Raw genomic sequence first — 53,037 nt, forward strand, 5'->3', positions numbered from 1 at the left:
CCCCCCCCCCCCCCCCCCACCCGGGGTGTTTGGGGGGGGGGTGTGGTGTTCCCCGGGCGCCCCCCCCCCCCCCCCCGCCACAAGTCAGCGTCAGAAGGCGGGGCCTAGGGTCTGGGACCAGGTGACCGGTAGGTGGGCTTGGGCGGTTTCCGCCTCGCAGCGCTCCCAGCCGTACAGGACGCCCAGGTCGAACGCCTCGGAGGTGTTCCGTGCGCGCGCGGCGGCGGCCTTGAGGTGCTCCATCGCGATGACGCCGTCCTGGTAGCCGCCCAGCACCTCCTGGATGCGCTTGGCGTCCTTCGCCACCCGCTTGGCCGCCACCCCCAGAACGGGGATGGCGAGTTCGGCGGCGTACCGCGCGCGCTTGGCCGCCTTACGGGTCTCGTGGCGCGCGACCTCCGCGTCCTCGGCGATCGCTATGGACGCGTACGCGCGCGCCATGCGGTCCCATGACCGCGTCACCAGGCCGGGCAGTTCCTTGCGCGCCTTGCGCTCGGCCGCCTGCCCCAGCGGCGGCTCCGCGATGAGACGATCCAGCTCGTCCAGCAACGCGAAGTACCGGGGCTCCTTGAGGGCCGCGTTCATCCGCCTGTAGGCGGCGCGCTCCTGGCGGGCCAGATCTTCCAGCCACATGGGGGTCGCGCCGCCGAGCCGCTCCTGGAACCGCATCCGCAGCACCTCCAGGTCGCGGACCTCGCCCAGCACCGCCGCGAGCCACCGCAGCTCCGGCCCGAGCGGCTCCGTGCGCTCCTCCGCCAGGACGGGCCGGTACGCCTTCAGCGTGCTGCGGATCCGGCGGACCGCCACCCGCATCCGGTGCACGGCGTCCTCCTCGCCCAGCCGCGCCTTCGGGTCGAACCGCATGACGGCCTCGACCTGCGCCGCGAGATACGCCATCACCGCGTCGCCCGTCGTCGCCGGGCCCTTCCCGTTGTCGATCGCCGCCACCAGCCGCGCCTTGCGCGCCGCCCGCGCGCGCGCCGCCTGCGGCGGCTCGATCGCCCCGCCCAGCAGCCGGCCGAGCTTCGACGACGACTTCGACCGCCGCGCCCCCGCCTTCCGCAGCCGCTTTCCCGCCGCCTTCAGCAGCTCAGCGGTCCCGGTGCCGAGCTCGACCTCGATCTCCCGCCAGCGCCGCGCCGGGGCGTCCGCCTCGGGGTCCTGCCGGATGTCCCGGCCCGTCACCAGGTCGTCGGCGACCTCGGCGACCAGCGCGCCGTCGCCCGCGTACAGCCGGACGACGGTCCGCCGCGTCTCCAGCGTCGCCACCGGACGCAGCGGCTCGCCGCGCGTGTACGCCGCGACCAGCGCCGCCAGCCGCGCCGGCACGGCCGCCGGCCGCCCGAGCGGGGCCCGCAGCTCCTCCTTGCCGTCCGGGCCGGCGGGCATCTTCAGGTGCCAGCCCGCGTCCGTCCCGCCGCGCCGCCGCCGCAGGGTGATCCCGTGCGCGGCCAGCCGCAGGTCGGCCGTGTCGAAATAGCTCGCGTGCAGAGAGAAGGCCTCTGGTTCGGCCGCCGACGCCACCCCCGGCAGCCCGCCGAGCTCCGGGAGGACGAAATCGGCCCGGGCGTCGTACTTCTGCTCGATCTCCAGATGCCTTTCGGCCACGACCAGCTCCTTCGGGACGGCTGCAACGGCGGCTTGCACACCCAGATGTCCACCATTCCACGCCAAGATGAACGGAAAGGAAATTCTCAGCGGCCTGCAATCCGTCCCGGGCCTTCCTCCGTGCTAGCGCCCTCCCGCCTCCGCGCGGGGCGTGGCGGGCAGCGTGAGGCTGCCGGGCAGGGCGGCCATGGCGTCGCGGACCCGGGCGGCGAGCCCGGCCGCCGACGGCGGGTCGGCCGCCTCGGCGGCCCATCCGCCGAGGGCGTGCCGCCACGCCGCGACCAGCATGTCGCCCGCGAGGCGGGGCCGCGCGTCGTCCGGCAGGTCGAGCCGGCGGTGCAGGACGTCCAGGACGGACCGGAGGGTGTCCTCGCAGAAGTGCAGGCCGTGCGCGTCCATCGACGGCGTCACCTGCAGCAGCCGGTAGCTGCTCCGCGCCCGGCTCGCCCACGTCTTGTCCCACCACGACCGACGCCGGATCGACGACCTTCTCCTCGTCCGCCAGCAGGGCCAGGACCGCGGGCAGATCGGCACGCGTCGCCGGACGCACACGAGGCATGGCGCCGACGCTACCGCGCTGGAACGCGTCGCTCCCCAGCCGGTCACTTCACCCGTCCCGCGGTGTCAGTACAGGTGACAGCGACCCGAAGAAGGGACCAGCGATGCAGGAGATCAACATCGTGCGGTACGAGGCCCGCCCCGAGCGCGCCGACGAGAACCAGCGGCTGATCGAAAACGTCATGGCGGAGCTGGGGCGCGACGACCCCGGCGGCGTCCGCTACACCGCGTTCCGCCTGGACGGCGACGCGTTCCTGCACATCGTGGTCAGCGAGGACGGCCGCGACGTCCTTCCGTCCGCTCCTGCCTTCCAGGAGTTCCAGCGCGAAATCGGGGACCGCGTGATTCCCGGCACCCTCACCCGGACCCGCGCCACCCAGGTGGGCGCCTACGGTTTCGCGGCCGCGGCGGTCTGACCGCCCGGCACGGGGTGCGGGCGGAGGCCCGCACCCTGTGCGCCGCGGTCAGCAGCCGTTGAGCATCGAGGTGAGCGCGCTCTTCTCCGCGCTGTCCACGGTGAGGTCGTAGTACCACTTCACCTGGACCCAAGCGCGCGCGTACGTGCAGCGGAAGGCGGTGCGGGACGGCTGCCACTCGGCGGGGTCCTTGTCGCCCTTGGCCTGGTTGACGTTGTCGGTGACCGCCCACAGTTCGGGGCCGCCGAGGTCGTTGGCGTAGTCCTGGCGGTGCGCGGTCGTCCAGGCCCAGGCGCCGGACGCCCAAGCCTCGGCGAGCGGCACCATGTGGTCGATGTCCAGATCGGCCGGGTCGGTCCAGGTGGCGCCGTCGTACGGCGAGTACCAGGACCCGGACGTCGGGTAGCAGGAGGAGTCGGTGCCCACGTTCGTCCCGTCCCGTTTGAGCACCGTCTCCCGCGTGTTGCAGGCGCCGGAGATGGTGATCCAGTGGGGGAACAGCGAGCGGTCGTAGGTGCTGGCGTGCGATTCGGCGGCCACGGTCAGCTCACCGAGCCGGGTGCGGGCCGTGTCGGCGGACGGGATGTTCGGCGGGGTCGCGGACGCCGGTGCCTGCACGGCGACGAGCAGTGCGCCCACCAGCGCCGCCGGCAGCAGGAACAGGAGCAGACGTCGCATCGAGGATGCCCTTCTGCGGCCGCCCACCGGCGGGGATCGGACTCCCCGAACAGGGCACGGGGACGACAGCCCCGATACCGTGACATTCAGGACAACTCAGTTAAATATCACTGATTGCCCAGAACGCACCCCCGCCTTGGTAGAAACCTGTCGACCCCTCCCCCCACCTGCGCCGACATCGCCCCGTCCCGCCCCCGCGCCGCAAGAATTCACCGGCCCCTGCCGACGCATTAACGCGGCATTCCCCGTCCTCACCTGGACAACGGGCCATGTCAATTCGGGCGAAGAGGCGCCTAGCGGGCTCGTCACGTCACCCGCAGCGCTCCGCGTCGCTGCCAAAGCCGGTGAGAAGGACCACGCGGGTCTCATCACGAGGATGTCCGAGATCGGACGCGCGGTCTCCGGCTCCATCCCGGCCGACGTCGCCAACGGAAAGCACTGGACCTATCCGTTCAACACACGCACCGACGAGCAGTACCTCGCCTGGGAGGACTTCGATTCCCTGCACAATCGCCTGCTGACCGTCCGGGTGACGCGCGAGACGAGCATCACCGAGGCGAAGGCCGAGGCCTCCTACGTTGAGAACGAGCTCGCGGACGACCACGTCCGCGAGGGCCGGCAGGTCGTGGACACCGGTCCCGTCAAGGAGATCACGCACCTCGCGGACGAATGCATGAGCTTCCGGATAGCGCGCGAGAACGCCCCGAGGGCGATCCCCGGACCCGGCGGCTTCGCCTATTCGATGGGCGGCCGCTACTTGTACTGCCGCGTCATGAACGTCGACATCGTCGTCGACTGGGAAGGCTTCGACTACTCCCGCCCCGGCGCCCTGGACGCGGGCATAGGACTGGACGACATCTCCGCCGAGCACGACGTAGAACGAATAGCCCGCGCCATAGCGACAGCCTTACACTAAGCAGCGCCGTCCGCTCAGTGGAGGATGCCGGCCATTCGGTGACGGCAGGGTGTCCGGGGTAGCGGGTTTTCAGGAGCCGGTGGACGTGAGCGATGTCGCGGAGGCTCTTCGTACCGCCCGTCGCCGCGAGGATGTCGACGGCCGGCCGCAGGTCGGCGACCGCGTGTTCCGGGTCGCCCGCCAGGGCTCGGGCCGCCGCCGCCTTCACGCGGTACCAGGCGACCCACTCGGACCCGCGGATGCTTTCGGGCATCGCCTGGATGCCGGCGCCGAGGAGGTCGGCGGCGGTGGCGTGCTCTTCCCAGGTACCCGCAGATCAGACCGCGTTGCATGGTGAGCATCGCGGCACCGTAGAAGTAGAGGCCGTCGGGGTCGGCGCCGCCCCCCTGCCCGGCGAGCACCTCCCCGGCCCGGCCGACGGCGCGGAGGGACGGGGGCAGGTGCGGCGGGTGACCGTTGGGCTTTCGGGGCGTGTCGACTATGTCGAGCTCGGCGTCGTCGCGGAGGCCTGGGGCGACGGTGGCGCGGTGACATGGGCGTGGTGACGGCGGTCGAGCACCTGGAACGGCTGGCCGTGGAGCTGGACGCGGCGGGCTGGACGGTCGGGCGGCGCTACGACGGGACGCCGCTGGTGCGGGTCTCGTCGGCCGGGGCGCCGCATATCGGTCGGCCGGGGCGCCGCATATCGGTCGGCCGGGGCGCCGCATATCGGCGACAGCATAAGGGTGAAGGACGGGGTGGGCGGGGTGCCATGGTTCGTGTCGTCGTGCGGTGATCCGGTGGCGCCCTGCCATGACGTGCGGCGTGCGTGCGCGAAGCTCGCGGAGCGAGGTCGCGCCCGCCCAAGAACGGTCAGAGGGCGAGCCGCCAGGCGAGCCCTCTGGGCCGGGCTTGCAGACTACAGGTGGTACTTCATGCCCATGTGGGAGGGGCGGAAGCCGATCTTCTGGTAGAAGCGGATCGCGTCGGGGCGCTGGCGGTCGGTGGTGAGCTGGACGACGCGGCAGCCGCGGGCGCGGGCCTGGTCGATGGCCCAGTTGATCATGGTCTGGCCGAGGCCGCGGCCGCGCTCGTCGGCGGCGATGCGGACGCCCTCGATCTGGGCGCGCTCGCCGCCGGTGTAGGTGAGGCCGGGGATGTAGGTGAGCTGCAGCGTGCCGGCGACGGTGCCGGCGACGTCCGCCACGATGAGGTGGTTGTTGGGGTCCTTCTCGATGGCGGAGAAGGCGGCGACGTAGGCGTCGGGGATCTCCTCGGCGAGTGTTTCGCGGGTCGCGCCCAGGGGATCGTCGGCCAGAAGCCGGACGATCTGGGGTAGATCGTCGACCGTCGCCTCGCGGAAGGTCACTTCTTGATCACGCTGCACGTCACAAGGTTATCCGGACGCTAAGTTGCAATGTTCACAACGACTTGTAGTACTACCGCACGTAGTACTACGTTGGGTGGAGACCACCCCGAGAGCGAACCCGCCGGTGGCCTCCTCACCCATGCCCCGCAGGGAGAAAGCCATGCACAACGACGAGAACGAGGAACACTGGACCGACCACGCCATCTGCCGCGGCGCCGACCCCGACCTGTTCTTCCCGATCGGGTACTCGGCGGAGGTGCTGCGGGAGCAGATGGACGCGGCGAAGGCCGTCTGCGCGAACTGCCCGGTGAAGGCGGAGTGCCTGGCCTGGGCGCTGCGGGTGGGCGAGCCCGACGGCATCTGGGGCGGGACGACTCCGGAGGAGCGGCGCTACCTGCGCCGGACGGCGGACGCTCCCGCGCGGCGCCGGCTGCCGGTGATCGTGGTCCGCGGCGACGCGTCCGAGTCCGAGCACGCCTCCGCCGCCTGAGCCGGGCCGACCGGTACAACGAAAAGCACGGGAAGTGGACTACTTCACTGAACCGGTGACGTCCTAGCGTCGGCGGCATGTCCACTCTCACCACATTGATGCATGAGGTTCCGCCCTTCCTCCCTTCGGGCGCCGAGGCGATGACCGCGACGGTCGAGCTGCCTCCCGGGGACCCGGGCACGCCGCCGCACCGCCACTCCGGCCCCGTCTTCGGCTACCTGCTCGAAGGCGAAATGATCTTCGAGCTGGAGGGCGGGCCCGAGCGGGTGGCCCGCGCCGGCGAGGCGTTCTGGGAGCCGGGCGGCGACGCGATCCACTACCAGGCCGCCAACAACCTCGCCGACGGCTGGACCCGCTTCGTCATCGTCATGCTGGGCGTCCCCGGCGAGCCGATGCTGACCTTCGTCGACGAGGCGGAGCTGCGCGCGCGCCGCGACCGCCGGGCGCCGCGTCCGGCCTCCAGCGCGGAAGCGTGATGGCGCACGGGGTTCATCGGGGCGGGGTCTTCGCCTGACCGGTGACCGCGTCGAGGGGTCCGGCCAGGGCGTCCAGGCCGTTGTGCCAGGCGTGCGGGGGAGGGGTGGCGAAGCCGATGACGAGCGCCGCGCGGTGTGCGGCGGACGCCTCGTGCGCCGGCGACGCGGGTGCCCGATCCGGGCGTGCCCGACAGCCATCCCTCGGCCGTCAGCTGGGCGTAGACCTGCACGACCGCCCCCCGGGCGATGCCGAGGTCGGAGGCGAGGGTGCGGCTTCCGGGCAGCCGGGTGCCGGGGGCGAGGCGTCCCGACCGCACCGCCGCGCGCAGCGCCTCCTCCGGCGCGCGCCCCACGCCGCTGCCGCGCGTGACCTCCAGGTGCAGGTCGAGACCGGGTTCGCGCGCGTCCAACGCCACCTCCTCCGGACACTGTCTCGCGCCCGGCCGGGGGTCAGGGCAGCAGGGCGACCTTGCCGACGACGCGCCGGTTGAGCAGGTCGTCCAACACCTGCGGCGCGGACGCGAGCGGCTCCGTGCGCGGCGAGACGGGGTCGAGCCGGTCCGCGGCCACCATGGCGAGCAGCTCGTCGAGGAGGGCGCGCTGCTCGGCGGGGTGCGTCGCGGACCAGGCTCCCCAGTCGACGCCGACGATCGCGCGGTTGCGCAGCAGGACCTGGTTGAGCGGGAGGGACGGGATGTCCCCGGACGCGAAGCCGATCACGGCATAGCGGCCGCGGTCGCGCAGGGCGCGCAGCGCCGGGTCGGCGAGGGCGCCGCCGACCGGGTCGTAGACGAGGTCGACGCCGCCGTCCGACCAGGCGCGGGCGGCGGCCTTGACGTCGGTGGGGTCGACGGCGGAGTCGGCGCCCGCGGCGAGGGCCGCCCGGCGCTTCTCCTCCGACGAGGCGACCGCCAGGACGCGGGCGCCGAGGGCGGTGGCGACCTGGACGGCGGCGAGCCCGACGCCGCCGCCGGCGCCGAGGACCAGGACGGTCTCGCCGGCGGCGAGGCCGGCGCGGTCGCGGAGGGCGAAGAGCGCGGTGCAGTAGCTCTGGGTGAAGGTGGCGGCGCGCGGGGCGTCCAGCTTGTCCGGGATCGGGACGGCAGCGGCGGCGGGGACGGCGACGCGGGACGCGAACCCGCCCAGCCCGCACATGGCGAGGACACGCGTCCCGTCCGGGAGCGTGCCGGCGACCTCGCTGCCGGGCACGAACGGGAGCGGCGGTTTGATCTGGTAGCGGCCCTGGACGAACAGGGCGTCGACGTAGTTGACCCCGGCCGCCTCGACGGCGACCAGGACCTGGCCGGGGCCGGGCTCGACCGGGGCGGTGTCCTTCACGACGACGGAGCCGAGCTCCTCGCAGATCGCAGTGCGCATCCGTCCACTATGCCGGAAACCGAATCACGTTCACCATCGGGCACTTCTCCTGGGGCGCGCGCGTTGACCCCGGTGACGGCAGGATCGATCGGTCATACGGTGGCGACATGAGCTACACCCCCGACAGGCAACGCTCCGACGGGCTCGTCAAGGCCGGCACGCGCGCGCTGTCGGCGGCGGTGCTCATCGGCTCGGTGACGGTGCTGATGTGGGTCCTCGAGGGCGTCGACGCGCTCGACAACGGCGCGCTGGACCAGTTCGGCATCCAGCCCCACGACGTCGACGACCTTCCGGACATCTTCACCGCGCCGTTCATGCACGCGGGCTTCCCGCACCTGATGGCCAACACGATCCCGTTCGTGATCCTCGGGTTCATCGCGGCGGCGCGCGGCATCGCGAAGTTCCTGGCCGCGAGCCTGATCATCATCGTGGTCGGCGGGCTCGGCGTGTGGTTCCTCAGTTCGGCGAACACCCTCGGGTCCAGCATCCTGATCTTCGGGTTCTTCGGGTACCTGGTCGGGCGCGGGATCTTCGAGCGGCGGGTGCTGGACGTCGTGATCGCCGTGCTGGTCGTCGCGGTCTACGGGACGATGCTGGTCGGCGTCGTCCCGAACGACCCGACGATCTCGTGGCAGGGGCACCTGTTCGGGCTGATCGGCGGCGTGCTGGGCGCGTGGTTCCTGCGCCGGAGCCGGGTCGAGGCGCCCGCGGCGACCGGCGGGATATGAGGTCGGCGGTCACCGGCCGGGCGTGAGGTCGGCGGTCTCCGTGTCGACGTGCCGGGGCCGGGCGTGGACGTGGTCGTCGGGCCGTTCGGCGGTGGGCGCGGCGAGGGCGGCCAGCCCGAAGGCGACCGGGATCCACGCCGCGATGGTCAGCCGCGGCGTCTCGTTGACGATCGGGTGCATGGAGGCGACGGCCGCGCCGGTGAGCCCGGCGGCGGCGAGCGGCCATGCGGCGTCCCAGCGGACGCGGGCGACCAGCCCGGCGGCGGCGAGCAGGAACGCGGCGGGGATCAGCGGGTCGTCGAGCATCGCCGGGCCGATGTCGTCGCTCCACAGGTCCCCTACGGCGCCGGAGAGCCGGTGCCACGGATCGGGCACGTCGGGACGCCGGAAATGCCGGGTGAAGGTGTCCTGCAGCGTCTCGTGGACGCCCGGCAGGTGCAGGGCGTCGCTGATCCACAGGTTGCCCGCGAGGACGAGCGCCGCGATGCCGGCGACGGCGAGGAACGCCCGCCGCGACGCGAAGACCGGGAGCAGCAGCACGGCGCCCGCGGCGAGCGCGGCGGCCAGCGCGACGCCGTTGGCGGGCTTGACGACGCACAGCAGCGCGAGCGCGCAGGCCAGCAGCGCCGATCCCGCGATCACGGCCCGCCCGCGCAGCACCAGCACGGCGCCCGCCAGTGCGGCCAGCACGCACAGCATCATGGGCGCCTCGGCGAGCAGGCGGCTGCCCCAGAAACCCGTCGGCAGCAGGTAGAACAGGGTCTCCGCCAAGAGGGCCTGGACGGGACGCAGCCCGATGGCGAGCGCCAGCAGGACGGCGGCGACGCCGCACGCCACCCCCAGCGCGGCCGTCGCGACGGCGAACCCCGTCGGGCCCATCGCCCGGACGAACGGCACGGCGAGCAGCGGGTAGCCCGGACGCGAGGTGAAGATCCGCTGGAAGCGCACCGGCGCGGTGCCGGGCAGCGCGGTCCGGTACCGGACGCAGTTGCCGTAGCCGCCCGCCGGGCGCGGATCGCCCCGCATCAGGGCGCTGCAGGTGATCTCCGCCGCGGTGCGGTCGGCGGCGGGCGCCGACCATCCCGCGTACCGGAGCGCGTCGCGCGCGTACCAGAAGGTGTCCGGCGTCGCGGTGGCCGCGCTCCCCGACCAGCGCAGCAGCCACAGCCCGGAGCCGAGCATGACCGCGACGGCGAGGAGCAGCGCCATCCGCGTCCGGGACCGGTCGAGCGCGCGCGGCGCCGCGACGTCGGCGAACCGCACCCGCCGGGACGGCCACACCGCCGGGAGCCAGAGGCGGCGCCAGGTTCGCGGTATGCGGGGCGGCGGCCGGTGCGTGCCGCCGGGTTCCGGGCCGTCGCCGGGTTCCGGGCGGCCGGCGTCCTCGGGCCGTGAGTAACTCTGCGTCACGCAACGGGCACTGCCCGGCCGCGCGGCTGGCAAGCGAGTTATGCGTATCTATCGGAAATGCTTGGACATCCCTATAAGTCCGGGTCGTCCGAAAATGATCAGTTCGGCCGTACGGTCACGTCCGACACGACGGCGTCCCGCGGCGTCTCCAGCGCGGCGACCAGCACCCGCGCCACCGTGCCCGGCGCGGCGAAGTCGTCCTCGGCGTACGGGTGCCCCTCCTGCGCCCGCACCCTCCGCTGCATCTCCGTGGCCGTCCGCCCCGGATAGACCGTCGTGACCCGCAGCGACGGCTCCTCCGCGCGCAGCGAGTCGGCGAGCGCGCGCAACCCGAACTTGCTCGCCGCGTACGCCGACCACTCCGCGTTCGCGCGCAGCCCAGCGGTCGAGTTGACGAACACCACGTGCCCCCCGGCGGCGCGCAGCGCGGGCAGCAGCAGCCGGGTCACCTCGGCGGCCGACACCAGGTTCACCGACAGGTGGTCCATCCACTCGTCCGCCTCCAGCTCGGCGACCGGCGACAGGTGGACGACCCCCGCCGCGTGGACCACGCCGTCCAGCCGGGCCGGCAGCTCGGCGCCCGCGAGCACCGCCTCGATCCGCCGCGGCTCGGTGAGGTCCAGCGGGACCGTGGTGATGGACGCGCCCGACGCGGCGACGGGCGGCGCGCCCGGCGCGATCGCGATGGACTGCGTGGCGGCGTGCGCGGCGCCGGTGCGCAGCCGCCCGGCCAGCTCGCCGAGCCGGTCGGGGGAGCGGCCGGCCAGGACCAGGTCGTGGCCGCGCTCGCGCAGCAGCTCCGCGACCGCGGTCCCGATGCCGCCGGTCGCCCCCGTGATCAGATACGTGCCCATGAGGCCCCATTCTCCTCGAACTCCCTACCCCGATGGACGCCCGGAGCGCCGCGTCAGTTCGGGCGCAGCACCCGGGTGACCCCGGCGATCAGGGCGGTGGCGAGCACCCACCCCGTCGCGATCAGCGCGTACGCGACCCACCGGGACCAGTTCTGCGGGTCGAACGCCTGCTGCTGCCCGAACGTGTCGATCGGGATCAGCAGGTCCAGGGCGTAGACGAGCGCGTGGAAGTGCGGCTGCTCCGCCGGCTGCTTGATCCCCTTCGGAGGGTCGAGGGAGAACACCAGCGTTCCGACGGCGAGCAGCACCGCGAACCACGCGAACGCCAGCCACGGCCGGTACCCGTAGCCGACCGTCCAGTCCAGGACGTGGTTCCACACCCGGCCCACCGGGTTCGCCTTGCGGCGGCGGGCGCGCAGCTTCGCCAGCTGCACCCGGCGCGCCAGGTCGTCGTGACCGATGCCGTGGTACCAGGCGGCGAGCTGCTCGTACGGCTGGAGATGGAACTCCGGGTCGCGGGACACCCAGCTCAGCCGGTCCTTGAACTCCCCGCCGCGCAGCGTCTGGTACGTCGTGCCGTTGAGGTACAGCTCGTCCGGCCAGATCGACGGATGGTCCATGATCAGGTCGATCTTGGAGTACGACAGCGACACCCGGCCCTTGATCTTCTCCGTGGGCCACAGCAGCAGCTCGTCGCAGACCATGTGGCTGGCGTGCAGCGCCATCCGCGCCGGGTCGCCCGAGTCCAGGATCCCCTTGGAGAACGACAGGATGCCGTTGAACCGGGCGCTGCGCAGCCGGACCGTCCCGATCGCGTGGAAGCCCGCGCTGAACTCGCAGGCGTTCTCGACCACCATGTTCTGCGCGTCCAGCGCGATCCGCCCCGGATTGGACAGCACGGTGCCCTGCATGAACAGCCCGCCGTTCATCTTCGCGCCGACGAGCCGGACCCCGCCGGTGATCTCCGCGTGCTGCGCGAACATCCCGACGTCGACGACCAGGCCGCCGCTGAACAGCGCCCACTTGTGCGGGTCGGACGCGGTGATGCGGGTCCCGTTCATCCGGAAGCCGCCGAGCAGCTGCGCGCGCGGCAGCCGCACCTCGCCCTCGATCCGCGACCCGGACAGGCTGAGGTACCCGTCGGCCTGCAGCCCGCCGCCGTCGAAGCCCGGCATCCGGCACTCGCCGAACCGCAGCTGCCGGGTGCGGGCGTTGGCGAACCTCGGCCCCTCGACGAGCCGGCACCGCTCCAGCCGCAGCTCGTGCTCGACGGTGCCGCCGGACACGTCCAGCCGGCCGGTGACGTACGCGCCGCGCAGCCGCACCGCCGCGACCGACCCCGACCGCGTCTCGCCCGCGCCCAGCAGCAGCCGGTTGATGACCTCCGCGCGGACGATCCGGTCGGGCAGCGGCCCGGCGGGACGGTCGTCGCCGAGGACGACGCGCGCGCCGGTCGGGAACGCGGCCCACAGCCGGCGTTCGGCGGCGCTGAGGCCGGGCGGCTCGCTGAGGCCAGGGGGAGCGGACACGGGAACCCTTTCTACGGGCAGACCCCCTCCGCGATCAACACCGCGGAGGGGCCCGGCGTCATCCCCCCAGGCCAGGGGTTAGAAGAAGCCGCGGCGGCGGCCCGCCTCCTGGAGGAAGCCGTCGAGCTCGCGCTCCCAGTCGGTGTGCCCGACGGTCGCGTAGTCGACGGTGAAGCGGCTGAACGCGTCGTGGCCCTCGGTGAAGACGCCGCCGCGCTTGTCCAGCTCCAGCACGACCTCCATCGACTGCGGGTACGACACGAACGTCACTTCGAGCTGCTTGATGCCGTGCCCGTACTGGTGCGGCGGGTGGAACTCGATCTCCTGGTAGAACGGCAGCTCCTGGTGGACGCCCCAGATGCGGCCCTTCTCGCAGTCGGCGTTGCGGAAGTGGAAGCCGAGGTTGGAGAACGCCGCGAGGATGCGCTCCTGCGCGGGCAGCGGGTGCACCGCGATCGGGTCGAGGTCGCCCGGGTCGAGCGCGCCCGCGACTTCCAGTTCGGTGGCGATGCCGACGGTGGTGCCGTGCAGCGGGTGCCCGTACATGTGGGTGAGCGGCGCCTCCCACGGGATCGGGAACTGGAACGGGACGCTGTGCCGCATCCCCTCCTCCAGCTTGAACCCGCCCGCGAGCGGCATCTTCGAGTACTCGATGTTGGAGGTGTACTCGCTGTCGCTGGTCTCGACCTCGACCCGGGTGCGCAGCGCGAGGTTCACCGACTTGATGTCGGAGTTGTACTGGCCGCCGATGATGACGACCTCACCGGTGACGACCCCGCCCGGGGTGGTGTTCGGGTCGTGCAGCGTCGTCTCGATCGAGGGCCCGCCGATGCCCATCGCCTGCCGCAGCTTCTTGAAGACCAACGTGAATCCTCCTGTGTCCGAGCACCCCCGGTGCTCCCGTCGTCCCATAGACGCGCTTACGGGAGCGTACGTTCCAGTACGGCAGGTCGTAAGGCGAATCAGTGGCCCCCACCGGCCAAGCTGCGATGGCACCCGCCCAGCGGGGGATCCGGCTCAGCCGGCCAGATACAGCAGCGCCGTGATCGTCTTCTGGCATATGTCGCAGTGCATCGGCGCCTCCTCGCTGACGAGGTCGGCTTCCACGGTGGTGATGCGGTCGATGACGCCGGTCGCGCGTTCGGCCTCGAACGCCTCCCGCCAGCGGGTGTTGCTGTCGGCCAGGTCGGAGACGTAGCGTGCGGTCATCTCATAGAACGCCCGGACGCCGTGCTCCTTCATGTAGCCCCAGTTGAACCTCAGGGACTCCAGGGCGATCGGGAACGGATGATGGACGAGGCCCCGGGCCCAGCGCTCGGTCATGTCGGCCACGTCCAGGCGGGGCCGCCCGCTCGTCGAGGACGTCTCACATGCCCGAGGCGTCGTACTCGGCGGTGGCGGTGGCGAGCAGCGCGTCGGCGGCCTCCAGGTTCGCCGCTTTGCGCTCGAACAGTGCCAAGGCCTCGCCGGCGGCGGGGCCGCCCGGCTCCTTGCGGGCGGCGTCGATGCGGTCCTTGAGCTGGACCGACAGGGCCGCCTCCCACGACAGGTGGTCGCCGAACGCCGCCCAGGGGTCGGGATACCCCCGTTCGGCGATGGCTGTGAAGACACGCTCTGCTTGCACGCCCACGGTCTGCCTCCTGGCTGTCTGGCGGGTGCTGACTGCACCTACATCCTGAGCTTTTGATGCAAGGCCGTCACGAGGTCGCCGACCGAAACCCGCTCTTGGTCGCCGGTCTGCATGTCCCGGATCGTGGCCGCCCCGTCGGAGTGCTCGCTGTCGCCCTGGAGCAGCGCGAAGCGGGCGCGTCGGTCGGCCGCCCATTTGAGCTGTTTGCTCAGCTTTCGCGTCGAGCCGAGGAACACCTCGGCCCGCTGGCCCGCCCGGCGAAGGTCCTGCGCGAACCCGAACGCATCCGCGAGGTAAGCCTCGTTCATCACCGTGACCGCGACGTCGATACGGTCCGCCTCATCTTCGGCGGTGCCGGCGGCGCCGATGATCCGCTCCACCCCGATCGAGAAGCCGCATGCGGTGACGTCCGGGCCGCCCATGGCCTGGATCAGATGGTCGTACCGGCCGCCGCTGGCGATCGAGCCGGGCATCCCCGGGGCGACCACTTCCCAGATCGCCCCCGTGTAGTAGTCCAGGCCCCGGACCAGGTTCGGCGCGAACCGGATCCGGTTCTCGCCCACGTAAGGACCGGCCAGCTCCAGCAACCGGTCGATTTCGCCCAGGCCCTCGGCGCCCTCCGGGTTGTTCTTGAGCTCCTTGCGCATCCGGTCCACGGCGTCGTCGGCGGTGACGTCGCCGACCAGGTTCTCGGCGGTGCTCCGCTCCAGGCCGCGCGTGTCCACCAGTTCGGCGACCACCGATGGCGGCGCCTGCTTGTCCAGCTTGTCGAGCGTGATCAGAGCGCCCGCCGCTCGGTCCGCGGGGACGCCGTACACCCGCATGAGGCCGGTCAGCGCCTTGCGGCTGTTGATCAGGATCGTGAAGTCCTTGACGCCCATGGCGTCGAGGGCGTCGGCGCCCGCGCACACCAATTCCGACTCCACCAGCGGAGAGGACGACCCCACGATGTCGATGTCGCACTGGGTGAACTCGCGGAAGCGGCCCTTGCCGGGCCGGTCGGCCCGCCATACCGGCCCGATGACGTACCGCTTGTACGGGGTGGGGAGCCGGCTGCCGTAGGCGGCGACCACCCGTGCCAGCGGGACGGTCTGGTCGTAGCGCAGCGCCATGTCCGCTTCACCGGACCCCTCGTGCACGCCCCGCTTGAGTATCTTGAAGATGAGCTTGTCGCCCTCGTCGCCGTACTTGCCGGTCAGGGTCTCCAGGCGCTCGAACGCCGGAGTCTGCAACGGCTCGAAGCCGTACTGCTCGAACACCGACCGTGCCGCCTGGAAGACCCGCTCGCGCTGGCGCAGGTCGGACGCGAGGAAATCCCGCGTGCCCGATGGCGGCTCGAACTGCTGCGACGCCATGAAGGTCCTTTCACTTGCTCCGATGTGGCCACGTGCCCACCAACGTAATGGAGCGGCCCCCGCCGCACGGGGAGTCCAGGCCGGACGGGGGCACCGGCGGCTCGCCCGCCTGCGCGACGTCCAGTTGCCGATCGGCGACCGGCGGGCCTGCGACCTGGAAGGCGCGGACGTGGCGCCGTTGTGGGCGTTCGGGACAGCAAGGACCCCGAGGCAGGTCATCTCGCGCTCGACCGGTCCATGTTCGCGAGCCTGGTGGCTCGGGTCAGGGCCGGAGACCTGCGACCCTGATCTTGCGCTCGGTGGCCTCGGCGGCAGTGCCGCCGAGGCCACCGAGCGTCCCCGCGTCGTCTTCGCTTTCCGGGTACGGCGCACCTCGTCCGGGAGGGCTCGCCGGGGCCCTCATCCCGCGTCAACGGTCCCGCTGTGCGGGGTGTTCCCGCCGGTGGGCTGCGTCACCGGCGGGAACGTGGGGACGTGTAAAACGCGGCCTCAGGAGCGTCCCAGGGCGCGGTACTCCCAGCCCGCCGCGCGCCACTTCTCGGCGTCCAGCGCGTGCCGGCCGTCCACGATCCGCTTGTGCTTGACGACCTGCGCCAGCGCGTCCGGCTCGATCTCCTTGAAGTCCGACCACTCGGTCAGCAGCACGACCACGTCGGCGTCCCGCGCGACGTCGAACGCGCTGTCGCCGTAGCGCAGCTCCGGGAACGCGCGCCGCGCGTTGTCCAGCGCCGCCGGGTCGAACACCCGGACGTGCCCGCCGAGCCCGTGCATGGTGCGCGCCACGTCCAGCGCGGGCGCGTCCCGGATGTCGTCGGAGTTCGGCTTGAACGCCGCGCCCCACGCCGCGATCCGCTTGCCGGAGATCCCGCCGAGCATCTCCCGGACGAGGTCGACGGTGCGGGCGCGCCGCCGCCGGTTGATGTCGTCGACCTCGCGCAGGAACGACACGGCCTGCCCGACGCCGAGCTCCTCCGCGCGGTGCGCGAACGCCCGGATGTCCTTCGGCAGGCAGCCGCCGCCGAAGCCGAGGCCGGGCTTGAGGAACTTGCCGCCGATCCGGTCGTCGAGGGCGAGCGAGTCGGCGAGGTGCTTGATGTCGGCGCCGACCGCCTCGCAGACCTCCGCCATCGCGTTGATGTAGGAGATCTTCGTGGCGAGGAAGGAGTTCGCGGCGACCTTCACCAGCTCGGCGGTCGCGAGGTCGGTGCGCACCACCGGCGTGCCGAGGTCCAGGATCGGTTTGAACGCGGCCTCCAGCCGCTCCAGCGCCCAGTCGGACGCGACGCCGAACACCAGCCGGTCCGGGCGCATCGTGTCGTCCACGGCGAAGCCCTCGCGCAGGAACTCGGGGTTCCACGCCAGCTCGACCTCCTCGCCCGCCGGGGCGAGGTCCTGGATGACGCCGGTGATGCGCTTGGCCGTGCCGACCGGCACCGTCGACTTGCCGACGACCAGCGCGCGCCGGGTCAGGTTCGGGGCGAGCGCCCGCACCGCCGCCTCCACGTAGGTGAGGTCGGCGGCGTCCGACCCCGGCCGCTGCGGGGTGCCCACGCACAGGAAGTGGACGTCGCCGAACTCGCCGGCCTCCTCGAACGAGGTGGTGAAGCGCAGCCGTCCGGACTCCAGCGCCTTGGTGAGCAGCTCCGGCAGGCCTGGCTCGAAGAACGGCACCTCACCGGACGCGAGCCGGTCGATCTTTCCCTGGTCGACGTCCACACCGAGGACCTCGAAGCCCAGCACGGCCATGCAGATCGCGTGGGTGGCGCCGAGGTAGCCGGTGCCGATGACGGTGAGCCGCGGGGACTCCGCCTGGTTCATTGCACTTTCTCCTTCTCAAACAGCTGACGGAAGAGACGGGCTCCCGATGGCTCTAGGAGCACTTGCCCTTGTTGGTCAGTTCGCCGCCGGAGACCCTGTTGTCGCAGGCGACCGTGTTGCCGTCCGAACCGAGGAAGATCCCGACGCCCTTGGCGCCGCCCAGGTCGATGACGTTGCGGCGGAAGACGTTGCCGGTCCCCCAGCCCTTGTACTCCTCGTGGGTCTGGAAACCGTCCTTGACCGTGTGGGCCCCGCGGTTCCCCTCGATGACGTAGCCGTTGCCCTTCGCGTCGACCCACGAGTCGTTGACGCCGTCCCCGGAGAGCTGCGAGCCGTCGAAGACGTTCCCGACGAGCCGCCCGCCGGACGTGCCCTCCTTGATGTCCACCGCCTCGGCGGTGGCGATGATCCGGTTCCCGGCGACGAGGTTGGCGTCGCTGGCGTCCGGCTTCCCCTGGGTGAGCTGGCCCCAGTTGTTGTGCGACGAGCCGAGGTACACGCCCTCGCCGAAGCGCGGGTTGTCGCGGCCCGTACGGGTGATGGTGTTGTACTGCACCGCGTTGCCGGTGCTGAAGTTGCGCAGGTGGATCGCCTCGTCGCCCACGTCGTGGACGTTCAGCCCCTGCACGACCGTCCCGCTGGTGCCGTCGAGCATGACGCCCTTCTGGCTGCGGGTGACGGTGAAGCCGATCAGCCGCCAGAACGCGGCGTTCTCCAGGTGGAAGCCGTAGCCCTTGGACATGGCGCCGCCGTCCAGCACCGACTGCGGCGTGCCGCACACGAAGATCGGCTTGGCCTGGGTGCCGGACTTCTGGCTGGAGTACTGGCCGGCGTAGCGGCCCGGCGCCAGCCGGATGACGTCACCGGGCGCCGCCGTGTTCAGCTTCTCCTGCAGCTGGACGGCGCCGTGCACGGTGACGGTCGCCTTCGGGCACGCGATCCGCCGGTACGACGAGGGGAGCGGCATCGCCGGCGCGGGCTGCCCGATCCCGCCGCCCGTGCCGGACCCGGCGCCCGCCCCGGCCCCGGCGCCCGCCCCGGCGCCGGCTCCGTCCCCCGTGCCGGCGGGCGCGACCGGACCCGTCCCCGGCAACGGGTCGGTCCCCGCGGTGTCCTCGGACTTGCCGCCGCCGCCCTGGGTGGCCAGCACGACCACCGCGCTCGTGGCGACGGCCCCCACGACCAGCACCCCGGCGAACTTCACATCGATCTTCACTGTTCACCCCCGTCCCCGCTCACGCGCCCCCGCGCGTCAGGAGCACTTGCCCTTCTTGGTGAGCTGGCCGCCGGTCACCTTGTTGTTGCAGGCGATCGTGTTGCCGCCGACGGTGTCGTTGATGCCGACGCCGTTGCCGCCGTCCAGGTTGATCGTGTTGTTGCGGAAGGTGTTGCCGGTGCCCCAGCCGTCCATGATCTGGTGCACCTGGAAGCCGTCCGCGGGCGTCTTGTCGCCCTTGTTGCCCTCGATCAGGTAGCCGTTGCCCTTGACGTCCACCCACGAGTCGTTGTGCTTGTCGCCGCCGGTCTTCGACCCGTCGAACACGTTGTTCAGGATCTTGCCGCCCTTCGTGCCCTCCTTGATGTCGATCGCCTCCGCGGTGGCCCGGATGACGTTGCCGCGGACCACGTTGTTGTCGCTGTTGTCGACCTTGCCGTCGGAGACCGACTTGAAGTTGGACTGCGCGGTGCCGAGGTACACGCCCTCGCCGAACTTCTCGCGCCGCAGCCCGGTGTTGAAGATCTTGTTGTACTGGATGGTGTTGCCGGTGGAGAAGTCCCGCACGTGGATGGCCTCGTCGCCGATGTCGTGCACGGTCAGGCCCTGGATGATCGAGCCGTTCGTGGTGTCGCCGACGACGCCCTTCTGGCTGTTCTGGATGGTGAAGCCGATCAGCCGCCAGTAGTTCGCCTTGTCCAGGTGGAAGCCGTAGCCCTTCTTCACGCCGCCGCCGTCGATGATCGACCCCTGCTCCCCGCACAGGAAGATCGGCTGCTGCTGCGTGCCGGACGCCGTCGCGACGAACTTGCCGACGTACTTGCCGGGGTTCATCTTGATGACGTCGCCGGCCTGCGCGCCCTTCAGCGCCTGCTGGAGCGAGTTCGCGTCGCTGACGGTCTTGGTCGGCTTCGGGCAGGCGACCTTCCCGCCGCCGTCCGGGACGGGCAGCGTCAGCGGCGCGCCGGCCTGCGCGCCGCCGCCGGAGCCGCCGTCGCCGCCGTCCGAGCCCTGGTCACCGCCCTGGTCGCCGCCGTTCTGCGGGGCGGGGCTGATCTTGCCGTCCGCGGAGGTCTTCTTCGAGTCACCCCCGCCGCCGGTGGTGAAGATCAGCACCAGCCCCGCCGCGACCAGCGCGCCGACCACGAGGCCGATGATGAACTTGACATCGATCTTGATCGTCATTGCCGAACTACTCCTTGGATGACCGCTCTGGTGCGTCGTGCCGCCGTGGGCGCCGGGCTACCGCCCCGCGCGCGCACCGACCCGCTGACCGTCCTGGGAGGGGACGGTATCGGCGCGCCGGAGCAGCCGCACGGGCCGCTCCTCGAGCTTGTCCTGCGCCGCGTACGGATGGGCGCCGAGGCTGCCGATGCGCAGCCGCGTGCCACGGGACCGGAACATGGAGATGGCCACCAGCAGGAACACGCCCGCCCAGATGACGTTCATCGGCTTGAAGATCCGCTTCAGCCAGGTCACGAACCCCGCGGTCTTGTGCCATCCCTTGATGTTGTTGTTGGCGTTCTGGTACTTGCCGGTGGCCCGGTCGACGTCCATCACGCTCGTGCCGGCGCCGCTCAGCGTGTTCCCGGTGATCACGGTGCCGTTCACGTTGCCGCGCAGCGTGATGCCGTGCCGGTGCGCCGACTGCACCGTGTTGCCGTTGAACGTGCCGTTGGCGTCGCGGACGTACAGGGCCGTCTTCCCGCCGGAGATGACGTTGCCGGACACCGTCGCGGACGCCATCCCGTCGCGCACCACGATCCCCTGCCGGGCGAACCCCTTCACCTGGTTCCCGGCGATCTGGATGCGGGTGCCCTTCTCGCGCGCGACGATGCCCATGTCGCCGCCGCTGATCTGGCTGTTCTGCACGGCGACGCCGGTGCCGCCGAGCAGCTCCACCCCGTACCGCCGGTTGTTCTTCGCGACGCTGCTGCTCACCAGGTTGTTGCCGAAGCTGGTGATCGCCTCGCCGGACGCCGACGGCCCCTCCGCGAGCGGCTCGCCGTTCAGCGTGAACCCGTTGCCGCCGTTGTCGCTGGAGGTGCAGTTGGTGACGCGGACGCCCTCGGTCCCGCGCGACAGCACGAAGCCGTCGCCGCGGCTGGCGGTGACCGTGGTGTTCTCGATCGTCGCGTTCTTGGCGAAGCGGTGCAGCAGCACCCCGTCGACCAGGCTGTTCTTGATGTCGGTGTTGGTGATCTGCACCTGGTTGGACGCGGTGACGAACACCCCGTAGGCGTCGCCGTCGAAGCTGGAGTGGTCGATCGTCCCGCTGACGAGGCTCGCCGTCGGCACCTCGAACGTGCCGCCCTTGCCGGCCGCGCCCGCCGGGGTGACCTGGACGCGCTGCCGGTCGCCCTGCGTCGCCTCCTGCTGGCCGTCCGGCAGCTGCACCCGGTGCGCGGGCCCGGCGTCCGACAGCTCGGCGGAGGAGTCCGGGCGGTCCGAGCCGGTCAGCGCGACGCCGCCGGTCCGGCCGCTCCAGAAGCCGAGGTTGGACGTCTGCGTGTAGTGCATCTCGAACGTGCCGCCGATCGCGCGGATGTAGGCGCGGCCGTCGGCGACCTGCGTGTCCGGCTTGTTCGTGTCGTCGTTCCAGCTGGTGAAGCGGACCGGGTTCTGCGCCGACCCGTTGATCCGGACGGTGCCGCCCGCGCTGACGATCGAGGTGAACGCGCCGGGCACGCTGCGCATCCGGATCGTCAGCGGACCGGTCGAGCTCTGCAGGATCAGCTTGCCGCCGGCCGCGACCATGATGTTGACGCCGAGCAGGTAGGACCCGTCGCTCTGCTTCTGGAAGTCCTGCCCGGCGAGCTTCTGCAGCTCGGACACGTAGTAGGGCTGCCGGCGCTGCGGCAGCATCAGCGTCCGGCCGGTCGCGGAGGTCATCAGCCGCGGCTGGCGGGCCGCCGCGGCGGCCGCGCCGCCGCCCGCGAGGTCGGACTCCTGCTTGGCGCGGATCTGCATGACCCGCAGGTCCTCCTGGTCGACCAGCGTCGACTGCTGCCGCGCCGCGCTCGGTGACACGTCGTCGACGCCGGGCAGCCCCCCGTCCTGCTGGGAGTACATGCGGTAGGCGTACGTGCCGCCGCCCGCGATCCCGAGGACCAGCAGGGTCGCGACGACCTTGCCGGCGCCGCCCTTCTTCTTCTCCGGCGCGGCGCCGTGCCGCGGCCCGGACGGCCCGGCAGGTGCCGACGCGGCGGCCGGTGTCGGCCCGCTCATGTCAGACCCCCCTCTGCGGCTGCGGGACGCCGCCGCGCGGTGTCGGGTGCGGCGGTGTCGCCGGCGGCGGCACCGGGCGCGGGCCGGTCGTCTGCGACGAGTGCGGCGCGACCGGCTGCGGCCCGTGCGGCACCGCGGGACGGCGCACGTTGCCGGGGACGGTCGGCGACGCGGACGGCCCGCCGGGCGGCGGCGCCACGTGCCGTCCGGCGACCGGCTCTCCGGTCGGGGCGGCGAGCGGGGTCCCGCCGCGGCCGCCGGCCCCGGCGCCCGCCATCGCGGGGGCGCCCGGCATCGGGCCGGGGACGGGCCCCGGCCGCGCGGGCATCGGCCGCGGCTGCGGCTGCGCCGAGCGCCGCGGCAGGCTCCACACCTGCCGCTTCTCCAGCGGCTGCTGCAGCGTGTACGGGTGCAGGCCGAGCCGGCCGATGCGCTGCCGGTCGTTGCGGGCCCGGATCATCGAGAAGATGACGACCGCGAACACGCACGCCCAGATGACGTTCAGCGGCGTCAGGTACCGCTGGATCTTCATCCACAGCGACGCGGTGTCGTGCCAGCCGTCGTCGTTGTTGTCCTCCTTGACGACCTTCCCGTGCGACCGGGACGTGCTGACCGCGCTGGTACCGGACCCGCTGAGCGTGTTGTCGCGGATCTCCGAGCCGCCCGCGGAGCCGACCAGCGAGATGCCGTGCGCCTTCGCGCCCTTGATCGTGTTGCCGAGCAGCGTCGCCGACGAGCCGCGCATGTAGATGCCGGTGCGGGCGCCGTCGACGGTGTTGCCGGCGAGGTTGGCGTCCTTCACCCCGTCGCGCAGCGAGATGCCCTGCCGGACCTGCCCGGTGAGCTGGTTGCCGGAGATCTGCACGTTGGTGGCGGCGTCGCGCACGACGATGCCCATGTCGCCGCCGATGACCTTGCTGTTCTGCACCGACAGCTTGTCGCCGCCGAGCAGCTCGATCCCGTAGTGGCCGTTGTCCTTGGCCAGGCTGTTGTTGATCGAGCTGTCGCCGAAGCTCTCCAGCGACTCGCCGGAGGCCGACGGGCCGTCCGCGAGCGCCTGCCCGTTCAGCGTGAACCCGTTGTGGCCGTTCTTCTCCGCGGTGCAGTTGGTGACGCGGATCTTCTCGGTGGCCCGCGACAGCACGAACCCGTCGCCCTTGCTGCCCCGTACCGTCGTGTTCGCGATGTTGGCGTTCTTCGCGAACCGGTGCATGACCAGCCCGTTCACCAGGCTGTTCAGGATCTCGTCGTTGGTGATCTGGGTCTGGTTGGAGCCGGAGACGAACAGCCCGAACGCGTCGCCGGTGACGGTGCTGTTGGTGATCGACCCGGTGACGAGGTCGGCGGCCGGGACGTGCGTCGCGGTGCCGCCGGGCGCCTCGGTCTCGATGTCGCCGGGGCCGCCGCCGGTGTTGCCGCCGTTCTGCTGCTGCTCCTGGCGCTTCTTCTTCGCCGCGTGCCGCTGCTCCTTGTTCAGGTGCTTGGTGGCGCTGGACGGGCGGTCGGTGCCGGTCAGCGCGATGCCGCCGGTCCGGCCGCTCCAGAAGCCGAGGTCGGAGACCTTGGTGTAGTCCATCTTGAACTCGCCGCCGACGGCGCGGATGTAGGCGCGGCCGTCGGCGACCTGCCGGTCCGGGGCGTTGGCGCGCGGGTTCCAGCTGGTGATCTGCACCGGGCTGCGCTGGGTGCCCTTGATCTGGATGGTGCCGCCGAAGCTGACGATGGAGCTGAACGCGCCCGGCAGGCTGCCCATCCGCAGGACGAGCGGGCTCGTGCCGCTGGCGAGCAGCAGCTTCGCGCCGTCGGCGACGAACACGTGGATGCCGAGCAGGTACGAGCCGTCGCTCTGGCGGCGGAAGTACTGGCCGCCGAACTTGGCGAGGTCGGCGACGGTGTAGGGGCGGCCGTTCGTCGTCGGCGGCAGGACGAGCGTCTTGCCCTGCGCGGAGCCGAAGATCTGCGGCCGCTTCCACTGCGTGGTCGCCGCCCCGCCGATCATCAGGATCGCGGAGAGCACGGACCGCGTCTGCATGATCCGCTGGTCTTCCTGGTCGACCAGCGCGGCCTGCCGGTTGGCGTCGGCGACGGGGTCGGCGTGCGCGCGCGGCGCCGGCGTCCCGGGCAGGATCCCGAGCGGGACGAGCCCGAGGCCGAGCGCGGCGGCGACCGCGGCGAGGCCCCGCCCCCCGGCGCCGGGAAGGCGCGGGCGGTGGTTCGGGTGCGTCACCTCAGCCCACTCCCTGGAGCGAGCTGGCGCTCTGCCCGGCGCCGCCGACCTGGTCGGCGGTGCGGGTCAGCCAGCCCTGCTTGTTCATGGTGATGAACGCGTACAGCTTGATCGGCAGCGAGATGCCGATGACGACGAACACGGTCAGCGGCAGCAGCAGGATCTCCCCGGGGTGGCGCTTGAGGTGCGACCAGCCGCGGATGCCGCGGCCGAGCAGCACCCAGCCGAGCGCGAGCGTGATGCCGAGCGGGTTGAAGTTGTCGGCGATCCGGCTGAAGATCAGGTAGCCGAGGGTGACGGCCATGGTGACCGGGGTCAGCAGGATCTGCAGGACGGTGACCTTGGTGACGAACGGCGTCTTCCAGAGCCAGCCCTTCCACAGGGCGGTGAGGTAGCAGCGGTAGGAGTTGCGGCTCCACCGGATGCGCTGCTTGAAGAAGGCCCGGAACGAGTCGGGGAACATCGAGATCGCGCGCGCCGACGACTGGTGCACGGTCTTGTAGCCCTGCGAGAGGGTGAGCCAGGTGAGCCGGCCGTCGTCGCCGGCGATGCAGCGGCGGCCGAGGAAGAACTCGTTCTCCAGGTTCTCCACCACCGGCAGGATCACCGACCGGCGGTAGGCGGCGGTGCGGCCGGACAGGCAGGCGACGCCGCCCTTGGAGCCCATCGCGGGGACGTAGTCGTAGTAGCGCAGGTTGACCAGCCAGTCGGCGACGCGGCGCCAGACGCTGGTGGTGCGCTGGTAGACGTTCTGCTGGGTGCCGACGCCGCCGACCTGCGGGTCCTCGAAGGGCATCTGCACCGCGTCGAGCAGGCCGGGCTGCCACCAGGTGTCGGAGTCGGCGAACACGATGACCTCGCCGCGGGCGGCGCGGATGCCGACGCCGAGCGCGGAGCGCTTGCCGGCGTGCTCGTAGACGAGCACGTGCAGCCGCGGGTCGGTGACCTGGGCGAGGCGCCGGTGCCCCTCGGTGTCACCGACGTCGATCACGATGATGACCTCGCTGGGGTTCTGGGCGAGCCAGCTCTCCAGGCAGCGGACGAGGATCTCGGGGTCCTCGCGGTAGGAGGGGACGACGACCGAGACGGTCGTCCGGAAGTTGTTGACCACCGGCTTGTCCATGCGGGACAGGATCACCCGGTAGAGCCAGAGCCCCCAGACGAGCAGTCCGGCGAAGCCCAGCGGGACGAACTTCCGCCAGTCGCCTCCGGCCGTTGCCCCCGCGACCGAACTCCAGGCGTCACTCAGCCACCCCGTGACAGACGACAAAACAGGTCCTCTCTCTCCCGTGGCAGGGGGACTTCCGCCGACTCTTGCGACCCCGTGCCACCTCAAGTAAGAGTGAGCAGACCAGCATTTGGTTCACCTTTGCCAGATGCGGCCACGCGTGCCCGGTTGGCGGGGTCCTTTATCGTGCCTCTTGATCATCTGTCAAGGGATCGCCGGGGATCGTTCGCCGATCGATGCGTCGGTAAGCAGCCGGACGCACGGACGCCATGCTTTGGAAACACCCAACAGGGAGTTAGTCACCGTGTTGAGGGTCGCAAGTCCGAATGATGGCGATTTGTCTGCTTTGTCCTACGCGCCAGTAGGTCTTGTGTGATTCGCGTCACGTTTAGTCGCCGCAGGACGCTTCTCTGTGGCGTGCGTCCCGCAAACCGCCCGATTCCGGGGTGTCGGCACTGGTTACCAGCGGGTAGCATGATGTCGAGTTACTGATCAGTAGAACGTGCGGGGCCGGCCGGCGCCGCCGGACCGGATGGAGTCTCGAATGGGGCACTACAAGAGCAACCTCCGGGACCTGGAGTTCAACCTCTTCGAGGTGTTCAAGCGCCAGGACCTCCTCGGCAGCGGGCCGTACGCCGACCTGGACGAGGACACGGTGCGCAGCATCCTCGACGAGGTGAACCGGCTCGCCGAGGGCCCGCTGGCCGACAGCTTCGAGGACGCCGACCGCAACCCGCCGGCGTTCGACCCCGCCACCGGCACCGTCACGATGCCGGAGAGCTTCAAGAAGTCGTTCAAGGCGTGGATGGACTCCGAGTGGTACCGCCTCGACCTCGCCCCCGACTTCGGCGGCAGCGGCGCGCCCCGCTCGCTGACCTGGGCCGTCGCCGAGCAGGTGCTGGGCGCCAACCCGGCCGTCTACATGTTCGCCTCCGGCCCCGGCTTCGCCCAGATCCTCTGGCACATCGGCACCCCCGAGCAGAAGAGGTTCGCCGAGCTGGCGCTCGAGCGGCAGTGGGGCGCCACCATGGTGCTGACCGAGCCGGACGCCGGCTCCGACGTCGGCGCCGGCCGCACCAAGGCCGTCCAGCAGCCCGACGGCACCTGGCACATCGAGGGCGTCAAGCGCTTCATCACCTCGGCCGAGCACGACATGGCCGAGAACATCTTCCACCTGGTGCTCGCCCGCCCCGAGGGCGCCGGCCCCGGCACCAAGGGCCTGTCGATGTTCCTCGTCCCCAAGTACCTGGTGGACGTCGAGACCGGTGAGCTGGGCGAGCGCAACGGCGCCTACGTCACGAACGTCGAGAAGAAGATGGGCCTGAAGGTCTCCACGACCTGCGAGCTCACCCTCGGCGAGAAGCACCCCGCCGTCGGCTACCTCGTCGGCGGCGTGCACGAGGGCATCAAGCAGATGTTCCTCGTCATCGAGTACGCCCGGATGATGGTCGGCACCAAGGCGATCGCCACCCTGTCCACCGGCTACCTGAACGCGCTGGAGTACGCCAAGGAGCGCGTCCAGGGCGCCGACATGACGCAGATGACCGACAAGTCGGCCCCGCGCGTCACGATCACCCACCACCCGGACGTCCGCCGCAGCCTGATGACCCAGAAGGCCTACGCCGAGGGCATGCGGGCGCTGGTGCAGCTCACCGCCACCTACCAGGACGCGGTGCAGATCGCCGAGTTCGAGGGCCGCAAGGACGAGCAGGCCGAGAAGGTCAACGACCTGCTGCTCCCGATCGTCAAGGGCTTCGGCTCCGAGCGCGCCTACGCGCTGCTCGGCGCCGAGTCGCTGCAGACCTTCGGCGGCTCCGGCTTCCTGCAGGACTACCCGGTCGAGCAGTACATCCGCGACTCCAAGATCGACACCCTGTACGAGGGCACCACCGCGATCCAGGGCCAGGACCTGTTCTTCCGCAAGATCCTGCGGGACAACGGCGAGGCCCTCAAGGTGCTCGCCGGGCAGATCCGGGCGTTCGCCGGGTCCGGCGCCGGCAACGGCCGGCTGAAGAACGAGCGGGCCCTGCTCGGCAAGGCCCTGGAGGACGTGCAGGGCATCCTGAACCCGATGATCGGGTGGGCGCTCGGCTCGATGGAGAACCCGAAGGAGCTGTACCGGGTCGGGCTCAACACCTCCCGGCTGCTGCTCGCCCTCGGCGACCTGATCGTCGCGTGGCTGCTGTGCCGGCAGGCCGAGGTCGCGCTCACCGCCCTCGGCGGCGACGGCGTCTCGGACTCCGACCAGGCGTTCTACACCGGCAAGGTCGCCGCCGCGCAGTTCTTCTGCCAGACCGTCCTGCCGCGCCTCGCGTCCGACCGCGCCGTCACCGAGGCCACCACCCTCGACGTGATGGAGCTGCCCGAAGAGGCGTTCTGACCCGCCCGCCCCACGAGTCCCCACCGCCTCCCGCGGACTGGGAACGCGCGGCCCCCGCCACCCCCTGTGTTGGCGGGGGCCGCTGCGCTCGCGGCGTCCGGGTCACTACGCTGGCGGCGTCCGCCCCCGCCCCCCGAAACCGAACCGGAGAACCCGATGCCGGACATCCGACACCGCGTCTCTTTGCGCGTCCCCCTGGCCGTGTCCCTCGCCGGGGTGCTGGTCGCCGCGGGCTGCTCCGACTCCGGCAAGGCGGGCAAGAGCGACCCGCCGACCGCCAAGGCGGGCGGATCGAGCACTCCCACGGCGACCGCGGCGGCCGGGTTCACCAAGGAGGGCTGGTTCGGCGGCGCCGACGGCCTGCACGCCCGGCTCCAGATCACCGGCGTCGAACGGCAGGGCCCCAAGTCCGTCCTGAAGTACAGCCTGACCTCCCTCGACCAGGCGCCGAAGTCGGTGCCGATCGAGATCGCGCTGCTCGACCCCGTCGCCGGGAAGCTCTACAAGCCGACCGGGACGACCAGCGCCGCGCAGCTCGCGCCGAACACCACCCGGCAGATGCAGGCGGAGTACCCGCCGATCCCGCAGACCGTCCAGAAGCTCACCGCGATCACCCCCGGCACGGCCGGCGAGTACACCGGCATCCCCGTGACGGGCATCGGCGACGCGCCCGCGGCGGGGGCCGCGACGTCCGGCGGGAACCCGGCCGAGCTGTACGACATCACCGAGGGCGAGATCAAGGACGTCACGTCCAGCGGCAGCGACGTCACGATGAACCTGCGCACCGACGTGCTGTTCGCGTTCAACTCCGCGAAGCTGTCCGGCCGCGCCAAGTCCGTCCTCGACGAGGCCGCGCAGGAGATCAAGGCGAAGGCCGACCCGGACAAGCGGCCGCTGACCTTCGACGGCCACACCGACAGCAAGGGCAGCGACTCCTACAACCTCAAGCTGTCCCGCCAGCGCGCCGAAGCCGTCATGAACGAGATGAAGAAGCGGCTCGGCGACGCCTTCAAGTACTCCGCGCACGGCAAGGGCGAGGCCGAACCGGTCGCGAAGGAGGGCGGCAAGGACGACGCGCAGGCCCGCGCCCGCAACCGCCGCGTCGAGATCTCCTACGTCGTCCGGCAGCAGACCGACGGCACCACCGGCTCGTCGACCGCCGCCGCGAACGGCCGCGGCGGCACCGTCGCGCCCGCCGCCTTCCACGGACAGGACGGCGCCACCGTCGCCAGCCGGTACGGCCGCTTCGGCGCCGACAAGCGCCGCCTGGAGGTCAAGCCGTTCTACCGGGACGGCGCCTACATCGTCTGCGTCTTCACCATCACCGACGAAGGCCCCGGCACCACCCCGCCCAACGCGAACTACGCGCACAAGGACTACCCGGGCGGCGCGTTCACGTCGTTCTCCGTCCTCGCGCAGGGCGGCAAGGACGTGTACCGGGCCGTCCGCGTCGGCCCCGGCGACCCCGGCAAGCCCGCCGTGTACGTCGACCCGGGCCGCGCCACCTTCCTCACCGCGGTGAACCAGCCGCAGCGCGGGTTCATCTACGTCCCGGCCCCGCCCGGGAACATCTCGTCCGTGGTCTTCGACGGCGGGCCGTTCGGGAAGGTCCTCAACGTCCCCGTCCAGTGACCCTGCCTCACTGCTTGGCGGACGCCACGAACGCCTTGATGCGCTGGGCCGCCTGGTCGATGTCGGCCTTGGCCGCGTGCGCCTTCTCGGCCTCCTGCACGAACGCGTAGGTGAGCGTGGCCGTGCAAAGGTCGGCCTGCGCCCACGACTTGATGCAGCCGATCACCGTCGGCCAGCCGTTGGCGTCCATCGTCGCGAAGGACACGGCCACGTACGGGCGCGGCGGGCCGCCGTTCGTCAGCTCGTCCTTCCGGATGGACGCCCGCATGGACGGCACTCCGGTCGGGATGGCCTGCACGGGCGCCAGGGGCTGGCATTCGCCCTGCTTCTGCGCCTCCGGGGAGTCGGGGAAGTAGTCGCAGTCCATCGAGTATTTCGAGCCGACCCCGCCCGGCAGGACCTGGGTGATCATCCCGGTCGCACCCGCGCCCCCGGTTCCGCTCCGTGCCGGGATGTCGGTCTCTCCGCCGCCGTCCGCACCCATCGACCCCGCGCACCGCTCGGCGGCGGGCGCGATCAGGTACCGCCCGGTCGCGCTGCGGAAGACGCCCGCGCCCTTGGGGAGCGTGACCTGCTCGGGCAGCCGCACCTTCGCGGGCCCGGGGGACGGCGTCATCGTCGCGCCGGAGAATCCCGTGGTGGTGCAGTTCTGGACGGCGGCGACCGTGACTGCGGCGGGCGGCGCGCCGGTGTCGTGCTTGCCGCCCGATCCGTGCCCGGCCGTGGTCGCGACGACGGCGGCGGTGCCGGCGGCGACGACCGCCGCCGTCCCGGCCGCGGCCGCCAGCAGGCCCTTCGCCCCGCCGGCGGCCCCCTTCGCGCCCGCGTGCTTGGCGCTCTGTGCGGCGAGGTGGCCGACCGTCTCGTCGGCGCCTTGCGCGGCGACATGGCCCGCCGCGTGACCCGCCGCGTGGCCCGTGGCCTGCCCGGCCGCGTGACCGGCGACGTGGCCCGCGGCCTGGCCGCCGGGGAGCAGCCAGGCGGCGAGCGGGAACAGCGCGGCGAGGGCCGCGGCGGCCGCCGCGATCCTGCGGACGCCCCGCTCCTCCCAGTCCGGCCCGTACGCCTCCCGGGCCGTCCGCTCCAGGTCGGTGACGAAGGCGGCGGCGCTCTCCGGCCGGTCGTCCGGCGACTTGGCCATCCCGGCCGCGACCAGCGGGCGCAGCGGCTCCGGGACGGCCTCGACCGGCACCGGCGCCGTCAGATGCGCCCGCCGAAGCTCCCGCCGGTCGCCGCCGAAGGGCCGCCGCCCGCTGACGCACTCCACGAACACGCAGGTCGCCGAGTACACGTCGCCGGCCGGGCGGGCGACGTGCCGGTCCCACTGCTCGGGCGCCATGTAGTACGCGGTGCCCGAGCCGCCCGCCTCCCGCCCGGCCGGAACGGCGATGCCGAAATCGACCAGCCGGCTCTTCCCGTCCGCCGGGACGACGACGTTCGCGGGCTTGTAGTCGCGGTGGACGACGCCCAGCGCATGCGCCGCGGCGAGGCCCAGCAGCGAGCCCTTCAACACGGTCAATGACGCCTCGGGCCCGAGTGCCCCGTTCCGGGCGAGAAGCTCCTTGAGCGACACGCCGTCGACCGCCTCCATGACGATCGCGACGCCGTCCTCGCCCTCCACGAGGCGGTGCAGGCGGGCGACATGCGGGCTGTCGGCCTGGGCGAGCATCCGCGCCTCATGGCGCATCCGCTCCCGCTCCGCCTCGTCCGCACCACCGGCCAGGTACTTGATCGCGACGGGTGCGCCGGACGCGTCGTCCCGCGCCAGGACGACCCGCCCCTGACCTCCGCGCCCGAGCTCGCGGACCTCGGTGTACCCCTCGACGCGCCAGCCGTCCATGGTCCGGGTTCCGCCTACTCGTCCGGGGCCTGCCAGCCGGTCGCCTTCCATGTCAGGGCGCCCGACGACGGCTTTTCGGTGAGACAGATATAGGCGAGCTGCGCTTCCGTGGGGTTCAGCACGCAGAACCGCGTCCCGACCTTGAGGTCGCCGTAGTTGACGTGCCCGCTGATCGGGTGCCGCTTGACGGCCTCGTAGCAGGCCTTACCGTCCGGCTCGCCGTCGACGGGAGCCGCCTGGTCACTGTCGTAGAACCTGATGAAACCGGGATCGGCCTCGGGCAGGTACTGCAGATCCGAGACGAGCGACTCGCTGCCGTCGGTGGTGACCTCCGGGCCGTGCGTCCCGAAACTGGCGCCGGGGGTGCCGCTGGACGGGAGGGAGAACGAGACGTCGCTGTACTCCTGCGTGAACCCGCCGCCGAACTTCGTCGGGGAGGCGCTCGACGCCGTCGTGGACGGCCCGCCCCCGACGCCCTCGTCCGCCGACCCACCGGACTTGTCGCCGCTCGTCGCGGAGTGCACCACGAACGCCGCGACGGCCAGTACGGCGACACCGGCCACCGCCGCCGCGACCGGAGGCCAGCGCACCCCGCCGCGCGGCGACGACCGGTCGAACGCCGCGGTCGGCCCGTACGGCGCCGGCCCCGTCGGCGGCCCGGCATACGCGGTCGGCCCGGTCGGCGGCCCGGCGTAGGCGGGCGGGGCGGTAGGAGCGGGCGCCGGTGTCGTCGGCGGCGGCCGGAGCTCGTCGGGCGGGTGGTAACCGGCCATCGTCGTCGCGATCGCGGGCGGCAGCCAGCGCCCGTCATCGGACGGGCCGCCGGTCACCAGCGCCCCCGCCGCCTCGGTGATCTCCGCCGGGGACGGGCGCCCCGCGGGCTCCTTCACCAGGCACCGGCCGATCAGCGGACGCAGCTCGGCCGGGCATCCGTCCAGGTCGGGCTCGGTGTTGACGATCCGGTACATCAGCGCCTGCGCGTTCCCCTCACCGAACGCACTGTGCCCGGTGGCGGCGTGGAACGCGGTCAGGCCGAGCGCGAACACGTCGGCGGCCGGGCCGATCGTCCCGCCGGTGATCTGCTCCGGCGCCATGAACGCCGGAGTCCCGACGACCGCCCCGGACCTCGTCAGGGTGCTGGCGTCGGCGGCCCGCGCGATGCCGAAGTCGATCACCTTCGGGCCGTCGTCGGCGAGCAGCACGTTGCCCGGCTTGAAGTCGCGGTGCACCAGCCCCGCCGCGTGCACGCTCGCCAGGGCCTCCGCGCAGCCGGCGAGGATGTGCGCCACGGTGGGCGGCGGCAGCGGCCCGTGCTCGGCGACCGCCTCCTGCAGCGTCGGCCCCGCGACGTACGCGGTCGCCAGCCACGGCTGCGGCGCGTCCGGGTCGGCGTCGAGCACCGGCGCGGTGTAGAACCCCTGCACGCGCTGCGCGACGTCCACCTCCCGGCGGAACCTGCGGCGGAACTCCGGATCGTCGGCCAGCTCCCCGCGCACCACCTTCACCGCGACCGCGCGCCGGCCCGGGGTGAACGACAGGTACACCCTGCCCATGCCGCCGCCGCCGAGGCGGGCCCGCAGCGCGTACCCGGCGACCGTCCTCGGATCATCGGTGCTCAACGGCATGAACCTGGCCAAGGCGATCCTCCCGCCGCGCGTTTGCGATGATCTTATGCGCGCCGTCCCAGCCGAAAAAGGCACGGTTCCCCGGCCATGACCGCGGCTTCTGAGGTGCGGATTCTGTCCATCCGCCATTCCGGGCCGCGATATTGAGATCATTTTCGCCGAGTTAAGAGCCGGACCGAAAACGGCGGCTACGCCGTCCGCCCGCGGCCCCGCACCAAAGGCAGGAACACCTCGTCCACGATCTCGGTCAGCACCGCGTCCGGGACGTCGGGCCGCCCGCGCGCCGCGTACTCGCCGCGCAGCACCGTCATCGGCAGCGACGCCACGCGCGGATGCACCGCCTCCGCCGGCGCCTCGCCCCGCGCCACCGCACGCCCGAGCATCGTCAGCCAGGCGCCGTCCATCGCGGTGTCACCGGACTGGTCGCGCAGCAGACCCAGCAGTTGCGGATCGGCGCCGGCGGCGGCGAGCAACTCCCTGAGCAGGGCGCCCTGCGGCGACGACCACGTCGCGTTCGCGCGCTGGAGCAGCTCCAGCGCGTCGCCGCGCAGCGTCCCGGTGTCCGGCACGGTCAACTGCGCGTGCGCGAACCGCCGGTATGCGGCGACGCCGAGCGCCGCACGGTTCGGCCAGCGCCGGTAGATGGCGTTCTTGTTGGTGCCGGCGCGCCGGGCGACCCGGTCCATGGTCATCCCCGCGTAGCCCGACTCGCGCATCTCTTCCGCCGCCGCCTCCAGGATCGCCCCCTCGAGAGCCGCGCCTCGCCGCCTCGTCCCCGCACCGGTCGCCACGTCCACCTCCAAGGTACGAACCGTACCCCGAACGTCTCCTAAACCGAGGCCCATAGCGAAACGGGTTCGCCATCGAGGGTACGTGACGTACCTTCCGGAGGGTCGCCCACGATAGGAGCAGCCCATGCGCGCCTACGGCATCACCTACGACACCGGCTTCGCCTCCGCCGGAACCACCACCCACGAGCCCTTCGACCCGGACCTCGTCCGCCGCGAGATGCGGGTCATCCGGGACGAACTGCACTGCGACGCCGTCCGCGTCACCGGAGGCGTCCAGGACCGTCTGGAGACCGCCGCCCGCCACGCCGCCGACGCCGGCCTTGAGGTCTGGTACTCGCCGTTCACCAACGGCCTCACCCAGGACGAGCTGATGGCGTTCCTCCTCGACGGCGCTGGACGCGCCGAACGCATCCGCCGGTCCGGCGCGTCCGTCGTCTACCTCACCGGCTCAGAGATCGCCCTGTTCACCGACGGTTTCCTGCCGGGCGGCGACCTCGCGTCCCGGGTCGCCCTGATGACCGAGGCTCCCGCTCGCTTCCGGGCGGCGCTCCCCGACCTGCACGCCCGCGTCAACGACTTCCTCGGCCGCGCCGTCGCCGCCGTCCGGGAACGCTTCTCCGGCCCGGTCGGCTACGCGTCCCTGCCCTTCGAAGGCGTCGACTGGACCCCGTTCGACATCATCGCCACCGACGCCGGATACCGCGACGCCGCCACCGCCCCCACCTTCGGCGCCTGCCTCGCCGGCCAGACCTCGCAGGGCAAGCCGTTCGCCGTCACCGAGTTCGGCTGCACCACCCACCGCGGCTCCGCCGACCTCGGCGGCCACGGCGAATCCGTCCTCGAATACGACGACCGCGCCCGGCCCGTCCGCATGACGCGTCCCCTCGTCCGCGACGAGCAGGAGCAGGCCGACTACATCCGCGACCTCCTCGACGTCTACGACCGGGCCGGCGTCGACGCCGCCTTCGTCAACACCTTCGCCCGCCGCGACCTGCCCACCTCGTCCGACCCCGAAAGCGACTTCGACAAGGCGAGCTACGGCATCGTCAAGATCCTCGAACCCGGCGCCGCCCGCCCCCGCCCCGACGTCCCCTGGACCCCCAAAACCGCCTTCCACACCCTCGCCACCCACCCCCGCACCCCCCGTTGACCTGTGGCGGGGGGGGGGGGTTGGGCGCCCCCAAAACACCCCACCCCCCCACTGCGCCGCCCCCCTTTGACCTGGGGGGTGTCGTGGTTATGGACGGCCGCATAACCACGACACGCCACAAGTCATCGATCGTTAGAACGGGGCGCGGTGCCTGCCGACGTACCTCGGACGGCGGCCCACGGTGAGTGCGGTCGCCCAGCTCGCCGACGCGGCGGCGGCCAGTGCGATGGCCGCCGTCACGAGCACGGTCACCGTCCCGGCGTCCCGTCGAGCAGGCCCTTGAGCGCGAGGACGGCGTCGGTCGTGCGGTCGGCCTCGGTCAGCGGTCGGCGCCAGCTCGTCCAGAACCACGGGCGGCCCGCGTCTTCGGCGCGCGGTTCGACGGTGACGACGGTGCACGGGTGGACGGTGCAGCAGCCGTCCGCGTACGGGTTCTCGACATGAAGGCCGTCCGGCGTGAACCACGCGCTCAGACCGTGCGCACGCAGAACCGTCCCGAGCGCCTCAAGCCGCGCCCTAGCATCGGGTGTCATGGGTCGTTCGCCTCCTGGGGCGTCCGGTCCTAGCCCCGTTCGGACGGTTGCAGCGTCCGAACGGGGCGTTCTCGTTTACGGCCCTCAGCGTTCCATAGTGTTCTACTACGTGCTAGTCCGATCGGGCCGTATTGGCCGTTCTAGCTTGTGCGATGCCGTTCTACCGTGGATGCGTGAGCATCGACATGGATGGTCCCGACCCGCTATACGTCCAGATCGCCGACATTCTGGAAGCGCGTATCGCGGCGGGCGCCATCGGGCGGCGCTTGCCGAGCGTCCGCACGATCGCTCAGGACTTCGGAGTGGCTCATGCGACGGCGGCGCACGCCGTCCAGGAACTCACGCGGCGCGGCGTGGTGAAGACGACGCCCGGCCGGGGAACCTTCGTCCAGCGCACCGACGGCGACGGCGGGCGATCGGCCGGGTAGGGCCCTGCGGCGCAGGGCGGCATGGAAGCGCAATCGGCGCAGCACCGCCCTGGCGCCCCGCAGGACGTCACCCTCGACGAGGGTGGTTCTCGGGTATCCCATCCTGTTCGATCCCTTCGCTCGGGCTCAGGCCCCGGGCCGGTGGTGCCGGCACCGTCCGGGGGCCGCTTCCGTTCTCGTGCCAACGATCACTGTCCGTGAAAGTCTGTGCACAGCATGCTGCAATCTGGGACGATAATGCAAGGCATGTGGATGCATTCCATGCACGAAACCGGCGGGAGCGGGTTGCCGTCCGCATCGCCAAAGGAGGACCGACAGTGCCGACACCGACCGTGCGCCACCGGCGCCTAGCCTCAGAACTGCGCCGCCTTCGCCGCGCGGCCGCCCTCACTCAGGAGGACGTGGTCGAGAAGACGGGGATCAACACCGCCACCCTGTTCCGGATCGAGACGGCCCGCGTCCGGCCGCAGCCACGAACGCTCGCCACGCTCCTGGACGTGTACGGCGTTGCGGATCCCAAGCGCTCGGAGCTGATGATCCTGCTCAAGGAGGCGGCTCAACGGGGTTGGCTGCATACCTTCGCGTCCGAACTTCCGGAGCGCTACGCCGCGTACATCGAGTTCGAGACCGAGGCCGACGAGGTCCTGAACTATGAGTGCCTGTTCATCCCCGGCCTCCTCCAGACCGAGGACTACGCGCGCGCCGCGATCCGTGGGGCCCTACCCGAGTCCACGCGGGACGAGGTCGAGAGCCGGGTGGAGGCGCGCATGCAGAGGCAGGTCGTGCTCACCAAGGAGCACCCGCTCAAGCTCTGGGCCATCGTGGACGAGGCGGCCATCCGCCGCGCGGTCGGTGGCGGCGACGTGATGCGCGAGCAGCTCGAACACCTGCTGCGCATCACCGAACTTCCGACCGTCCAACTCCAGGTGATCCCTTTCGGAGCGGGTGCCCATCCGGGTATGCCGGGCTCTTTCGTGGTCATGAAGTTCGTCGAGGAACTGGGGCCTGAGCTGGTGTATATCGACAGCCAGGCAGGAGACCTCTTTCTGGAAGAGGAAAGCGATATCGCCCGGTATAACCTGGTATTCACCCACCTCCGCGCCGGAGCGCTCAGTCCCGATGCGTCCGCTTCGCTGATCGCTGCGGTGGCCGGAGGCCAGTAGCCAGGCGGAGGAGCATCATGAGCACCCCCCGAGACTCGTCGGTCGGTCGGTGGCGCAAGAGCAGCCGGAGCAGTGGCAACGGGCAGTGCGTCGAGGTTGCTGCGCTGGACGGCGGTGTCGGCGTGCGCGACAGCAAGCTTCCGGCCGGCTCCCGGCTGACCGTCGGGGCGCGGGAGTGGGGTCTGTTCCTTCAGGACGTCAAGGCGGGCCGGCACGACGCGGGCTGAAGTCGGCTGGGCGCGGCGAGGGCGCGCGCTGGGTGGGCGCGCGCCCTCGCGACGGGCGTGCGGCTAGTTTCGGTAGCGGAAGACGATGCGGCCGCGGGTCAGGTCGTACGGGGTGAGCTCCACCAGGACCCGGTCCTCCAGGACGATCTTGATGAAGTTCTTGCGCATCTTGCCGCTGAGGTGCGCGAGGACCTGGTGGCCGTTCTCGAGCTCCACGGTGAACGTGGCGCTGCGCAGGCACTCGACGACCCGGCCTTCGAGTTCGATGCCGCTCTTGCTCTTCGTCATCGGACCAGCTCCAGGTTGCCGCCGGCCGGGCGGGCGCCGATGCGCTCGAACAGCGCCGCGGCGGCGTGGTTGGAGTCGTGGACTTCGGCCCAGGCCGTGTCGTGCCCGGAGCGGTGGAGCGTTTTCAGGGTGTGGGCGAGCAGGGCGCGGGCGATGCCGCGGCGTTGCTCGCCGGCCCGGACCGCGATCAGGCCGATGCGCGGACGGTGCGCCGCCGCGACCCGGAGCAGGCCCAGGTAGCGGTCCGGCGCCGCGGCCACCGTGCAGTGGGAGAAGCCGCCGGGATGGTGGATCACCTCGGCGGGCATCGACTGCCAGCCGGCGGTCGCCTCGACCTCGTCGCGGATGGCGCGGTCCACCGCCCGCAGCAGGTCTTTGTCCGCGTGGTCGGCGGGGACGATCGTCACGCCGGGAGGCGGCGCGACGTCCCGCAGGCCGGTGATCTGCGGGTCCGTGGGGACGGTGTACTCCCGCTCGCGGCGCCGGATCGTGAAACCGGCCCTCAGCCAGCAGGCCGTCAGGTCGGTGTCGGCCTCGTCGACGACCGTGTACAGCGGCGCCGGCAGGTCCGCGAGCATCGCCTCGGCGAGCCGGTCGAAGGTCGCGTCGTGCCAGGCGTCGATGCTGACGAACAGCCGTCCGTCGGGCCGGTGCTCGGCGTAGCCGCGGCCGACCACCAGGTCGTCGTCGAGTGCGTGCCAGTGCCTGTCCGCGACGCGGGTGACCGCGAGGCCGTCCAGGCCCGGCGGGGCAGGTTGCGTGTTCAAGTCTCCTCCAGGAGCGCCTTGATGTCAGGTGCTCCCGGCGAGACCGATCGTCAGCCGCCGGATCGTGAGGAGCTAGGGGAGCACCCATGGGTGACTTCGTTCACGGGGCTCACCTCCTTGTGGCGACTTCACGATCCGCGATGACGGTAGCCGCGGGGGGTTGTTTCGTTCAAACCTTTTTCCGCGGGACGCTCGGTGCGTCAGGGCTGGGACGGGAGGGCCGGGCAGGCCGAGGCGGTCGGCTTGCCGTTGAGGCGGTCGGTGAGCCAGGTGACGGCGTCGCCCTGGTCGAGCAGGAGCGGTGCGAAGTGGTTCAGGAGCGTCTTGTCGCCGAGGTTCGGCAGGTCGACGGGGACGTACCCGACGTTGCCGCCGCGACGGCACCAGTCGACGGCGAGCTGCCGTGCCTGGGTATGCGGGACGATGTCGTCCTTCACGCCGGTCGTCAGCCGGACGGGTCCGGCGGGCTTGAGCCGGCCGAGGCGCTGCTTGTCCAGGACGGCCTGGGCCTGCGGGATGGTGGGGAGGATGTCGCCGATCGGCTTGCCGCTGACGCTCCACTTGCTGCTGGAGGTGAAGCCGTACTTGAAGAGCACGTCGCCCACGCACATGGTCGAGATGTCCTTGAGCGCGGCCTTGCCCGCCGCGTTGATGTTGGCGTCGACGATGCGGCGCAGGGCCGGGTCGGACTGGGCGAAGCCGTTGATCGACCAGCCGAGGGCGCCGACGAGGGCGCTGCCGTCGATGCCCTTCATGACGGCGGTCAGGTCGGCGGGCGGCGCGCCGGCGTAGGTGCCGGCGAGGTGGACGTCGGGCGCGTAGGCCGGCTGGAGTTCGGCGGCCGAGGCGCTGGCGCCGCCGCCCTGGCTGTAGCCGTAGAGGCCGACCTTCGACGTCCGGGTGATGGACGCTCCCGGTACGGCGTGCGCGGCGCGGGCGGCGTCGAGGAGGGCGTGCCCCTCGTCGAGGCGGTTCACGTAGGTGTGGAGCCGGTCGGTGGCTCCGAGGCCGACGTAGTCGGTGACGACCACGGCGGTGCCGGTGGCCAGCAGCCGGTAGATCGCCAGGTCCTCGTAGGCGACGGACATGGTGTCGCCGGTCAGCGTCAGCGGGTGCTGCAGAGCGAAGGACGGGGCGCACTGGTCGCCCTGTCCCATCGTCCCGGAGGCCAGCGCGACGAGCGGTCGGGGCCCGGTGCCCTGCCATGCGGCGGACGGCTCGATGTAGGCGCCGGTGACCGCGACGGGCTTGCCGTTGGAGTCGGTGGACTTGTACATCAGCCGCGTCGCCTTGCCGGGCAGCGGACGGCCGTCCAGGCCGGGCAGGCTCAGCCCGAGCGGCAGCGGCTCGGTGCGGACGAGGGCGCCGTTGGCGGCGGGCAGCGTGGCGGGCGGGTTGTAGAAGACCGGGATCGTGACGCCCCGGGACACGACGGGCGCCGGGCCCGAGGGGGCCGCCAGGCCGGGTGCGGCCTGGACGGTCGCCGCCAGGACGGCGGCCGACGACACGGCCAGCGTCCGGCGCGCCAGGGGTCCGGTTCTCCGCATGCTCGCTCCAGGGGACGGCGATAAGGACTCGCTTACTCTGCCATCTGTTGACAGCGCGTCCTATAAGCGGGGTGCACAATCGGAGCGCTCCATTTCATCCCTGGGTGACATGCCGAAGGCGCGCGCCTGGCGGGCGCGCGCCTTCAGGGGACGGTCCGTCAGGACCAGGCGAGCATGCGGAGCGGGTCCTCGAGCATGTCGCCGACGTCGCGCAGGACGCGGGAGCCGAGCTCGCCGTCGACGATGCGGTGGTCGAACGACAGCGCGAGCGTGGTGACCTTGCGGATCGCCAGCTCCCCCTCGTGCACCCACGGCATGTCGCGGATCTGGCCGAAGGCCAGGATCGCGGCCTCGCCGGGGGTGAGGATCGGGGTCCCGGTGTCCACGCCGAACACGCCGACGTTGGTGATGGTGATGGTGCCGTCGGACAGGTCCGCGGGGGACGCCTTGCCCGCGCGGGCCTTCTCCGTCAGCTCGGTCAGCGCGCGCGCCAGGGCGGGCAGGGACATGTCCTGCGCGTCCTTGATCTTCGGGACGATCAGGCCCCGCTCGGTGGCGGCGGCGATGCCGAGGTTGACGTAGCGCTTGACGACGATCTCCGCGCCGGACGGGCCGTCCGCCCAGGTGGAGTTCACCATCGGGTGGCGCGCCACCGCGGTGAGCAGCGCGCGCGCGACGAGCAGGAGCGGCGAGACCTTGACCCCGGCGAAGTCGGGCAGGTCGCGGAGCCGGGCCACCGCCTCCATCGTGCGGGTCACGTCGACCTGGAGGAACTCGGTGACGTGCGGCGCGGTGAACGCCGACCCCGACATCGCGGTGGCGGTGGCCTTCCGGACGCCCTTGACCGCGATCCGCTCCTCGCGTTCCGCGGCGGCGACGGGCGGCGCCTGCGCAGCCGGGCCGGCCTGGGCGGCGAGGACGTCGTCGCGGGTGATCGAGCCGTTCGGGCCCGAGCCGGTGATCGCCGTCAGGTCGACGCCGAGGTCCTTGGCCATCTTCCGGACGGGCGGCTTGGCCAGCGGCAATCCGTTTTCCACAGGATGTGGACGAACGGGCGGCGCGGGTGCCTGAGGCGGCGCGGGGGCAGGTGCGGGCACCGCTGCCGCGCCGTTCGACGCCTTGCGCGGACGGCGCCTGGTCGTCCCCTCCCTGACTCCGTAGCCGACCAGCACGGGGGTGCGTTTCGGCTGGTCAGGGCTTGTCATGCCGGGCTCGTTGGCGGACGGGGCGCCCTCCTCGCGCATCGCCGCGGACTGCGCCGGCGGCTCGGACACCGGGGTCGCGACGCCGCCCTCGGCCTCGGTGTTCACCGCGATGATCGGCACCCCGACGTCCACGGTCTGGCCCTCGGTGACCAGCAGCTCGGCGACCACGCCCTCGAACGGGCACGGCAGCTCCACGATCGCCTTGGCCGTCTCGATCTCCACGATGGTCTGGTTGACCTCGACGGTGTCGCCGGGCTGGACGTGCCACTTGACGATCTCCGCCTCGGTCAGCCCTTCGCCGACGTCCGGCAGCTTGAACAGTTTCGGGCTCACCGGCGTCACCACGCGAAGGTCCGGTCGACCGCGTCGAGGATGCGGTCGAGGTCGGGCAGGTAGTGGTCCTCGAGGCGGGACGGCGGGTACGGGGTGGAGGCCCCGCCGACCCGCAGCACCGGCGACTCCAGCCGGTAGAAGCACTTCTCGGTGATCCGCGCGGCCAGCTCGGCGCCGAACCCGCTGTACACCGGGGCCTCGTGGACGACGACGCAGCGTCCGGTGCGGTTCACCGAGGCGGTGACCGCGTCGATGTCGAGGGGGTTGAGCGAGCGCAGGTCGATGACCTCCAGCGAGCGTCCCTCCTCGGCGGCGGCGGACGCGGCCTCCAGGCACGTCTTCACCGACGGCCCGTAGGCCAGCACCGTGACGTGCTCGCCGGGCCGGACGGTCTTCGCGCCGTGCAGCGGCGCCCAGCCGGCGGGGGCGGCGTCGACGTCGACCTCGGCCTTGTCCCAGTACCGGCGCTTCGGCTCGAAGAAGATCACCGGGTCCGGGGAGGCGATCGCCTGCTGGATCATCGTGAACGCGTCGGCCGGGTTGGAGCAGGCGACGACGCGCAGCCCGGCGGTGTGAGTGAAGTACGCCTCCGGCGACTCCGAGTGGTGCTCGACGGCGCCGATGCCGCCGCCGCACGGGATGCGGACCACGACCGGCAGCGACAGCTTGCCGAGCGAGCGCATGCCCATCTTGGCGAGCTGGGTGATGATCTGGTCGGCGGCGGGGAACACGAACCCGTCGAACTGGATCTCGCAGACCGGCCGGTATCCGCGCAGCGCGAGCCCGATCGCGGTGCCGACGATGCCGGACTCGGCCAGCGGGGTGTCGATGACACGCTCCTCGCCGAAGTCCTTCTGCAGCCCGTCGGTGATCCGGAACACTCCGCCGAGCTTGCCGACGTCCTCGCCCATGACCAGGACCTTCGGGTCGTTCTCCATGGCCTTGCGCAGGCCGGTGTTGAGCGCTTTGCCCAGCGTCAGGGTCGCAGCGGTCACGACGTCACCTCTTCCTCGAAGGACGCCAGGTAGGCGGCGAACTGCTCCTGCTCCTCGGTCATCAGCGGGTGCTCTTCGGCGTAGACGTGCTCGAACATCGACAGCGGCGCCGGGTCGGGCAGGGCGAGGCAGCCCTCCCGCAGCTCCTTGGCGACCTGCTTGGCCTCGGCCTCGACGTCGTCCAGGAACGCGGTGTCGGCGAGGTCGTTGCGGACCAGGTACGCCTTGACCCGCTCGATCGGGTCCTTGAGCTTCCACGCCTCCTCTTCGGCCTTCAGCCGGTAGCGCGTGGGGTCGTCGGTGGTGGTGTGGGCGCCCATCCGGTACGTGAACGCCTCGATCAGCGTGGGGCCCTGGCCCGTCCGCGCGTTCTCCAGGGCCTTGCGGGTGACGGCCAGGCACGCGAACACGTCGTTGCCGTCCACCCGCAGCCCGGGGAACCCGTAGCCCTGCGCGCGCTTGTACAGCGGGATGCGCGTCTGCTTCTCCAGCGGTTCGGAGATGGCCCACTGGTTGTTCTGGCAGAAGAACACGATCGGGGCGTTGAACACCGAGGCGAACACGAACGCCTCGTTCACGTCGCCCTGCGACGTCGCGCCGTCGCCGAAGTAGGCGATCGTGGCGCCGGCGGACGGCGTGCCCAGCACCCCGTCGCGCTGCACGCCCATCGCGTAGCCCGTGGCGTGCAGCGTCTGGCTGCCGATCACGACGGTGTACAGGTGGAAGCCGTGCTCGGCGGGGTCCCAGCCGCCGTGGTTGACGCCGCGGAACAGGCCGAGCAGGTTCAGTGGCGGGACGTCCCGGCACCACGCGACGCCGTGCTCGCGGTAGGTGGGGAAGACCATGTCGTGCTCGGTCAGCGCGCGTCCCGAGCCGATCTGCGCGGCCTCCTGGCCGAGCAGGGACGCCCAGAGGCCGAGCTCGCCCTGCCGGGTCAGCGCCACGGCCTCCCGGTCGATCCGGCGGACGATCACCAGGTCGCGGTACAGCCCGCGGACCTCGGCGGTGCTCAGCTCCAGCGGGTAGTCGGGATGCTCGACGCGCTCGCCCTCGGGGGTGAGGAGCCTGATGAGCTCGGGTTCTGCGAGCTCGGAGGCGCCTGGCGCGCCGCGCACGGAGTCGATCGTCATTGATGGCACTCCTCGTTCGGGGCCGGTACGCGGGATCGCCGCACAGCCGGCCGATGTCAGCGGCCCCGTCCCGGGTAAGGGACAAAGCCACCAAAGACATCGTGGCAGACATCACACCCGGAGATGCAAGTGCCGCCGCCCTACCTTCCTACCCGCTCTCCCCGCCCCGATCTCCCTACCCCGGCTGCGCGCTTCACTCCCGGGACAGCGCCCGGGTCGCCCCCGCCGCGACGGTCAGGCCGAGGACCAGTCCGGCCGCCACGATCAGGTTGGCCACCCACTGGTAGATCCCGCTCGGCGCGAACTCGACCTCCTGCCCGAGGCTGCCGATCGGCAGCAGCAGGTCCAGCGTGTAGAAGAACGCGTTGAAATGCGGCTTGTGCCCGGTGTCCAGCACGTCCGGCCGGTGGATCGAGAAGACGATCGTCCCGAACGCCAGCAGCCCGACCAGCCAGCTCGCCGCCCGGAACGGCCGGTACCCGTAGCCGACCAGGACGTCCTGCAGGAAGCCGACGACCTTCAGCGGGATGCCCTGCGTGCGGCGCCGGTCGCGGGCCTTGGCGAGCAGCACCGAGCGCCCGTCGGCGTCCAGCCCGAGCGCCCGGTAGGTGGCCGCGAGTCGCTCATACGGCTGCGGGGCGTAGCCGTCGGTGTCGCGGCGCAGCCAGGCCAGCCGCTCGCGCGCGGTCAGCGGCGGCTCGAGCGTCTCGTACTGCAGGCCGTCGAGCTGGAGCCGGTCCGGCCACGTCGCCGCCTCGTCCCGCAGCAGGTTGATCCGCGCGTACGACAGGTCGGTCGTCCCGGCGATCTTGTCCGCCGGGCGCAGCAGCACCTCCTCCGCCTGGACGCGCTGCAGGCTCAGCGCCGTCCCCTGCTCGTGCCGCAGGTGCGCGCCGCGCAGGCTGAGCTGCCCGGTGACGTGCGCCCCCGAGAAGCTGACCGACCCGTGCGCGGTGAACCCGTCCGAGCAGTACACGTCGGTCTCGACGGTCAGGTCGTCGGCGTTCAGCGCGGTCCGCTCCGGCGCCGACAGTTGCGCCCCGACGAACGACAGGTAGCCGCCGACGCGGGCGCCGCGCAGCCGGACCTCGCCCTCCGCGACGAACCCGCCGTCGCAGAACACGTTCGCCGCCACGTCCAGCCGGCTCGCGTACAGCGCGGCGCCGGACGGGTTGTGCAGCCGCGCCCGCCGGAAGATCAGCTGGCCGCCGACCCGCGCGCCGGGCAGCCGGACCTCGCCGTTCGCCGCGAACCCCTGGTCGCAGTAGACGTTCGCCTCGACCGTCAGCCGGTCGGCGAGCAGCGCGTCGCCGCCCGGGTTGGACAGCTGGACGCCCGACATGTTCAGGATGCCGGTGATGTTCGCCCCGTCCAGCCAGAGCCCGCCGGAGATCCGGCTGCCCTCCAGCCACAGGTGCCCGTCCACCCGGGTGCCGGACGCCACCAGCCCCGGCAGCCGGCACCCCATCAGGTGGACGCTGTTCATGCTCGCCCAGTACAGGTGCGGCGCCTCGTCGAACGAACAGGCCGTCAGCGCCAGCGGCACCCGGACCTCGGCGTGCCCGAGGTTCAGCGAGCCGGTGATCCGGGCGCCGCTCAGCCGGACGGCGGCGACCCGTCCCGGCTCCGGCTCCACGGCGCCGACCAGCAGCGCGACCAGCACCTCGGCCCTGACTATCCGGTCATGCCCCCAGTGCGTCGCGAACCCGGGATCATCACGGGCGGGATCGCCGGTCGACAGGTCCACGGATTCGCCGCTCGGGAACGCCTCCCACAAGAGGCGCTCCGAAGGGGTCAGGTCCTCGATGTTCATCGGACGGCTCCGGGAGGGTGCGGGCGGGGTGCGGACAGGGGGATGCGTGGGTCGCGCGAGCCAATGGTGCCGTACGCTTCAGGATCGTAAGCAAAAGCGCAGATCAGTGAGGGGGCGACCGTGGCGCGTGTCGTCGTCGACGTCATGCTCAAGCCGGAGATCCTCGACCCGCAGGGCCAGGCGATCGCCCGGAAGCTGCCGCAGCTGGGTTTCGACGGCGTCGTGGCCGTCCGGCAGGGCAAGCGGTTCGAGGTCGAGCTCGAGGGACCGGCCGACGAGGCCGCGCTGGAGCGGGTCCGCCGCATCGCCGAGACCCTGCTCGCCAACCCGGTGATCGAGAACTTCGAGGTGCGAGTGCTGCAGCCGGAGGGCCTGGAACCGGACGTTCCAGACGCCCTGGAAAGCCGTCCCGAAGGCCTGCCCGAAGGGCTCCCCGAGGGGTCGCCCGCCGAGTCGCCGCAGGTCGAAGAGGGTCCGGTGCCGCCCGAGGGCCTCCAGGGCGACGCTAAAGACCCGACAGTATAGCGGTTACGAAAGATTCCGGCGGGGAAGTCTTAGCTGCGTCGAGTCGTCGAGCACGCTCCGGGACCGGGGGGCCCTGCCGGAAGGCCCGGGGCATGACTACGAGGTGTCCGGGGTGGATATGGAGTTCGCGCTCGCGCTGCCGCGCGAGGCGCCGAGCATTCCGGTGGTACGCCGGGTGGTGGGGGACGCGCTGCGGGGGCTGGGCGTCGCCGAGGACTGCGTCGCCGACATCCTCGTCGCCGCCTCCGAGGCGTGCACCAACGCCGTCCAGCACGCCCGCGCCTCCGGCGACTACCGGGTCGCCGGCCGGGTCGGCGACGGCACCTGCCGGCTGGAGATCGAGGACGGCGGCCACGGGCCCCGTCCCGTCCCGCACGTCCCGCCGGAACCGGGAGTTCTGAGCGAGTCCGGGCGCGGGATCACTATCATGCGAGCGCTGGTGGACGATCTGGACATCGACCGCACGCCCGACCGCGGCACCGTCGTTCACCTGCGAAAGCGCCTGACCTGGCGGGACGGGGCGCTGCTCGGCGGCCTCGAGCGCCGGCTCATGCACACGGCCGGGTAGATTGGTACGCGCGCGGGGGGATTGTGCGACGCGCGCAGCGGTGATCGGCGGATGAGACCGACCGTCCCGGCCGCACCTCATTTCGGAGGAACAGAACAGATGGACGCTGCCCGGGTGGGGGTCATCACCTTCCCTGGTTCCCTGGACGACAAGGACGCCGCGCGCGCCGTGCGGCTGGCCGGCGCCGAGCCGGTCGCCCTCTGGCACGCCGACCACGACCTGCGGGGGGTCGACGCCGTCGTGCTGCCCGGCGGGTTCTCCTACGGGGACTACCTGCGCGCCGGCGCGATCGCCCGGTTCGCGCCGCTGATGACCGAGCTCGTCGCGGCCGCGAAGGCGGGGCTGCCGGTCCTCGGCATCTGCAACGGCTTCCAGGTGCTCTGCGAGTCGCACCTGCTCCCGGGGGCGCTGCTGCCCAACGCGGGGCTGCACTTCGTCTGCCGCGACCAGCGGCTGCGCGTCGAGAACGCCGGCACCGCCTGGACCTCGGAGTACACCGAGGGCCAGGAGCTGGTGATCCCGGTCAAGAACGCGGACGGCCGCTACACCGCCGACCGCGAGACCCTGGCCGAACTGGCCGACTCCGGCCGGATCGTCGCCCGCTACCTCGACCTGAACCCCAACGGCTCCCTCGACGACATCGCCGGGATCTGCAACGAGGCCGGCAACGTGGTCGGGCTCATGCCGCACCCCGAGCACGCCGCGGAGTCGCTGACCGGGCCGTCCACCGACGGGCTCGGCTTCTTCACCTCGATCGTCAAGAGACTGGTCAACGCATGAGCGAGCAACGGCCCCACTCTTCCGGCCGGGCGGCGCGCGACGCCGAGCACGACGAGCCGTCGCTGGACTGGCTGGACGAGCTGAAGTCCGACGCCGACGACCCCGAGCTGCAGCCGGTCGACCCGTCGGTCACGCAGGCCTTCGAGGCGATCCTCGAGGAGGACCGGTCCAACTCGCCCGTCGCGTCGCCCGGCCCGTCCGGGACGCCCGGCCCGTCCGGTGCGGAGCCCGTGCCGCAGGGCCCGTTCACCGGCCCGCTGCCCGTGCTCGACGACGACCAGACCGCCGGACGCACCGCGCCCGCGGTCCCGGCCGGTCCTGTCGTCCCTTCGGACGACCTGGCGCGCGCGCTGGCCGAGGAGGGCGTCGCCGTCCCCTTCCCGCCGCACGCCGACCCCACGCTCACCACGCCCGACCCGGGCGAGTACGCGGCGTTCCCGCCGCCGCCCGCGGTCCCGCAGCGCGTCGCCGGTACCGGCCCGCTGCCCGCCCTCGGCTCCGGGACGGGCCCGCAGCCCGCCGTCGGGCCACAGGGAGCGTCCGGCGCATGGCAGGGCCCGGGCGCGAGCCCGCAGCCCGCCGGCGGCCCCGGGACGGGCCCGCTGCCCGCTTTGAACCCGAACACCGGCCCGCTGCCCCCGGTCGGCCCGTTCACCGGCCCGCTGCCCGCCCTCGGCTCCGGGACGGGCCCGCTGCCCGCCGTGAGCCCGGGCACCGGCCCGTTCCCCGCCGTCGGCCCGTCCGGCACGGGCGCGTTCCCGGCCGTCGGCTCCGGCACCGGCCCGCTGCCGCCCGTCGGCCCCGGCACCGGTCCGCTGCCCGCCGTCGCGTCCGGCACCGGCCCGCAGCCCGGCGTGGGCTCCGGCACGGGCCCGCAGCCCGCCGTCGGCCCGAACACCGGCCCGCAGCAGGCCGTCGGCTCCGGCACCGGCCCGCAGCCCGCCATCGGCGGCCCCAACACCGGCCCCCAGCACGCCGTCGGGTCCGGGACGGGCCCGCAGCCCGCCATCGGCGGCGGCGCCCGGCTCGCGATCGAGTCGTCCCTCAAGGTCGACGCCCGCACCGACACCGTCGCCATCGCCGCCGCCTCGCCCGACCGCCCGCAGCCGTACGCCGAGCTGGGCATGAACGACGAGGAGTACCAGCGCGTCCGGCACATCCTCGGCCGCCGCCCCACCTCCGCCGAGCTGGCGATCTACTCGGTGATGTGGAGCGAGCACTGCTCGTACAAGAGCTCCAAGGTCCACCTGCGCCAGTTCGGCGACAAGGCGCCCAAGACCGACAAGCTGCTCGTCGGCATGGGGGAGAACGCCGGCGTCGTCGACATCGGCCAGGGCTGGGCGGTCACCTTCAAGGTCGAGTCGCACAACCACCCGTCCTACGTCGAGCCGTACCAGGGCGCCGCGACCGGCGTCGGCGGCATCGTCCGCGACATCATGTCGATGGGCGCCCGCCCGATCGCCGTCATGGACTCGCTGCGCTTCGGCCCGGCCGACGCCCCCGACACCCAGCGGGTGCTGCCCGGCGTCGTCGCCGGCGTCGGCGGCTACGGCAACTCCCTCGGCCTGCCCAACATCGGCGGCGAGACCGTCTTCGACGCCTGCTACGAGGGAAACCCGCTGGTCAACGCCCTGTGCGTGGGCGTGATGAAGCACGAGGACATCAAGCGCGCCGTGGCCCCCGGCCCCGGCAACCAGGTGATCCTTTTCGGCGCCCTCACCGGCCCGGACGGCATCGGCGGCGCGTCCGTCCTGGCGTCCGCGACGTTCGATGAGGAGTCGCACGCCAAGCGGCCGTCGGTCCAGGTCGGCGACCCGTTCATGGAGAAGCTGCTCATCGAGTGCTGCCTGGAGCTGTTCCGCGAGGACCTCGTCGTCGGCATCCAGGACCTCGGCGCCGCCGGCGTCTCCTGCGCGACGACGGAGCTGGCCGCCGCCGGCACCGGCGGCATGCACGTCGACCTCGACGCCGTCCCGCTGCGCGACGCGACCCTGCGCCCCGAGGAGATCCTCATGAGCGAGTCGCAGGAGCGCATGATGGCGGTCGTGTCGCCCGACAAGGTCGACCGCTTCATGGAGATCTGCGCCCGTTGGGAGATTCCCGCCACCGTCATCGGCCAGGTCACCGACACCCGCCGCCTCGTCATGACGTGGCGCGGCGAGACGATCGTCGACATCCCGCCGGTCACCGCCGCCGACGAGGGCCCCGTCTACGAGCGTCCCCTCGAACCGCCGAAGGACCTCGGCGCCCTGCAGTCCGACACCCCGGGCCGGCTGACCCGCCCGTCCAACGGCGACGAGCTGCGCCGCACCGTGCTGTGGCTCGCCGGCTCCCCGAACCTCGCCAGCAAGACGTGGGTGACCTCGCAGTACGACCGGTACGTGCTGGGCAACACCGTCCTCGCCATGCCGGAGAACGCGGGCCTCGTCCGGATCGACGACGAGTCGGGCCTCGGCATCGCGCTGTCGCTGGACGGCAACGGCCGCTACACCCGGCTCGACCCGTACGCGGGCGCGCAGCTCGCGCTGTCCGAGGCGTACCGCAACGTCGCCGCCACCGGCGCCCGCCCCCTCGCCGTGACGAACTGCCTGAACTTCGGCTCCCCGGAGGACCCGGGAGTCATGTGGCAGTTCGCCCGCGCCGTCGAGGGCCTCGCGGACGCCTGCCAGTACCTCGGCATCCCGGTGACCGGCGGGAACGTCAGCTTCTACAACCAGACCGGCACCACCCCGATCAACCCGACGCCGGTCATCGGCGTCCTCGGCGTCCACGACGACGTCCGCCGCCGCGTGAACATGGCGCTCACCTCCGACGGCGCCACGATCGCGCTCCTCGGTGAGACCCGCGAGGAGTTCGGCGGCTCCGAATGGGCGCACGTCGTCTACGGCCACCTCGGCGGCCTGCCGCCGCTGGTCGACCTGAAGGCGGAGGCGGCCCTCGCCTCCGTCATGGTCACCGCGATCCGCGAGGGGCTGCTGACGGCCGTCCACGACCTGTCGGACGGCGGCCTGTCGCAGACCCTGGTGGAGGCCTGCCTGCGCGGCGGGCTCGGCGCCCGGATCTCCCTGCCCGGCGACCCGTTCGTCACGCTGTTCAGCGAGTCGGTGGCCCGCGCGATGGTCGCGGTCCGTCCCGGCGGCGAGGCCCGTCTGGCGGCCCTGTGCGAGTCGGCGGGCGTCCCGGTCAGCCAGATCGGCGTCGTCGGCGGCGACTCGCTGAACGTCTCCGGCCGCGGCCCGGACGGCGACCAGCAGGAGCTGTTCACCATCCCGCTCGTCGAACTCCGCGAGGCCAACGAGCGCATGCTCCCGAGCTACGCCAACTGACCCACTGAGGACGCCCCCGATTCCGGGGGCGTCCTCTCTCATGGATCGCATGGCCCATGCGATCCGAACCGCCACAACGGCCGACGCCGCCGCGATAGCGCGCCTGCACCTGTCCTCGTACCGCGCCGCCTACCGTGGCCTGCTTCCGGACGGATTCCTCGCCGCGTACGACCCCGCCGAACGCGAGCGGCGATGGCTGCAAAGACTCCGCGACCCCGACCGCACGTGGCGGCAGGGCCTCGGGTGCGCACTCCACTCCCACGCCCTCGATGCACTCACCGTCCGCGGCTTCCGAAGCGCCACCCTCTGGGTCCTCGACGGCAACCAACGCGCCTGCGCCTTCTACGAGGCCACCGGCTGGACGCCCACGCGCGAAACCCGCCACCGCCGCGAATCGACCCCCTAACCTACGGATGTGAAGGAGACCGTGACATACGTCGAAATGACCGACCCCGACCAGCTGAACGCGTCCGCCTCCGTCCCTGGCCTGGCCCTGCAGCCCCTCGAACGGTCCTCACCCCTCGTCCCCGACATCCTCGCCCGCGTCGGCACCCCCTACGGCTGGAGAAGCGCCCGCCGCACCCCCGACGGATGGCAGACCTGGCACGCCGAGAACCCCCGTCGCACATTCGCGCTGCTGTCGCTCGACGGCGAACCCGCGGGCATCGTCGCCTACGACCCCCACGACCACGAGGTCGAGATAAAGAGCTTCGGCCTGCTCCCCGATTTCATCGGCAAAGGCCTCGGCGGCTACGCGCTGACTTTGGCGATCCGGCGTGCCTGGGAACTGTCCGCCACGGCCGCCAGGGTCTGGCTCCACACTTCCTCCTTCGACCACCCCAACGCCCTGCGCAACTACCACCGCCGCGGCTTCCGCACCTACAAGACCGAAGAAACGACCCGAGACACGCCCTGATGATCCGGGTGACCTTGGACGCCGCCGCCGACCCATTGCCCATGCTGGTCCTCCAGGCCGACACGTGGGAGCTGCACATCCGCGCCTCCCTGACGGACTTCTCCCGCCTCACCGCCATCCGCCGAGCGAACTGGGACGAGCGCCGCTCACTGCAGGTAGGAACCTGCGCCGGCACACCGGTGTTCTGGGCCGCCGCCGACGACGACCACGCAACGATCCTGATCGGCCAAGACGACGAAACCTGGGACGCGGCCCTACTCGTCCCCCAGACGACCATCGACGAAATCGTCGCCCAGACCCGCCCCTAAGCCATAACCGAATCGGGATACTTCCGAGTCATGGTGCTCCTCCTGTCCAACTCCATCGCAGAAGCCAGGACGATCCGCCTGCGCGACCTCGAAAGCGCCCCCAGCGCCCTCGACGGCTACCCGCACAAATACGTGGTGATCGCCCACAAATCGTGGCTACGGCGAGGCCGCGAAATCCCGACGTTCTGCGCGGCCGTAGAACGCCTGGAGCCGAAAGGATGGGAGCCGGTGTCGTGGAACCTGGGTGCCCGCCGCTCCACAGTGGTTCTCCGACGCAACGCCCCCGACCCGAGTTAGCTAGCCCCACGTCACCTCGAGGTGGCCGCTTGGGGGACTCCGAGTGCTGAAACGAGCTTGCTGAAGCCCTCCTCGACGAACCCGCCCGTGGTCTCGAGGGCTCGACTGATGAGTGCGGCATCCGCCTGGCAGCCGGCTTCGGCCGACCATTGAGCCGCGCGGCGGGCGACGTCCTCGGCGGGGCCGCACATGCCGGCGAGCGCGGAGCGGACGAGTTCCCGTTCCCGAAGGTAGTCGGGATGTCCGAGCCCGTCCGCACGCTGGGCCGATGACCTGCACCGCGTCCGAAGCAGTTCACCGCGATCCAAGATCATCCGCCCCCGTGGCCGTGCGGCGTAGCCGCTGTTGTTTCCCCCACCTCCCCCCCGGCCCCCGACGAGACCTGTACTGAGCGGCGGACGGGTTCTGTCAAGGGTGGCCGTAGGCCATCACGTAGTGACGCCCGAAGGGCGCCCTTGATTCTCAATGGAGTTGTCAAGGTGGGGGGCGGCTCGTGCCGCGGTTGGGATCGTGTGATGGTTTCGGTTTGTCCGCCCCACCTTGGACCGCCCGAGGACGTTTTTGGAGCTATGCGGCGTTGGCGAGCGGCGGTGCCGGCTGGTAGCGACGGTGGTCGCGGATGAGGGCCCACAGCACGTTCAGGCGCCGTCGGGCGAGGGCGAGGACGGCTTGGTTGTGGCGCTTGCCCTCTCGGCGTTTTCGCTCGTAGAAGGTCTTGGATTCCGGGCTGTATCTTGCGCTGATCTGGGCGGAGATGAAGAAGACGCGTTGGAGGGTGCGGTTGTAGCGCTGGGGTCGGTGCAGGTTGCCGCTGACCTGTCCAGAGTCGCGGGCGGCGGGAGCCAGGCCGCCGTAGGCGGCGAGGCGGTCGGGGGTGCCGAAGGCGTCCATGTCGCCGCCGGTGGCGCGGATTGCGGCCGGAGTCTGGAAGCCGGTGAGTAGCACGACCGGGCCCTGGTTGACCAGGTGCAGAGCGCGCTCGAGCGCCGGACAGATGCCCAGCAGTTGGGCACGAAGCCGATTGATCAGGCGGGTCCGGTCGCCGGTCAGGTCTTGGCGGCGGGCGACCAGGAGTCGCAGTTCGGCGATCACCTCGTCGTCGATGTGAAGCTCGGGCAGGTCGCGGCGCATCCGGGCTTGGTCGGCGATGATTGCTGCGTCGCGGGCATCGGTTTTGCCTTCCCCGCGGTAGCCGTCGGCCGCTCGGTTGATCTTGTGTCCGGAGATGTAGAGCACCTGCTGTGCCTGGCCGACTAGATGAATGAGTCCAAGGGTTCGCCTGCGGACATGGGGCGAGGGCGTCCAATGTCAGTGTGTGAAGACAGACCTAGACACCCTCGCAACGGCACTCTATGCCCGGATCGACGACGAGTTGAAGGC

51 protein-coding genes, 2 pseudogenes and 1 riboswitch are annotated in these 53,037 nt (G+C 71.8%); of the genes and pseudogenes, 22 read left to right on the plus strand and 31 right to left on the minus strand.

The features are described 5' to 3' along the window. Positions 1 to 90: 90 nt before the first annotated feature. Positions 91 to 1,608, minus strand: a complete 1,518-nt coding sequence (locus tag F8568_RS01755) for a CYTH and CHAD domain-containing protein (RefSeq protein ID WP_328600670.1) — start codon at positions 1,606 to 1,608, stop codon at positions 91 to 93. Between the two features lie 123 nt (positions 1,609 to 1,731). Continuing rightward, positions 1,732 to 2,142 carry a hypothetical protein gene (locus F8568_RS01760; protein ID WP_202124357.1) on the minus strand — a complete coding sequence of 137 codons (411 nt, stop codon included), beginning with the start codon at positions 2,140 to 2,142 and terminating at the stop codon, positions 1,732 to 1,734. Positions 2,143 to 2,270: 128 nt separating this feature from the next. On the opposite strand from F8568_RS01760, the gene F8568_RS01765 reads away from it, so the two are divergent. Further along, positions 2,271 to 2,582 carry a hypothetical protein gene (locus F8568_RS01765; protein WP_151590423.1) on the plus strand — a complete coding sequence of 104 codons (312 nt, stop codon included), beginning with the start codon at positions 2,271 to 2,273 and terminating at the stop codon, positions 2,580 to 2,582. 48 nt (positions 2,583 to 2,630) lie between these two features. Here the strand turns inward: F8568_RS01765 and F8568_RS01770 are convergent, their stop codons facing one another. Further along, positions 2,631 to 3,260: an HNH endonuclease family protein gene (locus F8568_RS01770; protein WP_151590426.1), complete on the minus strand. Its 630-nt coding sequence runs from the start codon at positions 3,258 to 3,260 to the stop codon at positions 2,631 to 2,633. 376 nt (positions 3,261 to 3,636) lie between these two features. Between F8568_RS01770 and F8568_RS01775 the strand changes: the two genes are divergently transcribed. The 3 genes from F8568_RS01775 to F8568_RS01785 all read left to right on the plus strand — a co-directional run bounded on the left by F8568_RS01775 (position 3,637) and on the right by F8568_RS01785 (position 4,951). Continuing rightward, entirely contained in the window at positions 3,637 to 4,176 is a 540-nt protein-coding gene (locus F8568_RS01775) for a hypothetical protein (RefSeq protein ID WP_151590428.1), read from the plus strand. A gap of 326 nt (positions 4,177 to 4,502) precedes the next feature. Beyond that, a complete protein-coding gene (locus F8568_RS01780) occupies positions 4,503 to 4,721 on the plus strand; it encodes a hypothetical protein (RefSeq protein ID WP_151590432.1) in 219 nt (72 codons plus the stop codon). Continuing rightward, complete coding sequence (locus F8568_RS01785; protein ID WP_151590434.1) at positions 4,709 to 4,951, plus strand: hypothetical protein; 243 nt, start codon at positions 4,709 to 4,711, stop codon at positions 4,949 to 4,951. Before F8568_RS01780 ends, F8568_RS01785 begins: the two co-directional genes overlap by 13 nt. Before the next feature lie 123 nt (positions 4,952 to 5,074). Here F8568_RS01785 and F8568_RS01790 read toward each other — a convergent pair whose 3' ends face one another. Then, positions 5,075 to 5,524 carry a GNAT family N-acetyltransferase gene (locus F8568_RS01790; protein ID WP_151590689.1) on the minus strand — a complete coding sequence of 150 codons (450 nt, stop codon included), beginning with the start codon at positions 5,522 to 5,524 and terminating at the stop codon, positions 5,075 to 5,077. Positions 5,525 to 5,684: 160 nt separating this feature from the next. Between F8568_RS01790 and F8568_RS01795 the strand changes: the two genes are divergently transcribed. Then, on the plus strand, positions 5,685 to 6,014 hold the full coding sequence (locus F8568_RS01795; RefSeq protein ID WP_151590437.1) for a WhiB family transcriptional regulator: 330 nt from the start codon (positions 5,685 to 5,687) through the stop codon (positions 6,012 to 6,014). Between the two features lie 77 nt (positions 6,015 to 6,091). After that, positions 6,092 to 6,490: a cupin domain-containing protein gene (locus F8568_RS01800; RefSeq protein WP_151590440.1), complete on the plus strand. Its 399-nt coding sequence runs from the start codon at positions 6,092 to 6,094 to the stop codon at positions 6,488 to 6,490. Positions 6,491 to 6,663: 173 nt separating this feature from the next. On the opposite strand, the pseudogene F8568_RS01805 reads toward F8568_RS01800, so the two are convergent. Further along, positions 6,664 to 6,906, minus strand: a pseudogene (locus F8568_RS01805) (GntR family transcriptional regulator); the annotation flags it as partial. Positions 6,907 to 6,940: 34 nt separating this feature from the next. Further along, positions 6,941 to 7,867 (minus strand): NADPH:quinone oxidoreductase family protein, encoded by a 927-nt coding sequence (locus F8568_RS01810; protein WP_151590444.1) that lies wholly within the window; start codon positions 7,865 to 7,867, stop codon positions 6,941 to 6,943. Positions 7,868 to 7,974: 107 nt separating this feature from the next. Here F8568_RS01810 and F8568_RS01815 point away from each other — a divergent pair, with 107 nt between their 5' ends. After that, positions 7,975 to 8,595 (plus strand): rhomboid family intramembrane serine protease, encoded by a 621-nt coding sequence (locus F8568_RS01815; RefSeq protein WP_151590449.1) that lies wholly within the window; start codon positions 7,975 to 7,977, stop codon positions 8,593 to 8,595. 9 nt (positions 8,596 to 8,604) lie between these two features. On the opposite strand, the gene F8568_RS01820 is transcribed toward F8568_RS01815, so the two are convergent. The 7 genes from F8568_RS01820 to hisS all read right to left on the minus strand — a co-directional run bounded on the left by F8568_RS01820 (position 8,605) and on the right by hisS (position 15,373). Further along, on the minus strand, positions 8,605 to 10,005 hold the full coding sequence (locus tag F8568_RS01820) for a hypothetical protein (RefSeq protein WP_151590453.1): 1,401 nt from the start codon (positions 10,003 to 10,005) through the stop codon (positions 8,605 to 8,607). A gap of 98 nt (positions 10,006 to 10,103) precedes the next feature. Further along, on the minus strand, positions 10,104 to 10,859 hold the full coding sequence (locus F8568_RS01825; RefSeq protein ID WP_151590455.1) for an SDR family oxidoreductase: 756 nt from the start codon (positions 10,857 to 10,859) through the stop codon (positions 10,104 to 10,106). A 53-nt stretch (positions 10,860 to 10,912) separates the two neighbouring features. Further along, a complete protein-coding gene (locus F8568_RS01830; protein WP_151590459.1) occupies positions 10,913 to 12,388 on the minus strand; it encodes a hypothetical protein in 1,476 nt (491 codons plus the stop codon). Between the two features lie 78 nt (positions 12,389 to 12,466). Continuing rightward, entirely contained in the window at positions 12,467 to 13,252 is a 786-nt protein-coding gene (locus F8568_RS01835) for a sporulation protein (RefSeq protein WP_151590463.1), read from the minus strand. Between the two features lie 153 nt (positions 13,253 to 13,405). Further along, entirely contained in the window at positions 13,406 to 13,711 is a 306-nt protein-coding gene (locus F8568_RS46500) for a hypothetical protein (RefSeq protein ID WP_202124358.1), read from the minus strand. A gap of 43 nt (positions 13,712 to 13,754) precedes the next feature. Further along, entirely contained in the window at positions 13,755 to 14,018 is a 264-nt protein-coding gene (locus tag F8568_RS46505) for a hypothetical protein (protein ID WP_202124359.1), read from the minus strand. A 38-nt stretch (positions 14,019 to 14,056) separates the two neighbouring features. Continuing rightward, the gene (gene hisS, locus F8568_RS01845) at positions 14,057 to 15,373 is read right to left on the minus strand and encodes a histidine--tRNA ligase (protein ID WP_151590466.1); all 1,317 of its coding nucleotides are present in this window, start codon (positions 15,371 to 15,373) and stop codon (positions 14,057 to 14,059) included. 180 nt (positions 15,374 to 15,553) lie between these two features. Here hisS and F8568_RS01850 point away from each other — a divergent pair, with 180 nt between their 5' ends. Next, a complete protein-coding gene (locus tag F8568_RS01850; RefSeq protein ID WP_328600672.1) occupies positions 15,554 to 15,661 on the plus strand; it encodes a DUF397 domain-containing protein in 108 nt (35 codons plus the stop codon). 50 nt (positions 15,662 to 15,711) lie between these two features. Next, a riboswitch (guanidine-III (ykkC-III) riboswitch) is annotated at positions 15,712 to 15,777 on the minus strand. Positions 15,778 to 15,862: 85 nt separating this feature from the next. Here the strand turns inward: F8568_RS01850 and F8568_RS01855 are convergent. From F8568_RS01855 to F8568_RS01880, 6 genes are read right to left on the minus strand one after another with little or no spacing between them, the layout of a single operon-like run. Further along, positions 15,863 to 17,191: a UDP-glucose dehydrogenase family protein gene (locus F8568_RS01855; protein ID WP_151590469.1), complete on the minus strand. Its 1,329-nt coding sequence runs from the start codon at positions 17,189 to 17,191 to the stop codon at positions 15,863 to 15,865. 52 nt (positions 17,192 to 17,243) lie between these two features. After that, positions 17,244 to 18,407, minus strand: a complete 1,164-nt coding sequence (locus F8568_RS50120; RefSeq protein ID WP_160573470.1) for a right-handed parallel beta-helix repeat-containing protein — start codon at positions 18,405 to 18,407, stop codon at positions 17,244 to 17,246. A 36-nt stretch (positions 18,408 to 18,443) separates the two neighbouring features. Continuing rightward, positions 18,444 to 19,592, minus strand: a complete 1,149-nt coding sequence (locus F8568_RS01865) for a right-handed parallel beta-helix repeat-containing protein (protein ID WP_151590477.1) — start codon at positions 19,590 to 19,592, stop codon at positions 18,444 to 18,446. 57 nt (positions 19,593 to 19,649) lie between these two features. After that, positions 19,650 to 21,635: a right-handed parallel beta-helix repeat-containing protein gene (locus F8568_RS01870; protein WP_151590480.1), complete on the minus strand. Its 1,986-nt coding sequence runs from the start codon at positions 21,633 to 21,635 to the stop codon at positions 19,650 to 19,652. Between the two features lies 1 nt (position 21,636). After that, positions 21,637 to 23,862 (minus strand): right-handed parallel beta-helix repeat-containing protein, encoded by a 2,226-nt coding sequence (locus F8568_RS49310; RefSeq protein ID WP_151590483.1) that lies wholly within the window; start codon positions 23,860 to 23,862, stop codon positions 21,637 to 21,639. 1 nt (position 23,863) lies between these two features. Then, a complete protein-coding gene (locus F8568_RS01880; RefSeq protein WP_151590487.1) occupies positions 23,864 to 25,132 on the minus strand; it encodes a glycosyltransferase family 2 protein in 1,269 nt (422 codons plus the stop codon). A gap of 502 nt (positions 25,133 to 25,634) precedes the next feature. Between F8568_RS01880 and F8568_RS01885 the strand changes: the two genes are divergently transcribed. Beyond that, positions 25,635 to 27,470 carry an acyl-CoA dehydrogenase gene (locus tag F8568_RS01885; RefSeq protein WP_151590490.1) on the plus strand — a complete coding sequence of 612 codons (1,836 nt, stop codon included), beginning with the start codon at positions 25,635 to 25,637 and terminating at the stop codon, positions 27,468 to 27,470. A 156-nt stretch (positions 27,471 to 27,626) separates the two neighbouring features. Next, complete coding sequence (locus F8568_RS01890) at positions 27,627 to 29,102, plus strand: OmpA family protein (RefSeq protein WP_151590493.1); 1,476 nt, start codon at positions 27,627 to 27,629, stop codon at positions 29,100 to 29,102. A 7-nt stretch (positions 29,103 to 29,109) separates the two neighbouring features. Here the strand turns inward: F8568_RS01890 and F8568_RS01895 are convergent, their stop codons facing one another. The 3 genes from F8568_RS01895 to F8568_RS01905 form a co-directional block, all read right to left on the minus strand. After that, on the minus strand, positions 29,110 to 30,942 hold the full coding sequence (locus F8568_RS01895) for a serine/threonine-protein kinase (RefSeq protein WP_151590496.1): 1,833 nt from the start codon (positions 30,940 to 30,942) through the stop codon (positions 29,110 to 29,112). A gap of 14 nt (positions 30,943 to 30,956) precedes the next feature. Beyond that, on the minus strand, positions 30,957 to 32,561 hold the full coding sequence (locus F8568_RS01900) for a serine/threonine-protein kinase (RefSeq protein ID WP_202124360.1): 1,605 nt from the start codon (positions 32,559 to 32,561) through the stop codon (positions 30,957 to 30,959). 194 nt (positions 32,562 to 32,755) lie between these two features. Then, a complete protein-coding gene (locus tag F8568_RS01905) occupies positions 32,756 to 33,364 on the minus strand; it encodes a TetR/AcrR family transcriptional regulator (protein ID WP_328600679.1) in 609 nt (202 codons plus the stop codon). A gap of 118 nt (positions 33,365 to 33,482) precedes the next feature. Between F8568_RS01905 and F8568_RS01910 the strand changes: the two genes are divergently transcribed. Further along, positions 33,483 to 34,508, plus strand: coding sequence for a hypothetical protein (locus tag F8568_RS01910; protein WP_151590503.1), 1,026 nt, complete (start codon positions 33,483 to 33,485; stop codon positions 34,506 to 34,508). A gap of 248 nt (positions 34,509 to 34,756) precedes the next feature. Here the strand turns inward: F8568_RS01910 and F8568_RS01915 are convergent, their stop codons facing one another. Continuing rightward, a complete protein-coding gene (locus tag F8568_RS01915; protein ID WP_151590506.1) occupies positions 34,757 to 35,041 on the minus strand; it encodes a hypothetical protein in 285 nt (94 codons plus the stop codon). Between the two features lie 173 nt (positions 35,042 to 35,214). Between F8568_RS01915 and F8568_RS01920 the strand changes: the two genes are divergently transcribed. The 3 genes from F8568_RS01920 to F8568_RS01930 all read left to right on the plus strand — a co-directional run bounded on the left by F8568_RS01920 (position 35,215) and on the right by F8568_RS01930 (position 36,859). After that, the gene (locus F8568_RS01920; protein WP_328600673.1) at positions 35,215 to 35,469 is read left to right on the plus strand and encodes a GntR family transcriptional regulator; all 255 of its coding nucleotides are present in this window, start codon (positions 35,215 to 35,217) and stop codon (positions 35,467 to 35,469) included. Between the two features lie 317 nt (positions 35,470 to 35,786). Then, positions 35,787 to 36,632 carry a helix-turn-helix domain-containing protein gene (locus tag F8568_RS01925; protein ID WP_328600674.1) on the plus strand — a complete coding sequence of 282 codons (846 nt, stop codon included), beginning with the start codon at positions 35,787 to 35,789 and terminating at the stop codon, positions 36,630 to 36,632. 17 nt (positions 36,633 to 36,649) lie between these two features. Next, the gene (locus F8568_RS01930) at positions 36,650 to 36,859 is read left to right on the plus strand and encodes a DUF397 domain-containing protein (protein WP_151590509.1); all 210 of its coding nucleotides are present in this window, start codon (positions 36,650 to 36,652) and stop codon (positions 36,857 to 36,859) included. A 63-nt stretch (positions 36,860 to 36,922) separates the two neighbouring features. Here the strand turns inward: F8568_RS01930 and infA are convergent, their stop codons facing one another. The 7 genes from infA to F8568_RS01965 form a co-directional block, all read right to left on the minus strand. Further along, positions 36,923 to 37,147, minus strand: coding sequence for a translation initiation factor IF-1 (gene infA, locus F8568_RS01935; RefSeq protein ID WP_151590512.1), 225 nt, complete (start codon positions 37,145 to 37,147; stop codon positions 36,923 to 36,925). After that, positions 37,144 to 37,914, minus strand: a complete 771-nt coding sequence (locus tag F8568_RS01940; RefSeq protein WP_151590515.1) for a GNAT family N-acetyltransferase — start codon at positions 37,912 to 37,914, stop codon at positions 37,144 to 37,146. Before F8568_RS01940 ends, infA begins: the two co-directional genes overlap by 4 nt. A 200-nt stretch (positions 37,915 to 38,114) precedes the next feature. Then, positions 38,115 to 39,461, minus strand: a complete 1,347-nt coding sequence (locus tag F8568_RS01945; protein ID WP_151590519.1) for a lipase family protein — start codon at positions 39,459 to 39,461, stop codon at positions 38,115 to 38,117. 158 nt (positions 39,462 to 39,619) lie between these two features. Next, complete coding sequence (locus F8568_RS01950; RefSeq protein ID WP_328600675.1) at positions 39,620 to 40,999, minus strand: dihydrolipoamide acetyltransferase family protein; 1,380 nt, start codon at positions 40,997 to 40,999, stop codon at positions 39,620 to 39,622. Positions 41,000 to 41,004: 5 nt separating this feature from the next. Continuing rightward, positions 41,005 to 41,994, minus strand: a complete 990-nt coding sequence (locus tag F8568_RS01955) for an alpha-ketoacid dehydrogenase subunit beta (protein ID WP_151590527.1) — start codon at positions 41,992 to 41,994, stop codon at positions 41,005 to 41,007. Beyond that, a complete protein-coding gene (pdhA, locus tag F8568_RS01960; RefSeq protein ID WP_151590530.1) occupies positions 41,991 to 43,124 on the minus strand; it encodes a pyruvate dehydrogenase (acetyl-transferring) E1 component subunit alpha in 1,134 nt (377 codons plus the stop codon). The genes F8568_RS01955 and pdhA overlap by 4 nt, the downstream gene beginning before the upstream one ends. Positions 43,125 to 43,317: 193 nt before the next feature. Further along, complete coding sequence (locus tag F8568_RS01965; RefSeq protein WP_151590532.1) at positions 43,318 to 44,937, minus strand: hypothetical protein; 1,620 nt, start codon at positions 44,935 to 44,937, stop codon at positions 43,318 to 43,320. A gap of 120 nt (positions 44,938 to 45,057) precedes the next feature. On the opposite strand from F8568_RS01965, the pseudogene purS reads away from it, so the two are divergent. The 8 genes and pseudogenes from purS to F8568_RS02005 all read left to right on the plus strand — a co-directional run. Then, positions 45,058 to 45,294 (plus strand): annotated as a pseudogene (gene purS / locus F8568_RS47635) (phosphoribosylformylglycinamidine synthase subunit PurS); the annotation flags it as partial. A 271-nt stretch (positions 45,295 to 45,565) separates the two neighbouring features. Then, on the plus strand, positions 45,566 to 46,030 hold the full coding sequence (locus F8568_RS01975; protein WP_328600676.1) for an ATP-binding protein: 465 nt from the start codon (positions 45,566 to 45,568) through the stop codon (positions 46,028 to 46,030). A gap of 99 nt (positions 46,031 to 46,129) precedes the next feature. Next, positions 46,130 to 46,810 (plus strand): phosphoribosylformylglycinamidine synthase subunit PurQ, encoded by a 681-nt coding sequence (gene purQ / locus F8568_RS01980; protein ID WP_151590537.1) that lies wholly within the window; start codon positions 46,130 to 46,132, stop codon positions 46,808 to 46,810. Continuing rightward, entirely contained in the window at positions 46,807 to 50,136 is a 3,330-nt protein-coding gene (gene purL / locus F8568_RS01985; protein WP_202124361.1) for a phosphoribosylformylglycinamidine synthase subunit PurL, read from the plus strand. Before purQ ends, purL begins: the two co-directional genes overlap by 4 nt. Before the next feature lie 49 nt (positions 50,137 to 50,185). Beyond that, positions 50,186 to 50,542, plus strand: coding sequence for a GNAT family N-acetyltransferase (locus F8568_RS01990; RefSeq protein ID WP_160573471.1), 357 nt, complete (start codon positions 50,186 to 50,188; stop codon positions 50,540 to 50,542). Positions 50,543 to 50,563: 21 nt separating this feature from the next. Then, positions 50,564 to 51,052, plus strand: a complete 489-nt coding sequence (locus F8568_RS01995) for a GNAT family N-acetyltransferase (RefSeq protein ID WP_328600677.1) — start codon at positions 50,564 to 50,566, stop codon at positions 51,050 to 51,052. Continuing rightward, positions 51,052 to 51,360: a hypothetical protein gene (locus F8568_RS02000; protein ID WP_160573472.1), complete on the plus strand. Its 309-nt coding sequence runs from the start codon at positions 51,052 to 51,054 to the stop codon at positions 51,358 to 51,360. Before F8568_RS01995 ends, F8568_RS02000 begins: the two co-directional genes overlap by 1 nt. 30 nt (positions 51,361 to 51,390) lie before the next feature. After that, on the plus strand, positions 51,391 to 51,657 hold the full coding sequence (locus F8568_RS02005) for a hypothetical protein (RefSeq protein ID WP_151590548.1): 267 nt from the start codon (positions 51,391 to 51,393) through the stop codon (positions 51,655 to 51,657). A gap of 567 nt (positions 51,658 to 52,224) precedes the next feature. Here F8568_RS02005 and F8568_RS50125 read toward each other — a convergent pair. Continuing rightward, on the minus strand, positions 52,225 to 52,920 hold the full coding sequence (locus tag F8568_RS50125) for an IS110 family transposase (RefSeq protein ID WP_328600680.1): 696 nt from the start codon (positions 52,918 to 52,920) through the stop codon (positions 52,225 to 52,227). Positions 52,921 to 53,037 lie beyond the last annotated feature (117 nt).

The sequence above is a fragment of the Actinomadura physcomitrii genome, from assembly GCF_008923205.2.
Taxonomy (GTDB): domain Bacteria; phylum Actinomycetota; class Actinomycetes; order Streptosporangiales; family Streptosporangiaceae; genus Spirillospora; species Spirillospora physcomitrii.

Coding starts and splice junctions, on each gene's coding strand:
- F8568_RS01885 (WP_151590490.1), top strand. CDS start 25,635: ATGGGGCACTACAAGAGCAACCTCCGGGACCTGGAGTTCAACCTCTTC.
- F8568_RS01945 (WP_151590519.1), bottom strand. CDS start 39,461: ATGCGGAGAACCGGACCCCTGGCGCGCCGGACGCTGGCCGTGTCGTCG.
- F8568_RS01870 (WP_151590480.1), bottom strand. CDS start 21,635: ATGAGCGGGCCGACACCGGCCGCCGCGTCGGCACCTGCCGGGCCGTCC.
- F8568_RS01930 (WP_151590509.1), top strand. CDS start 36,650: ATGAGCACCCCCCGAGACTCGTCGGTCGGTCGGTGGCGCAAGAGCAGC.
- hisS (WP_151590466.1), bottom strand. CDS start 15,373: ATGGCGTCGCAGCAGTTCGAGCCGCCATCGGGCACGCGGGATTTCCTC.
- F8568_RS01990 (WP_160573471.1), top strand. CDS start 50,186: ATGGCCCATGCGATCCGAACCGCCACAACGGCCGACGCCGCCGCGATA.
- F8568_RS01775 (WP_151590428.1), top strand. CDS start 3,637: ATGTCCGAGATCGGACGCGCGGTCTCCGGCTCCATCCCGGCCGACGTC.
- F8568_RS01865 (WP_151590477.1), bottom strand. CDS start 19,592: ATGACGATCAAGATCGATGTCAAGTTCATCATCGGCCTCGTGGTCGGC.
- F8568_RS01765 (WP_151590423.1), top strand. CDS start 2,271: ATGCAGGAGATCAACATCGTGCGGTACGAGGCCCGCCCCGAGCGCGCC.
- F8568_RS01795 (WP_151590437.1), top strand. CDS start 5,685: ATGCACAACGACGAGAACGAGGAACACTGGACCGACCACGCCATCTGC.
- F8568_RS01800 (WP_151590440.1), top strand. CDS start 6,092: ATGTCCACTCTCACCACATTGATGCATGAGGTTCCGCCCTTCCTCCCT.
- purL (WP_202124361.1), top strand. CDS start 46,807: ATGAGCGAGCAACGGCCCCACTCTTCCGGCCGGGCGGCGCGCGACGCC.
- purQ (WP_151590537.1), top strand. CDS start 46,130: ATGGACGCTGCCCGGGTGGGGGTCATCACCTTCCCTGGTTCCCTGGAC.
- F8568_RS01785 (WP_151590434.1), top strand. CDS start 4,709: ATGGGCGTGGTGACGGCGGTCGAGCACCTGGAACGGCTGGCCGTGGAG.
- F8568_RS01855 (WP_151590469.1), bottom strand. CDS start 17,191: ATGAACCAGGCGGAGTCCCCGCGGCTCACCGTCATCGGCACCGGCTAC.
- F8568_RS02005 (WP_151590548.1), top strand. CDS start 51,391: ATGGTGCTCCTCCTGTCCAACTCCATCGCAGAAGCCAGGACGATCCGC.
- F8568_RS01895 (WP_151590496.1), bottom strand. CDS start 30,942: ATGGACGGCTGGCGCGTCGAGGGGTACACCGAGGTCCGCGAGCTCGGG.
- F8568_RS01890 (WP_151590493.1), top strand. CDS start 27,627: ATGCCGGACATCCGACACCGCGTCTCTTTGCGCGTCCCCCTGGCCGTG.
- infA (WP_151590512.1), bottom strand. CDS start 37,147: ATGACGAAGAGCAAGAGCGGCATCGAACTCGAAGGCCGGGTCGTCGAG.
- F8568_RS01965 (WP_151590532.1), bottom strand. CDS start 44,937: ATGAACATCGAGGACCTGACCCCTTCGGAGCGCCTCTTGTGGGAGGCG.
- F8568_RS46500 (WP_202124358.1), bottom strand. CDS start 13,711: ATGACCGAGCGCTGGGCCCGGGGCCTCGTCCATCATCCGTTCCCGATC.
- F8568_RS01915 (WP_151590506.1), bottom strand. CDS start 35,041: ATGACACCCGATGCTAGGGCGCGGCTTGAGGCGCTCGGGACGGTTCTG.
- F8568_RS01770 (WP_151590426.1), bottom strand. CDS start 3,260: ATGCGACGTCTGCTCCTGTTCCTGCTGCCGGCGGCGCTGGTGGGCGCA.
- F8568_RS01825 (WP_151590455.1), bottom strand. CDS start 10,859: ATGGGCACGTATCTGATCACGGGGGCGACCGGCGGCATCGGGACCGCG.
- F8568_RS02000 (WP_160573472.1), top strand. CDS start 51,052: ATGATCCGGGTGACCTTGGACGCCGCCGCCGACCCATTGCCCATGCTG.
- F8568_RS01810 (WP_151590444.1), bottom strand. CDS start 7,867: ATGCGCACTGCGATCTGCGAGGAGCTCGGCTCCGTCGTCGTGAAGGAC.
- pdhA (WP_151590530.1), bottom strand. CDS start 43,124: ATGACGATCGACTCCGTGCGCGGCGCGCCAGGCGCCTCCGAGCTCGCA.
- F8568_RS01910 (WP_151590503.1), top strand. CDS start 33,483: ATGCGCGCCTACGGCATCACCTACGACACCGGCTTCGCCTCCGCCGGA.
- F8568_RS01815 (WP_151590449.1), top strand. CDS start 7,975: ATGAGCTACACCCCCGACAGGCAACGCTCCGACGGGCTCGTCAAGGCC.